Annotated in this window: 42 protein-coding genes (2 of these 42 cut by a window edge); 21 read left to right on the top strand and 21 right to left on the bottom strand. The window is 35.0% G+C overall.

Annotation, left to right across the window (positions count from 1 at the left end):
- Positions 1–210 carry the beginning of an amidase gene (locus AAC084_RS02935; protein WP_339836662.1) on the bottom strand. 1,467 nt of this gene lie to the left of the window's left edge, so 210 of the gene's 1,677 nt are visible here — the first part of the coding sequence; its start codon is at positions 208–210; its stop codon lies off the left edge, out of view.
- A 196-nt stretch (positions 211–406) separates the two neighbouring features.
- On the opposite strand from AAC084_RS02935, the gene AAC084_RS02940 reads away from it, so the two are divergent.
- The 4 genes from AAC084_RS02940 (at position 407) to AAC084_RS02955 (ending at position 3,257) form a co-directional block, all read left to right on the top strand.
- Positions 407–1,549 (top strand): Mrp/NBP35 family ATP-binding protein, encoded by a 1,143-nt coding sequence (locus tag AAC084_RS02940; protein ID WP_339836665.1) that lies wholly within the window; start codon positions 407–409, stop codon positions 1,547–1,549.
- Positions 1,550–1,551: 2 nt separating this feature from the next.
- Positions 1,552–1,794: a NifU family protein gene (locus tag AAC084_RS02945; protein WP_339836668.1), complete on the top strand. Its 243-nt coding sequence runs from the start codon at positions 1,552–1,554 to the stop codon at positions 1,792–1,794.
- 70 nt (positions 1,795–1,864) lie between these two features.
- On the top strand, positions 1,865–2,923 hold the full coding sequence (locus tag AAC084_RS02950; protein WP_339836671.1) for an NAD(P)/FAD-dependent oxidoreductase: 1,059 nt from the start codon (positions 1,865–1,867) through the stop codon (positions 2,921–2,923).
- 1 nt (position 2,924) lies between these two features.
- On the top strand, positions 2,925–3,257 hold the full coding sequence (locus AAC084_RS02955; protein ID WP_339836674.1) for a ferredoxin: 333 nt from the start codon (positions 2,925–2,927) through the stop codon (positions 3,255–3,257).
- A gap of 426 nt (positions 3,258–3,683) precedes the next feature.
- On the opposite strand, the gene AAC084_RS02960 is transcribed toward AAC084_RS02955, so the two are convergent.
- Positions 3,684–5,420, bottom strand: coding sequence for an ABC transporter ATP-binding protein (locus AAC084_RS02960; RefSeq protein ID WP_339836676.1), 1,737 nt, complete (start codon positions 5,418–5,420; stop codon positions 3,684–3,686).
- A gap of 130 nt (positions 5,421–5,550) precedes the next feature.
- Between AAC084_RS02960 and AAC084_RS02965 the strand changes: the two genes are divergently transcribed.
- The gene (locus AAC084_RS02965; RefSeq protein WP_339836678.1) at positions 5,551–6,600 is read left to right on the top strand and encodes a TPM domain-containing protein; all 1,050 of its coding nucleotides are present in this window, start codon (positions 5,551–5,553) and stop codon (positions 6,598–6,600) included.
- Positions 6,601–6,649: 49 nt separating this feature from the next.
- Positions 6,650–8,830, top strand: coding sequence for an acylase (locus tag AAC084_RS02970; RefSeq protein ID WP_339836681.1), 2,181 nt, complete (start codon positions 6,650–6,652; stop codon positions 8,828–8,830).
- Between the two features lie 59 nt (positions 8,831–8,889).
- Here AAC084_RS02970 and AAC084_RS02975 read toward each other — a convergent pair whose 3' ends face one another.
- The 9 genes from AAC084_RS02975 to AAC084_RS03015 form a co-directional block, all read right to left on the bottom strand.
- The gene (locus AAC084_RS02975) at positions 8,890–9,543 is read right to left on the bottom strand and encodes a hypothetical protein (protein WP_339836683.1); all 654 of its coding nucleotides are present in this window, start codon (positions 9,541–9,543) and stop codon (positions 8,890–8,892) included.
- 107 nt (positions 9,544–9,650) lie between these two features.
- Complete coding sequence (locus AAC084_RS02980; RefSeq protein WP_339836685.1) at positions 9,651–10,715, bottom strand: membrane dipeptidase; 1,065 nt, start codon at positions 10,713–10,715, stop codon at positions 9,651–9,653.
- Positions 10,716–10,717: 2 nt separating this feature from the next.
- On the bottom strand, positions 10,718–11,830 hold the full coding sequence (locus AAC084_RS02985) for a D-TA family PLP-dependent enzyme (protein WP_339836687.1): 1,113 nt from the start codon (positions 11,828–11,830) through the stop codon (positions 10,718–10,720).
- A 5-nt stretch (positions 11,831–11,835) separates the two neighbouring features.
- On the bottom strand, positions 11,836–12,303 hold the full coding sequence (locus AAC084_RS02990) for a RidA family protein (RefSeq protein WP_339836689.1): 468 nt from the start codon (positions 12,301–12,303) through the stop codon (positions 11,836–11,838).
- A gap of 11 nt (positions 12,304–12,314) precedes the next feature.
- Positions 12,315–13,631: a gluconate:H+ symporter gene (locus AAC084_RS02995; protein WP_339836691.1), complete on the bottom strand. Its 1,317-nt coding sequence runs from the start codon at positions 13,629–13,631 to the stop codon at positions 12,315–12,317.
- 101 nt (positions 13,632–13,732) lie between these two features.
- The gene (aqpZ, locus tag AAC084_RS03000) at positions 13,733–14,425 is read right to left on the bottom strand and encodes an aquaporin Z (protein ID WP_339836692.1); all 693 of its coding nucleotides are present in this window, start codon (positions 14,423–14,425) and stop codon (positions 13,733–13,735) included.
- A 179-nt stretch (positions 14,426–14,604) separates the two neighbouring features.
- Positions 14,605–15,726, bottom strand: a complete 1,122-nt coding sequence (locus tag AAC084_RS03005) for an acyltransferase family protein (protein WP_339836695.1) — start codon at positions 15,724–15,726, stop codon at positions 14,605–14,607.
- Positions 15,727–15,802: 76 nt separating this feature from the next.
- Positions 15,803–16,978, bottom strand: a complete 1,176-nt coding sequence (locus AAC084_RS03010) for an AraC family transcriptional regulator (protein WP_339836698.1) — start codon at positions 16,976–16,978, stop codon at positions 15,803–15,805.
- Between the two features lies 1 nt (position 16,979).
- On the bottom strand, positions 16,980–17,879 hold the full coding sequence (locus AAC084_RS03015) for a metallophosphoesterase (RefSeq protein WP_339836701.1): 900 nt from the start codon (positions 17,877–17,879) through the stop codon (positions 16,980–16,982).
- Between the two features lie 111 nt (positions 17,880–17,990).
- Here AAC084_RS03015 and AAC084_RS03020 point away from each other — a divergent pair, with 111 nt between their 5' ends.
- Positions 17,991–20,363, top strand: coding sequence for a GAF domain-containing protein (locus AAC084_RS03020; protein WP_339836704.1), 2,373 nt, complete (start codon positions 17,991–17,993; stop codon positions 20,361–20,363).
- Here the strand turns inward: AAC084_RS03020 and AAC084_RS03025 are convergent.
- Positions 20,352–21,569 carry a Pycsar system effector family protein gene (locus tag AAC084_RS03025; RefSeq protein WP_339836706.1) on the bottom strand — a complete coding sequence of 406 codons (1,218 nt, stop codon included), beginning with the start codon at positions 21,567–21,569 and terminating at the stop codon, positions 20,352–20,354. The two genes, AAC084_RS03020 and AAC084_RS03025, sit on opposite strands and share 12 nt — an antisense overlap.
- A 57-nt stretch (positions 21,570–21,626) precedes the next feature.
- Between AAC084_RS03025 and AAC084_RS03030 the strand changes: the two genes are divergently transcribed.
- A complete protein-coding gene (locus AAC084_RS03030; protein WP_339836709.1) occupies positions 21,627–25,343 on the top strand; it encodes a metallophosphoesterase in 3,717 nt (1,238 codons plus the stop codon).
- Positions 25,344–25,352: 9 nt separating this feature from the next.
- Here the strand turns inward: AAC084_RS03030 and AAC084_RS03035 are convergent, their stop codons facing one another.
- Genes AAC084_RS03035 through AAC084_RS03055 form a run of 5 tightly spaced genes read right to left on the bottom strand, consistent with a single transcriptional unit; the run spans position 25,353 to position 35,055 of the window.
- On the bottom strand, positions 25,353–26,210 hold the full coding sequence (locus AAC084_RS03035) for a hypothetical protein (RefSeq protein ID WP_339836712.1): 858 nt from the start codon (positions 26,208–26,210) through the stop codon (positions 25,353–25,355).
- Positions 26,203–27,102, bottom strand: a complete 900-nt coding sequence (locus AAC084_RS03040) for an AraC family transcriptional regulator (protein ID WP_339836714.1) — start codon at positions 27,100–27,102, stop codon at positions 26,203–26,205. Before AAC084_RS03040 ends, AAC084_RS03035 begins: the two co-directional genes overlap by 8 nt.
- 5 nt (positions 27,103–27,107) lie before the next feature.
- Positions 27,108–28,454, bottom strand: a complete 1,347-nt coding sequence (locus tag AAC084_RS03045; protein ID WP_339836717.1) for a vanadium-dependent haloperoxidase — start codon at positions 28,452–28,454, stop codon at positions 27,108–27,110.
- Positions 28,455–28,457: 3 nt separating this feature from the next.
- A complete protein-coding gene (locus AAC084_RS03050) occupies positions 28,458–31,709 on the bottom strand; it encodes a VCBS repeat-containing protein (protein WP_339836720.1) in 3,252 nt (1,083 codons plus the stop codon).
- Complete coding sequence (locus tag AAC084_RS03055; RefSeq protein WP_339836723.1) at positions 31,699–35,055, bottom strand: VCBS repeat-containing protein; 3,357 nt, start codon at positions 35,053–35,055, stop codon at positions 31,699–31,701. Before AAC084_RS03055 ends, AAC084_RS03050 begins: the two co-directional genes overlap by 11 nt.
- A 389-nt stretch (positions 35,056–35,444) precedes the next feature.
- Between AAC084_RS03055 and AAC084_RS03060 the strand changes: the two genes are divergently transcribed.
- A complete protein-coding gene (locus AAC084_RS03060; protein ID WP_339836726.1) occupies positions 35,445–37,097 on the top strand; it encodes a solute:sodium symporter family transporter in 1,653 nt (550 codons plus the stop codon).
- 458 nt (positions 37,098–37,555) lie between these two features.
- Here the strand turns inward: AAC084_RS03060 and AAC084_RS03065 are convergent, their stop codons facing one another.
- Positions 37,556–39,148, bottom strand: a complete 1,593-nt coding sequence (locus AAC084_RS03065) for a RagB/SusD family nutrient uptake outer membrane protein (protein ID WP_339836729.1) — start codon at positions 39,146–39,148, stop codon at positions 37,556–37,558.
- A gap of 18 nt (positions 39,149–39,166) precedes the next feature.
- A complete protein-coding gene (locus AAC084_RS03070) occupies positions 39,167–42,232 on the bottom strand; it encodes a SusC/RagA family TonB-linked outer membrane protein (RefSeq protein WP_339836733.1) in 3,066 nt (1,021 codons plus the stop codon).
- Positions 42,233–42,556: 324 nt separating this feature from the next.
- On the opposite strand from AAC084_RS03070, the gene AAC084_RS03075 reads away from it, so the two are divergent.
- From AAC084_RS03075 to AAC084_RS03105, 7 genes are read left to right on the top strand one after another with little or no spacing between them, the layout of a single operon-like run.
- Positions 42,557–43,579 (top strand): LacI family DNA-binding transcriptional regulator, encoded by a 1,023-nt coding sequence (locus AAC084_RS03075; protein ID WP_339836736.1) that lies wholly within the window; start codon positions 42,557–42,559, stop codon positions 43,577–43,579.
- 13 nt (positions 43,580–43,592) lie between these two features.
- Positions 43,593–44,261 carry a beta-phosphoglucomutase gene (pgmB, locus tag AAC084_RS03080; protein WP_339836739.1) on the top strand — a complete coding sequence of 223 codons (669 nt, stop codon included), beginning with the start codon at positions 43,593–43,595 and terminating at the stop codon, positions 44,259–44,261.
- A 44-nt stretch (positions 44,262–44,305) separates the two neighbouring features.
- Positions 44,306–46,609 (top strand): glycoside hydrolase family 65 protein, encoded by a 2,304-nt coding sequence (locus tag AAC084_RS03085; RefSeq protein WP_339836742.1) that lies wholly within the window; start codon positions 44,306–44,308, stop codon positions 46,607–46,609.
- A 48-nt stretch (positions 46,610–46,657) separates the two neighbouring features.
- Positions 46,658–48,433, top strand: coding sequence for an alpha-amylase family glycosyl hydrolase (locus AAC084_RS03090; protein ID WP_339836744.1), 1,776 nt, complete (start codon positions 46,658–46,660; stop codon positions 48,431–48,433).
- Between the two features lie 57 nt (positions 48,434–48,490).
- On the top strand, positions 48,491–49,180 hold the full coding sequence (locus AAC084_RS03095) for a glycerophosphodiester phosphodiesterase family protein (RefSeq protein WP_339836746.1): 690 nt from the start codon (positions 48,491–48,493) through the stop codon (positions 49,178–49,180).
- Positions 49,180–50,463 (top strand): NAD(P)/FAD-dependent oxidoreductase, encoded by a 1,284-nt coding sequence (locus tag AAC084_RS03100; RefSeq protein WP_339836748.1) that lies wholly within the window; start codon positions 49,180–49,182, stop codon positions 50,461–50,463. Before AAC084_RS03095 ends, AAC084_RS03100 begins: the two co-directional genes overlap by 1 nt.
- Positions 50,463–51,002, top strand: a complete 540-nt coding sequence (locus tag AAC084_RS03105) for a DUF1697 domain-containing protein (RefSeq protein ID WP_339836751.1) — start codon at positions 50,463–50,465, stop codon at positions 51,000–51,002. Before AAC084_RS03100 ends, AAC084_RS03105 begins: the two co-directional genes overlap by 1 nt.
- Positions 51,003–51,017: 15 nt before the next feature.
- Here the strand turns inward: AAC084_RS03105 and AAC084_RS03110 are convergent, their stop codons facing one another.
- Positions 51,018–51,491 carry a TspO/MBR family protein gene (locus tag AAC084_RS03110; protein ID WP_339836754.1) on the bottom strand — a complete coding sequence of 158 codons (474 nt, stop codon included), beginning with the start codon at positions 51,489–51,491 and terminating at the stop codon, positions 51,018–51,020.
- Between the two features lie 81 nt (positions 51,492–51,572).
- Here AAC084_RS03110 and AAC084_RS03115 point away from each other — a divergent pair, with 81 nt between their 5' ends.
- From AAC084_RS03115 to AAC084_RS03135, 5 genes are all read left to right on the top strand, one after another.
- Entirely contained in the window at positions 51,573–52,655 is a 1,083-nt protein-coding gene (locus tag AAC084_RS03115; protein ID WP_339836757.1) for a diphosphomevalonate decarboxylase, read from the top strand.
- Between the two features lie 147 nt (positions 52,656–52,802).
- Positions 52,803–53,741: a mevalonate kinase gene (locus tag AAC084_RS03120; protein ID WP_339836760.1), complete on the top strand. Its 939-nt coding sequence runs from the start codon at positions 52,803–52,805 to the stop codon at positions 53,739–53,741.
- Between the two features lie 12 nt (positions 53,742–53,753).
- Complete coding sequence (locus AAC084_RS03125) at positions 53,754–54,659, top strand: geranylgeranylglycerol-phosphate geranylgeranyltransferase (protein WP_339836762.1); 906 nt, start codon at positions 53,754–53,756, stop codon at positions 54,657–54,659.
- A gap of 75 nt (positions 54,660–54,734) precedes the next feature.
- Positions 54,735–55,577 carry a pseudouridine synthase gene (locus tag AAC084_RS03130; RefSeq protein ID WP_339836765.1) on the top strand — a complete coding sequence of 281 codons (843 nt, stop codon included), beginning with the start codon at positions 54,735–54,737 and terminating at the stop codon, positions 55,575–55,577.
- Between the two features lie 822 nt (positions 55,578–56,399).
- Complete coding sequence (locus AAC084_RS03135; protein WP_339836768.1) at positions 56,400–57,287, top strand: YihY/virulence factor BrkB family protein; 888 nt, start codon at positions 56,400–56,402, stop codon at positions 57,285–57,287.
- On the opposite strand, the gene argH is transcribed toward AAC084_RS03135, so the two are convergent.
- A protein-coding gene (argH, locus tag AAC084_RS03140) for an argininosuccinate lyase (RefSeq protein WP_339836770.1) crosses the window boundary here: on the bottom strand, positions 57,284–57,671 show its end. 893 nt of this gene lie beyond the right edge of the window; 388 of the gene's 1,281 nt are visible here — the last part of the coding sequence; the start codon falls outside the window, past its right edge; it ends in the stop codon at positions 57,284–57,286. The two genes, AAC084_RS03135 and argH, sit on opposite strands and share 4 nt — an antisense overlap.

Genomic DNA, 57,671 nt, shown 5'->3' on the forward strand with positions numbered 1-57,671 from the left:
TAAAGAATCAAACCCTTCTTTATTGCGTTTTAAGTATGGATAAAGGGTATCGACATATTTTTTATCAAAATCGAGGCCTAATATTTTTTGCGATCGTATTACATCTTTTTTAGAAAATTCAGATTTTGAACTAGAGCAGGCAACGGACATTAATACTATAATAGAGCTTAATGCGAAAAATTGAATTGTTTTTTTTGTAGGTAGGTACATGAAAGGTAGAATTTTTAATAGTGTTCTAAATTACGGTTTTTGTCTAGTTTCTATTCTTGTCTATTGCATAAATTAATAAGAAATGAATTTATAGTAATAACAGGTTCTGTTTATAATGGCATCTTCATTTTCAATACATGAACTTCCTAATCTCCCATCTAAGGATTATCTTTGTTGTTTAGAATGAATTTATATAATGAAGATAGATAAAAAGGACATTTTGAAGGCTTTGGAACATATTACGGTTCCTGGTGAGGGTCAGAATATGGTTGAGAGTGGTGCAGTTACCAATATCCAGATTTTTGGCGATGAGGTTGAGGTCGACATTACCATTACAAACCCGAGTTTACAGGCGCGTAAAAAGACAGAGGTAGAGATTTTAAAGATTATTCATAAAGAAGTTTATGAAAAGGCAAAAATTAAAATCAATGTTAAGGTCGATGCCCCTGCTGTAAAGCCGAAAGTGAATGAGATAAAAGGTAAGGTTATACCCGGTATTTCTAATATTATAGCGGTAGCTTCAGGTAAAGGTGGGGTAGGTAAATCAACTGTTACAGCTAACTTGGCAGTTACTTTGTCTAAAATGGGTTTTAAGGTCGGTTTGTTAGATGCCGATATTTATGGCCCATCGATGCCAATTATGTTCGATGTGGCTAATGAAAAGCCACTTGCTGTAAATGTAGCCGGTAAATCTAAAATGAAACCTGTTGAAAGTTACGGGGTAAAACTATTATCAATAGGCTTTTTTACACAAAGAGATCAAGCGGTGATTTGGAGAGGGCCAATGGCTTCTAAAGCACTAAATCAAATGATATTCGATGCGCATTGGGGCGATTTAGACTTTATGTTGATTGATTTGCCACCAGGTACAGGCGATATACATTTAAGTATAATGCAAGCTTTACCTATCACAGGAGCAGTTGTGGTTAGTACACCACAAGAAGTTGCTCTTGCAGATGCGAGAAAAGGAGTAGCAATGTTTCAACAAGATTCTATAAATGTGCCAGTGTTAGGTATCATTGAGAATATGGCCTATTTTACACCAGAAGAATTACCCGATAATAAATATTATATATTTGGTAAAGAAGGGGCGAAACATCTTGCAGAAGATTTGAATGTTCCTTTCCTTGGTGAAATACCGCTAGTGCAAAGTATACGTGAGGCGGGCGATGTGGGTAGACCTGCAGCATTACAAAGTGGTACCCTTGTAGAGGCTGCTTTTGAAGAGATTACCAAACAGGTAGTAAGTGAGGTTGTGGGAAGAAATAAGTCACTACCACCAACTGAAGCAATAAAAATTACAACAATGGCGGGATGTTCCGCTGTTAAGAAAAAATAGATATGACGACGGAAGAACTAACATTGAATGTTGAAAAAGCATTAGAGGAAATCAGACCTTTTTTACAAAGTGATGGAGGTGATATTACATTGATTTCTGTTGAAGAAAATTCCGTAAAAGTAAGATTGGAAGGAGCCTGTGTAGGGTGTAGCGTCAATCAAATGACATTGAAAAGTGGTGTGGAAATGACTATCAAAAAATACGCGCCACAAATTGAAGAGGTAATTAATGTAGTGGGTGTATAACCTGATATATATCATGATTTTTAACCCTATTGATTGATAATTTTGGAGGGTTTTAAAAATAGATTTTTTAATGATTAAGACCGATATACTAATAATTGGTGCGGGACCTACGGGTCTTTTTGCCGTTTTTGAAGCAGGATTATTAAAATTAAAATGCCATCTTATCGATGCGCTTCCTCAAGCAGGTGGACAGTGTTCTGAAATATATCCTAAAAAACCCATATACGACATTCCTGGTTTTCCAGAAGTTCTTGCAGGCGATTTGGTAGATAATCTTATGGAACAGATTAAACCATTTCAGCCAGGCTTTACTTTGGGAGAACGAGCTGAGACAATCAAAAAATTAGATGATGGTTCGTTTGTCGTCACCACAAATAAAGGAACGGAACATAATGCACCCATAGTAGCTATTGCTGGTGGGTTGGGTAGTTTTGAGCCTAGAAAACCGCTATTGGAGAATTTATCAAAATTCGAAGATAATGGGGTTGCTTATATGATTAAGGATCCTGAAGTGTATCGTGACAAGAAAGTAGTTATTGCCGGCGGTGGAGATTCTGCTTTAGACTGGAGTATTTTCTTGGCCGATGTTGCATCGCAAGTAACCTTGGTCCATAGAAGAAATGAGTTTAGAGGTGCTTTAGATTCGGTTGAAAAAGTTCAGGAATTAAAGAATCGAGGTAAAATTAATTTGATTACTCCTGCAGAGATAATCGGTCTTAGTGGTGTTGATAAATTAGAGTCGGTTTTGATTAGAAAAATTTCTGACGCCAAGGAAAATATTGTTTTGGAAGTGGATAATTTTATTCCATTATTCGGACTCTCCCCTAAATTAGGACCTATTGGAGACTGGGGCTTAGAAATAGAGAAGAATGCTATTAAGGTAGATACCTTCGATTATCAAACCAATATACCTGGTATTTACGCAATTGGTGATGTAAATACATATCCTGGCAAATTAAAACTTATTCTATGTGGCTTTCATGAAGCAACATTAATGTGCCAAAGTGCCTACCAAAAAATATTTCCGGATAAAAAATACGTATTAAAGTATACTACCGTTGGGGGTGTTAGTGGTTTTGATGGAAGTGTAAAAGAAGCACCAAAAGCGGTGATTAAAGCGATTAACTAAAATGACAGATATAAAATTAAAAATTACAGATAGAGAAGGTGTCACCCATGAAATTGATGCCCCAACCGATATGAATATGAATCTTATGGAAGTGGTTCGTTCTTACGAATTAGCACCAGAAGGTACAATTGGTATTTGTGGCGGTATGGCAATGTGTGCTTCTTGCCAATGTTATATAAAGTCTGATCATGAGCTGCCAGAAATGTCTGATGATGAGGAAGCAATGCTTTCTGAAGCGTTTAATGTGAAGGATAATTCACGTTTAGGCTGCCAACTACACATCTCTGAAGATATGGATGGTTTAGAGGTGGAATTAGCTCCAGAAGAAGCTTAATACGTCATTATGAGGAGTTTTTAGTGAAGAAGTTAATATGCTTAAAGATAGTCGCCTTAAATATTGGAAAGACTGCAAGTATAGTTTTCTAAATATAATTTAATAGTTGCATGTGTTAAGAAATGAAAATTGCAAATAAGGTTTTGTCGATTTTAATTATTCTTATCAACTTTTATTTTTTGCCATTTACTATTAAAAATCTTGGAGGCCCAATGATATGGACTTTCAATTATTCCACTCTCTCTTTCAATTAATGTTTTATTGATTAGTGCCTTCCTTATATTTAAATATAGGTTCAGTAAGAGTTTCTTGCTGCTTGTAATTAATGGGATTGGCTTAATATGGGGATTGTTTTTGTTATGGTTATTATTGACTGTTCCAATAATGGATTGAGAAGATAGATTTTTAATTTTACCATCAACCAAATTAAATTCTCGCCTGATACGTAAACAGATTATAGTATCTGCCTTCAGTAGCAATAAGTTCGTCATGCGTGCCTTGTTCTGCAATTTTACCGTTTTCGATCACTAATATTTGGTCAGCTTTTCTAATGGTACTTAAACGGTGCGCAATTACAAAAGTGGTTCGGCCTTTAGTAAGTTCTGCCAAACTTTTTTGAATCAGTGCTTCACTTTCTGTGTCTAAGTTAGAAGTGGCTTCATCCAATATTAAAATTCTAGGGTTAGCCAATACCGCTCTGGCAATTGCAATTCGTTGTCGTTGTCCGCCAGATAATTTAACGCCTCGTTCACCAATCAAAGTTTCCAATCCATCTTCAAAACGGTCTGTAAATTCATTTACATAAGCTGCTTTTACAGCGGCAGTCAATTCTTCTTCAGTAGCATCTGGTCTAGGGAAAAGAATGTTTTGGCGAATTGTACCTTCAAAAAGAAATTCGTCTTGTAAAACAACACCTAAATGTTTTCTGAAACTACTCAGGTTTACTTTGGCTATATCTTCGCCATCAACAGTTATGCTTCCTGATTGCGGATTCAAGAAAGTAGCGGCCAAACCGGCAATCGTACTTTTTCCTGAACCAGAACTACCAACTAGCGCAACAACTTCGCCCGATTTCGCTTCAAAACTTATGTTATGTAGAACTTCTTTGTCTTCTTCATAGGCAAAGGACACATCGTTAAAAATAATATTGCCTTCTAAATTTTTAAGAATTTCGGTACGGTTTTCTTCGTCAGATTCAGGAGTCATATTCATTAACTCTTCGGTACGGTCTAGTCCCGCTAAAGCCTCTGTCAATTGACTTCCAATATTGCTCATCTGAACTATAGGTGCTACCATAAGGCCTAATAAGAATGTGAAGGTCAAGAAATCACCAATGGTTAATTCGCCCATCATTATTTTATATCCTCCGATTCCCATAATCCCAGTAGTTGCTAATCCCAATAAAAAAGTAGATGAACTTGTCATGAAAGCAGTTGCCGTTAAACTCTTCTTTACATTTTGAAATAATCGATCAACTCCTTCTTCAAAGATTTTATTTTCTTGCTCTTCGGCATTAAAACCTTTAATAACTCGAACACCGCCTAAAGTTTCGGTTAATCTACCGGTTACTTCGGCATTTATTTTACCTCTATTTCTAAAAATAGGGCGTATAACTTTAAATGCCTTTAAGGCTATTAAAGCAAAAACAGCCAAGGGTATCAAGGTGAAAATAGTCATAGTCCAGCTAATACGAAGCAATAAAATCAAGGACACAACTGCAGTAATGGTACCTCCAACTAATTGCACTAATCCTGTGCCAATTAAATTGCGAACACCTTCAACATCACTCATAATACGAGAAACCAATGCCCCAGATTTAGTATTGTCGAAAAATCGAATAGGTAATGAAAGAACTTTCTTTTGTACCTGAGCCCTAAGTTCTGATATTAAATATTGTGCCTGAACACTTAAAATTTTTGTTAGTAAAAAGGAAGTAACAGATTGTACTAAAATTGCCAAGCCAACAGAAAGTACTAAGATTTTCAGAAGTTCAACATTTTTGTTCGGGATAATATCATCCATTAAATATTTAAGGGATAGAGGTGCCACAAAACTCGCAGCTTTACTGATAACGATTAGTAGAAGACCTATAAATACTAGCTTTCGCCTTGGCCAAATAATTGTTTTAAATGCGGAAAGTATAGTTACTTTTTTTTCGGACATGAAAAGTTGATTTTAAAAGTCTGCAAGTTACTTTAAATCTAAGGATATGATGGTTTCGTAATACGATTTTGAAATTGATGCAGAGTATGGATAAAGGTTTTTATATTTGAATATCAATACTATGCAATTTATGCGCAATTCTATACTCCTACTTATTTTATTGGTTTTCACAATTACTACGAATGCACAGCAACAATACTATGAGCTAAAGAATTTTGTAACCGATAGCGCGCATATTTTTGATAAAAATCAAGTTGAAACTTTAAATCAGAGACTGGTAGATTTTGAACAGCAAACTAGTAATCAAGTTTTGGTTGTAACCATAGATGAGCTAGGTTTTGATACAATAGAAAGCTATGCCAATGGTATATTTAATCAAAACGGTATTGGTCATGAGGGAAAGGACAACGGCTTATTAATTTTATTCTCTGAATTAGATAGAGAGGTGAGAATAGAGGTGGGCTATGGTTTAGAGCCTTATATAACAGACGCTGTTGCTTCGAGAATTATTAGAAATACAATGATTCCCAACTTTAAGGAAGAGCGTTACTATGAAGGGATAAATGAAGGTGCTGAGCAAGTTATTGAATTTTTAAATAACCCTGAGGCACTGGCAGAATTCAAACAAGAAATTGAAGAAAGTGAACGAAAAGATGATATGATTGGCTATGGCTTCTTAGGTCTGTTCGTATTGATTTTTGTAGTCGTAGGTGGCTTTGCCTTTTTTAAGAGTTACAGGAATATCATTGAAGTTTTTAGAGGAGTTTTTATGGGTAAACTTGGAGTTTTGCCTGGTATTTTTATGCTTCTCGGTGGTTCTATTTCTACTGTGGTTGGACTTGTATTTATGATGGGTCCGGTTACAGTGGCGTATAGTATATATGCATCAAATCATTTTCTGATGGAGAAGATTGTTGAAGGTCCATCCATTCTGCTGTGGCTGTTATTACCTTTTTTTGGTATTGCTGCAATCATAGCTTTTATAAAACTTAAAGTGTTGGGTAAAGAAGATTTAAATATCTCTTGGATTAAGAATGATATGACGTATTATAGCAAAACCTTCTCTTCTTCGGGTACACATTCATTTGGTTCAGGCAGTAACTCTTCTGGTGGTAGTTCGAGTTCGTTTTCTGGCGGAGGTGGAAGTTCTGGAGGTGGTGGATCTAGTGGAAGCTGGTAAAATTCAATTACTTTTATATACCTTCAAAAAATCGATAATAGAACATATTATGAACAGAATTATTTACTTGTTAGCTTTTGTATTGATAATGGCCTGTAAGGCTGAGAACACAAAAGCCCCCGTGGTTGAGAAATGGGAAACGCAAGCTGCAAATATTGAAATTATAAGAGATGATTACGGAGTGCCACATATTTATGGTAAAACTGATGCTGATGCAGTATTTGGGTTGCTATATGCACAATGTGAAGATGATTTTAATCGGGTAGAGCAAAATTATATTTGGGCTATTGGTCGGTTGGCAGAATTGGAAGGTGAAGAGGCTTTATATAGTGATTTACGAGCTAAACTGTTCATGAGTGAAGAAGAAGCAAAGGCAAATTATGAGAAGAGTCCCGATTGGTTAAAGAAACTGTGTGATGCTTTTGCTGACGGAGTAAACTATTACCTGTATACCCATCCTGAAGTAAAACCAAAATTACTTACGCATTTTGAGCCTTGGATGCCTATGTACTTTAGTGAAGGTTCTATTGGCGGTGATATTGAGCGAATTTCTACAAAGAAGATTGCTGCATTTTATGAAAGTGATATGGCGCTTCCAGAATTGGAAGAACTACAATTAAAAAGGGAAAAAGAAGCTGAGGAGCCACAAGGTTCGAATGGTATTGCTATCTCCGGAAAATTAACCCAGTCTGGGAATTCGATGTTATTGATTAATCCGCATACCTCATTTTATTTTAGGGGAGAAGTACATGTGGTTTCGGAGGAAGGTTTAAATGCTTATGGTGCGGTAACTTGGGGGCAATTTTTCGTATATCAAGGGTTTAATGAAAAAACTGGGTGGATGCATACATCAACCTATACCGATGTGATGGATGAATTCAAGGAATCGATTGTTAAGAATGATGAGAATTTGTTTTATCAATATGGAGAAGCGCTAAGAGCGGTGGAGTCTGATACGATTAGTTTAAAATATTTGGTTGGAGACCAAATAAAAGAAAAATCGTACCCAGCTTATAGAACTCACCATGGACCTATTACTCATGTTGCGGATGGTCAATGGACCGCTTCTGCCATGATGTGGGAGCCGGTGAAAGCTTTAGAGCAGTCTTTTATTAGAACCAAGCAAAGTGGGTATAAAGGGTTTCGTGAAATGATGGATATCCGCACGAATTCAAGTAACAATACGGTGTACGCCGATGCAGAAGGTAATATTGCTTATTTCCATGGGAATTTTGTTCCTAAAAGAGATGTGTCGTTTAATTATGAAGAGCCTGTAGATGGTAGTAACCCTCAAACAGATTGGCAAGGGTTGCATACAGTAGATGAAAATATTTTGGTATTGAATCCAGAAAATGGATGGATTCAGAATTGTAACTCAACACCTTATACTTCGGCGTTGGAGTTTAGTCCGAAAAAGGAAGACTATCCCAATTATATGTCTAAAGACCAAGAGAATTTTAGAGGAGTGCATGCCATTGAATTATTGACGGATAGAAAAGGATATACAATTGATAGTTTAATTCAATTGGCTCATGACCCATTTTTGCCAGCTTTTAAGGCGTTAATTCCTGGGTTGGTAAAAGCATATGATGCTAGTCCAAAAAAAGAATTAAAAGAAGCGATTGAGGTGTTTCGCAATTGGGACTATAAAACTTCAAAAGAATCTGTAGCGATGACGTTAGCACATTTTTATGGCACGTTAAGTTACCAAAAAGCAGTTCGACCAACGGGACTTAATAGTATGGAGTTGGTAGAATATTGGGGAAGTAATTCTCCTAATACAGAAAAGCTAGCGGTATTTGAAGAAACTACTAAAACGTTAAATGATGATTTTGGAACATGGAAAATACCATGGGGTGAAGTCAACCGATACCAGCGTCTAAATGGTGATGTAAAGCAAGCTTTTAATGATAGTTTGCCAAGTGTAGGTGTAGGTTTCGCATCAGGAACTTGGGGTGCATTAGCCGCTTATGGTGCTAGATATACTGCGCCTGGTGCTAAGAAAATCTACGGTACGCGAGGTAATAGTTTTGTGGCTGCAGTAGAATTTGGGGATAAGGTAAAAGCAAAAACAATTTTAGCAGGTGGGCAAAGTGGAGACCCAACTTCATCGCATTTTAATGATCAGACGGAAAAGTATTTGAATATCGATTGGAAAGATGCGGCTTTTTATAGAGAGGATGTTTTAAAAAGGGCACAAGAAACGTATAGTCCAGGGAAAAGAAAATAAAACAAGAATATTGATATTTTTGAATAGTAGAGTTTGGTAGGAAAACCGATGGTGTTGACCTACATTGACTCTTTGGTAACAATCAGTGTAGCTTTCGATCCTGCAGATAAAAGCCATTTGTTTGAATAAATTAATTCTCCTTTGTCATTATATACATCAATTTGTGCAGTGTTCGGCGCAGAAGACCCATGATTAAGAGCTTCAAAATCTAGGCGGTTGAAACCATCTTGCAAATCAACATTAACTCCTTTAAATGCGCCTGTCAATAACATATTGGGTTCAACGACCATATCGTTCATATAAATCTTAACACGATCTCCATCTACATATTCATGATCTCTACAAACGATACCTATAAACTTTCCGCTACTTTTTACATCACCTAAGTATTGATCAGCAAAAAACTGTCCTGAACCCCCCAAGCGTTCTCCGGGTCCAATACGAGGATCAATTTTCAAACCTGTGCCAGCTTGAACTAATTCCTCATCACGTAACATTTTTACGGTATTTGGGTCTCTCATATTTACATTTGGCTGTTCTTTAATTAAAGAAGGCATGTTTAGAACAGGACCTGTACTTGGTTTTCCCAAAGGATCAATAGGGTTTGCACTCTCAATTTTAAGTGGTTTAGCCGTAGGTAAATCTGATTGAGCAGAAACGATAACTACACTACTACAGAACAAAACAATAAAAAGAAAAAAAAGTTTCTTCATTAGGTCATCAATATGATGAAATAAAGATAACAAATACCCTGCCATGCGTACTTAAGGCTTCGTTAAAATAATTTCGATAATAGGTTTATTCGATAAACGAAGTGCTATTACTTAAGATTTCTTCGTAAAAAGTTGATGAAATTACCATTCATTATCTTTTCAATATCCACTTCAGCGTATCCTCTGGATTTTAATAAACCGGATATTTTCTGTAGGTCGGCGATAGTATCTAAATCTGCAGGTCCTTGTTCTTTTCCAAATCCGCCATCGAGATCAGAGCCTATGCCAACATGATCCGCGTTACCAGCCAATTGACAAATGTGGTCAATATTATCAAGAATTTGTTGTAAGCTAACGTTAGCAGATTCGGGGGTAGAAACGCCTCTTTCCCAAGTTGGTGTCATCATCCAAGCATCTAGAACAACACCAACAACTCCTTTTCGAGCGATAATTTCCTTCAACTGTTCATCTGTAAATTGTCTATGATGATCGACTAGTGTCCTGCAGTTATTATGGCTCGCCCATAGTGGTCCGTCATAATTTACCATCGTTTCCCAAAAGCTGAGGTCGCATAAATGAGTCACATCTAGTATAATACCTAGTCGTTGAATTTCCTTTAGAAGTTCTCTTCCTTTAGTACCGATACCACCTACAGAATTTGTGCCGTGAGCATAAGTTCCTGGTCCGTAATGGGCAGGACCAATTGCACGAAGACCGAGGTCGTAAGACTTTTGCAAATAGGAGATATCAACTATAGAATCGGCACCTTCTAGACTTAGTAGAAAGCCAATTGGCTTTTTTTCTTCATCAGACTCCCAAAGTTCTAGGTGAGCATCTAGTTGGGTTTTATTTGTAATTTGTACCATTTCACCAGCATCTTCCATGCTCTTATACCAAGCCAATTGCCCTTGGGTTTGTGCCCAAGCTTGTTGTGGTGATTTCCATCCCGGGAGGGTATTGTCCTTATGCACATAACGTGCAATTTGGGTAGCCATGCAGAGTCCTATATTACCTTTTCGCATCGCATCTAAGGTAACAGTGTTGTTACCACGGCCTGGTTTATCGGTTAATCCTTGTTCACTTTTTCTTATTTCTTCTATAGACCATGTAAGGTCTCGATTCCATTCCATAGCGTTCATGGAAAGATCTAAATGGGCATCAAATATGAACATAACTAAACAGTTAATTTATGGTTTCTAGTGGTTACTTTCCAATGGTCGATGACATCTCCATCTGTAATAACCGTTAAGGTATCGTATTTCGCAACAGTCGGGCAAATATGTTTTGGTATGGCATAATGAACATCACCAACCTCTGGTATCGTCAAATCATCGTATTCTACAACTAAATGTTCTTCGGATTGACTAATTTGTTTACTATGCTCAAGGTTTAAAAATTCAATCCGTGGAAAAGGCATTTCGGGTGCTACCGATTTATGACCTAAATCGAAACATAGAATACCTGTGGTAGGTTTGCTAAGTATTCTGGTAAATAGAACAGCAGCTGGTAAAAACCCCATTTCAGGGAATTGTTTGCCATAACCTGCATCCCACAGTAATGTTGTTCCTGGACTCGATTCCACGTCTTTTCGTTTACAATGAAAAGGAAAAGTAGGCGATCCGCCGGCCACAATTTTGGGACTTGGAATTTGTTGGTCCTCAATTTTTTTCTTCAATGAAACGACAGCTTCAAAAGAGACATTACAATTTTTTTCACGAATTTTCGGGTCGGTATTTCTCAAATGACCATCGTAAGCATGAAGACCCTCTGCTATTAAATTAGGGTGTTGATGTAATTGAATATATAGTTTTAATGCTGCCTGATCTGGTATAATACCAGTTCTGTTCATACCATTATTTATATCTACCCAAAGATTAATGTTGGTGTCTTCGGCTTTCGCTAAATCTCCAAAAATAGTAAGCGTCGTTGAATTATCTACGAGTGTAGAGAATTTTGAATTCGGATATTTTTTCGTCAGTTCTACAAACCTTTGAGCATTTGGTCCAATTGGTTGCATGGCCAGCAATATATCAGGAGCGTTGCAATTTCCAAGTAGTTCTGCCTCAGCAATGGTTGCGCATTTGAATTTGGTAATTCCACGCTCCATTTGCATGTTAATGATATTCGCGTTCTTATATGTTTTTACATGAGGTCTTAAACGATTTACATCGCCAATCATAGAAATCATCAATTCAATATTCTGTTGAATTCTATTGGGATAGACCAATAAAGAAGGAGATATTACACCCTCTGGATTTTTTAAAATATACCAATTATTGTTTTGCATAGGTATTAATGATGTAGTTCAAAATGAGCTTCAATTTCAACAGGAATTCCGCCAGGTAAAATCATACCAACGGCACTACGTACGCCAACGCCATTTTCAGGACCAAAAATATCGGACATTAATTCACTGAAACCATTAATGACCAATGGCTGTTGACCAAAATCGGGTGTTGAATTAACCATACCCAATGTTTTGACAATTCGTTTAATTCTATCTATATCGCCAAAATGAGTTTGTATGGTAGATAACATAGTCAAGGCAACTTGTCGTGCTGCTATTTTAGCCTCTTCCGTTGTCATATCATGACCTACTCGACCAACGATTAAAGAACCGTCGTTTTGCATAGGACCCTGACCAGATATGTATAAAAAATGGTCAACAACTAAAACAGGTTTATATAGGCCTGCAGGAGGTGGTGCTGGTGGTAAAATTAAACCCAACTCTTTAATTCTTTCAGAAGGTTTCTTTTGCATATTCTTTAATTTTAAATAAATGTATTAATTACTAGAACACCAATTAAGCCCATTACACCAACGGTAGTTTCCATCACCGTCCAGCTTTTAAGCGTGTCCTTGACCGAAAGATTGAAATATTCTTTGAATAACCAAAATCCGCTGTCGTTTACATGAGACAACATTAAACTGCCGGAACCTATGGCTAATACCATTAATTCTGGACTAACTCCCGTTCCTTGAGTAAGTGGTAATACGATACCGGCAGCAGTTAAACCAGCGACCGTAGCAGATCCTACGCATACCCGAATAACTGTAGCAATCAGCCATGCTAATATTAACGGGGAGATAGAAGACCCTTGTAGCATAGCGCCAATATATTCACTTACACCACTATCGATAAGAACTTGTTTCAAAGCACCAGAACCAGCAATGATTAAAAGCACCATTGTAATACCCGTAATAGCACTACCTACGGAGTCCATTACCTCTTTCATGCTTTTTCCACGACCTAAACCTAATGTATAAATAGCAACTAAAACTGAAATAAGCATTGCTATCGCCGGATTTCCTATAAAAATTAAAGTCTTCTTTAAGAAAAAAGTATCTGGTAATGCAAATTCTGCTATTGCAGCAACTGCAATTAGGATAACAGGTAAAAGTGCACTGATAATACTATTAGCCATACTAGGCATTTCTTCCTCCTTTAGGATAACCGGATTTAAAAATTCTTTTAGCGGAGTAGCATTAATTCCTTTAAGCGTTCTAGAAAGTAGCGGTCCTGCAACAATGATGGCAGGTATTGCTACGGCTATACCGTATAATAATGTTTTACCTATATCTGCATTAAATATAGATGCTATAGCTGTTGGGGCAGGATGTGGTGGTAAATAACCGTGTGTCACAGATAAGGAAGCTAACATAGGCAAGCCTACATATAAAAGTGGTAGCCCGGTTGCCGCCGCAATGGTAAAAACCAATGGTACTAGAATAACAAACCCTACGGAGTAGAACATGGGTATACCTACAATGAAACCAGTAAGAACAACAGCCCACTGAATATTTTTTTTACCAAATTTTGCAACCAGTTTAGTAGTAATACGTTGTGCTGCGCCACTATCGGCAACCAATTTACCTAGCATGGCACCGAGGCCTAAAATAATAACAAGAAATCCTAAAATATTTCCTATTCCTTTTTGGATGGAATCAACTACGGAAATGGGATCCATACCTTCGGCAATACCAACGAATAAGGATACGATGATGAAGGTGATAAAAGCATTTAATTTGAATTTGGCAATGAGTATGAATAGGAGTAGAATTCCTATAATAACAATGAATAATGGCATATTATAATTTAGTTTGGATACGTTGAATATCTAAATATACCATAAAAAATAGGCTCTTCGTATTTTATCTAAATACGAAGAGCCTAATCGATAATAATCTATTAACGATCAGTTATTTCTGGAGAAATAATTTTATAAAGTAGACCTGCTAGAATTGCTCCAATAATTGGTGCTAACCAAAACAACCAAAGTTGGTCTATTGCCCAGTCACCAGCAAATAGTGCTTGACTGGTACTTCTTGCAGGGTTGACAGATGTATTTGTGACAGGGATGCTTATTAAATGTATAAGGGTTAAACATAGCCCTATTGCTAAGCCACCAAAACCTCTTGGTGCTTTAGTATATGTAGATCCCAAAATAACGAAAAGGAAAATGAAAGTCATTGCTACCTCAATCATTAACGCTGAGGATAAACTGTAACCACCCGGGGAATGTTCACCGTAACCGTTGGCTGCAAAATCGCCCATCACAAAATCTGACTTGCCTGAAGCAATTAAAAAAAGTATTGCTGCACCAGCGATACCGCCAATAATTTGGGCTATTACATACGGAAGTACATTTTTTCCTTCAAAACGCCCACCTACCCATAGACCAATTGAAACTGCTGGATTAAGATGACATCCAGATATGTGGCCAATACTGTATGCCATTGTTACTACTGTTAAACCGAAAGCCAATGCTACCCCGACAAAGCCAATTCCCAATTCTGGAAATCCTGCTGCTAGTACGGCACTACCGCATCCCCCGAGCACCAACCACAAGGTGCCAATAAATTCTGCTATTAATTTTTTCATTTTAAAGGTTTAATTGTTTCTATCTATTTAGAAACATAAAACCCTAATAAGTCACAAGTTTTAATGCTTTTTATTAAGAAATATTTAACTGATTGCGTTTTTTCATATGGAATTATCGATTAAATCAAAAATTTGAAATACGTGATAGTTTACTCTTCAATAAGAGTTTTTAATAGGTGCTAGGTTATGGTTTTAAGTCCAAATAGTGGTTGCAGTATCCTAATTTTTAGAATGATGAAGTGATAAATTATCCAACTTATACCGAACGTACTAACAATCAAGATAATAGCTTTGGGTAGTAGTCCCCAATCTAAATCCTTTAAATAGTAGGCTATCGCAACTGTTACCGTTTGGTGAAGAATATAAAAAGGATAAACTGCTCTATTCGCATAGCTTAGAAGTTTACTTGGTTTGTTTTTATGTTTACTTGCATAGCCCAGCAAAACTAAAATCCAGGACCATAAATTGACAATCTTAAACAAGGCTTCAGTAAAATGAACCACATATCCATCTTCAAATTGCCAAATAATTACTAATCCTATAAACCCTAAAAGACCAAGAATTAAAGCTTTTTTTCTAATTTTTTCCAAAGCAGACCAAAAACTTTTTCCTGAAGCAACCACTAAAAAGCCAAAGAAAAATAATGTGATAGACGAACTGAAATTAAACCAGTCAGTAATTAAGTCATGAGTAATGTCGAAAAAGGGTTCCATTAAAGATTCTAATAGGTATAAGGGTATTATGAAAATATACAGACCTAATGGTTTTTGAATGACCCTGCGTATCCAAGTAATTATTCTAGTGTTTCTTTTCTTTATATAGACGAATATTGGTGATAGTAGTACTGAGAATATAAGTAGATAAGGTAAAAACCAGAGGTGGTGCCAGCTTATATTCCCTTCTGGATAAATACCTTCGTAGGCAACCGAGGTGAGGTATTCTAAATAGGTGCCGATAAATTGACCCTCTGTCATTCGTTCGAAATATACTTGAGGAGGAACTATAACCAACATTCCGAAGAGTAAAGGAATGCCTAAACGCAACACACGCTCTTTATTAAATTGCCAAATATTTCTTTTAGATAGGGCATAGAATGTTCCCATTCCCGAAATAAGGAACAAAATTGGTAAACGCCATTGATTTAGAAAAAGCATGGGCCACTTTATCCAATCATAGGTAACATTGTTCTTAAGGTGCCACCCCCATGGAACAAAGAACATACCTACATGATAAAAAATTAATAACGAAAACACTACTACCCGTAACCAATCGATATCATACCTTCTAAATTTTGTATCCATGGCCCTTTTTGTTTCGTTCAAAGTTGAAAGAATTTGAAAGGATAATTCAATTTCAGGCTTTAGAATCTGTCCACAATTACAATTTTGGAGAAATTGATTTTACAAACTGCGAAGGAGATTGACCTGTTTGTTTCTTAAAAGCGTTGTAAAAAGCTGACTTAGATTTGAAACCAACAGAATCACCAATTGCCTCTATAGTTAGTTGGCTAAACTTGGGGTCAACCAGTCTTTGCTTGGCTATAAGCAATCTTTTTGAGTTAATATAGAGGTTGAAATTAGCCCCAAAATCAAGGTTAATGGCCTTTGATATTTGATTAGGATGAAAATTCAGATGGCTTGCCAAATCTTTTAAGCTTGCATTTTTAGAGGTGAAATATTCGTGTTCTTCCACGTAGTCATCAATTTCTTTAAATACTATTTCTTTATTCGGTTTGCCTAATGTTTCATATTTATCAGCTACCCAAGATTTTTCAAAAAAGCGTGATTCTGAAATTATGATATATGTGGTACTAAAAGCTGCCATACTTTGAAAGAAAGAAATGTAATGGTCGCCACCATCATCATCAAAAAGATAAAAAACCAAAAACACTAGTAAAAAGAAGGAACAAAGAATAATAACAGAGTTTCTTGTAAAAATATATTTTGGAGAGTTTTTTTGAGAATGATTTTCAGTTGTTCTAAACCATTCTTCTCTAACAAGTTTTAAAGACATAATAGTGTAGAAGAGTAAACTAAAAAGAATAAGCCAATCAAAAGAATCTTTTATAAAATGATAACTATAACTAAAAGATTCGTCAACAGATGCCGTGGTCATTTCTCTGTAATAAGCACCTAAGTAAGCGTTTAATTTTACTGAAATGGGAGCAAGGTAAAATGGTATTTGTGTTATGAAATATCCGATAGGTAATACAAAATGCCACCATGCGCTTTTAATGGGTATCGACTTTCTTTTTAAGAAACCGAAAATAGAAAAGTACAATAGCGGACCAATCATTAAAACGAATGCTTCAGTAGAATCATTCAGAAATAAAATGTACTTGATTAAACCGGTATAGCACAAGTATGTGTCTAAAAACACGAGAGCTCCAGAAAGAAATAAAAGGGCTAAATATTTTAACGGCAGATTTCCTTTGCTTTTAGTAAAAAGAACAAAGCTTAAAAATAGATTTTGAACTACCCCAATGAGCATAAGACTTGATGTAAGATTATGTCTTAGAGGAATTTGTTCAATAAGCTCATTAAGCGTTTGCATGTTATTTTTTCTCTATGTAGTCATCCAGTTTTTGGGGTCCTTCTAATAAAATACGTACTACTCGGAGTGTGCCATCATCGGTCGTATTTATTTGCCATTTTATTAACGAAATATTGCCTTCTTCAATTTCTATTCCAGTAATACTTCTAGGATGAACACAACTACCATCGTTGAAAAGTGGAATGTCACCTGGCTCAGGAAAACGTGGTCTGTGTGTATGGCCAACAACGGTTACTTTCAGATTGTTTTTAAGTATCCATTTTTTTGTTCGCCGTTCTACTTTTATTAGTTCGGTGTAATTTTTTGCAGGAGAAGTTGGGTCGGCTATGCCCCAAACTTGTAAGGGTTTCCAAAGAACTCTAACCAAAAATCTTCCCCAACGCCAGAAGGTGTAATTCCACCAATCGGCTTGGTGACCATGGGTAAGAAATATTTCTTGTTGTGTATTTGTATGCTTTAGTATTATAGCTTCATGATATTTTATGCCTTCAAAAAGTGATTTGTCCTTGTCATCTATAGGTTCAAAATAGCTTGAAAGGTGCTTCTTTACATAGTCTTCATCTTTGTAGACCATGTCATGATTGCCCCAAATCATATGAAGTCTATACTCTAGGTGAAACTGTTTTAAGAGTTTGAAAATATTCTTATGTGCTTCAAAAATAGAATCAAAATGAATATTCTCCCACAGTTCGTCCCCATCGCCAAGTTCACAATATTGAAATCCTTCTGAATAGTAAAATTTAAGTGCGTGAAAATAGATGTTTCGGTTGTTGGCGAACTCATCGGCGAAACTGTTGTCTCCCCTGTGACAATCGCTAAAAAGTATGAATTTCGAAGTGTTGTCAAAAGGTATGACTTTGGCATTTTTATAAGCTCTAGAAAGTCTACTATCCGATGACATGGTCTATTTTTCGTTAAATATCCGAAAATCCCGTTAACCACAGGGGGTAGTTTAACTAAAATAACCTGTTAACTTTTGTAACTTTACAGCAAATTAGTAGACTAATATTTCATGAGCCAGCTCAATCATAGTGCAATGCCTATAAAGCATCTCGTTAGTTTTGACAAACTTCTAAAGAAGTACGAGAAACAATTGACGGGTGATGATCCATTTTTGGCTGCTACGGCCAAACGAATTTTGAATGCTCAAAAAGGGTATCCTGAATTACGAGATGGTTTTTCCGATTTTACCTTGTTGGATAAGTATAAGGATGTAATTGACCATATTTTACAAGATACGTTTACTGAGGCTTTGAGTACCAATGAGATTAAGGTGGCTACTTTGCCCTATAGGGATGTTATCATCAAATCTACCAAACGCTTTCAGAAAATGATTAGCGAAGCTGGCGAAAAATATAAGCCAGAAATGAGAACTCTTGGTGAGGGTATGGATTATATTATGAGCTGTGTGGTAATATTGAATTTTCATTACGGCTTTGAATTTGATTTTAGCCGTCCTTATTTTTATGATATTCCTGATGCTCAAGGGGTTATGCGTCATTATCGAATTTTATATAATGCTGATTTTATGGATATAATTCCGACTGATGAGGCAAAGGAAATTACGCAGGCAGATGTAGATGAGTTATTAGAGAGTCCAAATGATGTTCAACTTTGGATGTCAAAAATTCCACCTGAAAGTTTTATTTCTAAAGGGTTTGTGATTGCAAACTTGTTCGATGTTACTGCCGAACAGGCAATTTCTGATATTAAATCAAAATTGATTTCGAAAGATAATTTGCGTCCGGTAAATTTCATGGAAGAATTGCAAGAAACGTTCAAATCATTTTTCAAACTACCGAACATTCAAGTTGGTTTTGCTTCCTATGATTCTAGAAGTGATAAGTTTGAAGAAATTGTTGGCATGAGTTTTAATAGTTTTCTATTGCATGGGCAGAATCATTTGAGTTGTACGACCGCTTTATGTCAAGAATCTTATAATAAATTAATTAAGGATAATTCTTACTTCACCATTACCGACGTTGATCGTTATACTGAAATGAGCGGTGGTATGGAGCCTTATTCAGCTTTAAAAGATCAGAATATCAAAAGTGCGATTTTTGCTCCAATCGCTTATAATGGTAAACTTTTAGGAGTTTTAGAAGTTGTATCAGAAAGAAAAGGAGTGCTTAATGGTGTTAATGCCCAAAAGCTAGATGACGTTATGCCATTTATAGTATCTGCCGTTGTGCGTACTAAAAATGAAGAAAATAATAGAATAGATGCTATAATTCAAAATGAATGTACTTCTGTACATTCTTCAGTCTATTGGAAATTTCAGGAAGAAGCCAAAAGGTTTATAGGTGATGAATTGGAAGGTAAAACGCCTACTTTTAAAGAAATCGTTTTTAAGGATGTGTATCCGCTATTTGGTCAGATAGATATTAAAGATTCTTCTAAGGCACGTAATTTGGCCATTCAGCGAGATTTGATGATTCAACTTTCTGAAATTAATGATGTTTTGGTTATTGCGTTGAAAAAATGGCATTTACCTATTTATGAAGAGTTAATTTTCAGGGTGAACAATCATCTTGAAAGTATTAAAGAAATGCTCTACACAAATAGTGAGCAAGCTATTTTTGATTTTGTAAAAGATGAAATTTTTCCAATTTTTGAGCATCTTAAAAAGTCGGATGTTGTTTTAGAAAAACATATTTTGACTTACGAGTCTAAAATAGACATGGGTACAGATTCGTATTATGATCATAGAAAGAATTATGATGAAAGTGTTACACTGATTAATAAGAAACTTTCCGCAGTTATAGACAAAAGACAGGAAAGTGCCCAAGCAATGTATCCTCATTACTATGAACGATATAAAACCGATGGCGTTGAACATAATATGTATATCGGTGCATCTATTTCAGAAAATACGGAATACAATAAATTGTACCTCAACAATCTTAGGTTGTGGCAATTGCAGGTGATGTGTGAAATGGAGAATGTTCATTATGCGCTAAAGCCGAAATTACCTGTACCATTAGATGCTACATCATTGATATTGGTATATAATACCTCATTGTCTATCCGTTTTAGAATGGATGAAAAGCAATTTGATGTTGACGGCACATATAATGCGCGTTACGAGGTTATAAAAAAGAGAATTGATAAGTCATATTTAAAGGGTACAAATGAACGCTTGACCCAAAAAGGAATGCTTTCCATTGTGTATTCTCAGAAAAAAGATGAATTGGAATATTTAAGGTATATTAAATTCCTAAAGGCAAAAGGCTATTTCACCGATAAGGTTGAAATCGTAGAATTAGAAGGGTTGCAAGGAGTTTCTGGTTTAAAAGCTATAAGAGCCGAAATTCTATACAAAAGAGATAAAGAGCCTGAAAAGACATACACGTACCAAGATTTGATGGACGCCCTAAAGGAATAATACCTCGCTTAATAGTTCTAAACTGCGATCTGGGCCATAGAATTTAAAGGATATTGCAAATGCGATAACCGATAAGATCATGCCAATCATGAAAATAGTATACGTCCAACGTAGAAGATTATATTTTCTATTTAAAACTAAACCAAGAAAGTAAAGGTCTTTGGTTAAAGAGTTGTAGATATAATCTTTGTCTTTTAGCATTTCTTGTATCGCCCATTCATATTCTGCCAAATTCATTTTATGAAAGTTACCAAAGAATAATAGGTTAACATTTTTGTTTTCAACGTCTTCTTTGGTGAATTCACCACTAGTTACATTAGGTCTGGTTGCTAATACGGCTAGTATCATTGAGATAACCGCAAACAATACAAATATTACTGTTGGGTAAATCAGGTAGTCATTAGATGGGTTGTCTAATTTGGGAATAAGATTAGATAGTGCCAATGAGATTATAATGGCATTAACAGATAATAAAATATTTGCTTTAGTGTCTGCAATATCACTAAGGGCGATATGGTTCTTTAAGGTTACCCGATATAAGGTTTGTATGCCTCGATCTGGACTTTCACTTTTGAACTTAACTTTTAGTCTTTCCTTCTTGGCTATTTTCTTTTCAGATTTTTTATCCTTAATTAATTTTCTAAGGTTTTTATCTTTCTTTTCCAGCCAATGCTCTTTTGCATAATCTGTATAATATTGATGGTCGGTTCTAAACACCTGAATATTTCCATCTAACCATTCTCTTTGGCTGTAATCTTTAACACCTAAAAGTTTCAGCTCTTCACGGAGTAACTCTGAGGTTTCTACGTAGCTACTTTGAGCAAAATGTGAGGAATCGGCGTCTCTAATAATTTTATCCATTAAATTAGCAGGTTTGGCATTCCATTTCGTGGCCCGAATACACGATTTTATTTTCTCTATTCCATCACTATTATACCCTTCTTTTGATAAAAATTCTTCTGCTATTTTACAACTACTTTCTTCGTGTTCATTAATGCCTTTTGTGTAGCCAGTATCATGTAACCAGGCTACTAACTCTAAAATCTCCATTTCCTGATCGGATAGAGAACATGAATCCAGTAATTGTTTAGTACTTTTAACGACTCTTTGTGTATGTCTTAGGTTGTGGTACAAAAATCTCTTATCCAAGTGATTGGTAAGTAATTCTACTACAAACTGTTGTGTTTTATCTAAGATATCTGACATGGAAAAAATTGGTTAGAATTACCCAAATTACGAAAATTTAAAGAGGGTTATAGTACTATGAAAAAATATTACGCTTATCTATTGGTTTTTCTGTTCATTACAGGTTGTGCTTCCTATAGTACAAAATATGTGGACGAAAAATATGCAATAGATGTAAACGAGTCTAAGGAAATTTCTCATACCTTTTATTTGATAGGGGATGCCGGATTATCTCCTATGGGAGGAATGAACCCTGCCCTCAAAATTTTTAAAGATAAATTAGATAAGGCAGGTAAGAATAGCACAGCTATTTTTTTGGGTGACAATATATATCCTGCCGGTTTGCCAGACCCTATAGATTCTACGGCAGCATATTTAACCGCCAAAAATCATTTAGATGCGCAATTGAAATCGCTTGATGCTTTTAAGGGTAGACCATTATTTATTCCAGGAAATCACGATTGGTATACCGAAGGCCTAATCGGTTTAGAACGCGAAGAAGATTATATAAAAAGCGCATTAAAGCATAAAGACCCATTTCTTCCTGAAAATGGATGTCCTATAGATGTGGTAGAAATAGGTGATGATGTGGCTATTATTATCATAGATACAGAATGGTACCTTACGAATTGGGATAAGCGGCCAGATATCAATGATAAGTGCGATATAAAAAGCAGGGAAAAGTTTTTGCTAGAACTTGAAGATGCTATTAAAGATTACCGTGATAGAACAACTGTAATTGCTATGCACCACCCTACAATTAGTTATGGTGAACATGGGGGTCAGTATTCATTAAGAAAACAATTTTACCCCAAAGAATTACCAATTCCAATCCCAGTTTTAGGAACGTTCATTAATGTTTTAAGAAATACATCTGGTGCATCTATCGAAGATTTAAATAATAAGCGATACAGAGAATTAATGAATAGGGTGACCACCTTGGCTCAATTTTCTGAACGAGTAATATTTGCATCTGGTCATGAGCATACATTGCAGTATATAGTTGAAAATAATACACCACAGATTGTAAGTGGTTCAGGGTCTAAAGAAGGTACTACAAAGTTATTGAATGGCTCACAATTCAATACAGGTAAAATGGGATATTCCACCTTAGAAGTATATGCCGATGGGTCTTCAAGAGTAAGATTCTATGGTGTGGATGAAGATAAAAAGGAAGAGTTTTTATTCACTAATGAGGTTTTGCCACCTACCCAAAATGAATATGTTGGAGAATTTGCAATCAATTTTCCTGATTCTGTAAAGGCGTCCGTCTATACTCAAAAAGAGATTGATAAAAGTGGTTTTTTTAAAGGGATTTGGGGAGAACGTTACCGTAAATATTATGGTACAGAGGTAAAGGTGCCAACCGTAAATCTTGATACTTTAATGGGTGGTTTGGTACCCGTTAAAAAGGGTGGAGGACACCAATCCAAATCATTGCGTCTTCAGAGAAAAGATGGTAGAGAATATGTGATGCGAGCTTTGCGGAAGAGTGCTGAGCTTTATTTGCAATCTATGGCTTTTCAAGATCAATATGTACTTGATGATTTAAAAGAGACTTATACCCAAGAGCTGCTACAAGATTTTTATACGGGATCACACCCATATGGTCCGTTTACAACTGGTATACTTTCAGATGCGGTTGGTATTTACCATACAAACCCTGTTTTGTATTACGTGCCAAAGCAGCCTGCGCTAAAAGGATATAATGATTCTTTTGGAGATGAATTATATATGATTGAAGAGCATACGGGAGACGGTCATGGCGATTTGAAGAGTTTTGGTTACTCAAATGAATTGAAAAGCACGGATAGTATGCTTGAAGATTTGCGTGATGATGAAAAGTATGAAGTCGATAAAGACTTATATCTAAGGTCTAGACTTCTTGATATGGTATTAGGAGATTGGGACAGACATGTAGACCAATGGCGATGGGCAGAATTTAAAGATCTTGAGAAAGGCAAAATTGTTTATAGACCAGTACCAAGAGATCGTGATCAAGTGTTTTCCAAAATGGGCGATGGTGCATTAATGAATATTGCGACACGAATTATTCCTGGTTTAAGACTTATGGAAGGTTTTACCGAAGATATTAGGAGTGTAAAAGGTTTCAATTCTTCACCGATGACTTATGTTTTAGATATGACTTTATTAGGTGAAACCGAGAAAAGCCAATGGTTGGCTCAAGCAAAATATTTGCAAGAAAATTTAACACCTAGTGCTGTTGACAAGGCTTTTGAAGCGTTTCCTAAAGAAGTGCGTGATGAAACTGTAGTAGAGATTAAGAGAATTTTATTGGCACGTTTAAGTCATATTCAAGAAACTGCAGAAGAATACTATCAGATAATAAATAAGTATGCAGTTGTTGCTGGTACTGACAAAGATGATTGGTTTGAGATTAACAGGCTTAACGATAAAGAAACAGAAGTAAAAGTATATCGAAATATCGATGATAAGAAAGACAATTTATTCTATTATAAAATTTTCTCAAAAGAGGATACCAAAGAAATATGGGTTTTCGGTTTGGATGATGATGATATTTTTGAGGTTAAAAATCCATCAAATTATAATGGAGTAAAAGTTAGAATTATTGGTGGCCATAATAATGATATCTATAGGGTTGATAACGGTAAGAATATTGCTCTTTATGATTATAAAAGCAAGAAAAATACATTTAAAGAAACGGGTGGGGCAAAAGTTAAATTGTCTGATGATTATGAGCTAAACACCTATCAACCTCTTAAACTTAGAAATAGCTATAATCAAATAATCCCAACCATAGGTTTTAATCCTGATGATGGTGTACGTATCGGGTTTTTAAATACTTACACGTATAACGGATTTAGACAAAATCCATTTACTCAACAGCACACTTTTGGAGCATCATATTATTTTGCTACCAGTGGTTTTGATTTTAAATATCAAGGGGAATTTGCACATTTGTTCGAGAATTGGAACGGTGAATTAACGGCTCGATTTACTAGTCCTAATTTTGCTGTTAACTTTTTCGGTTATGGAAATAATTCAGTGAATTTAGATGACGATCTAGAGCTCGATTATAATAGAGTAAAACTAAGGCAGGTAGAGTTTTCACCTTCATTGGTTTGGCGAGGAGAATTGGGGGCAAAAGTAAAGATTGGCGCTTCGTACCAAAATATTAGTGTTGAAGAAACCGACAATAGATTTATTAATACTTTTTACCAACAAAATGGCGAAGAGACCAATAGCGATTTTATAGGAGCTCATGTTGGGTATTCATTTGAGAATAGGGATAATGAAGCTTTCCCGACTTTAGGTATGGAAACAGCTTTACAAGTAGGTTACAAAGATAATATATCCATTGACGGAGGTGATTTTGGCTATATTATTCCATCGATAAGTTTCGATTACAAATTAATACCAAGTGGCCGCTTAGTATTAGCAACGAAATGGAAAGCTCATTTTAATATGGGTAATGGGTATGAATTTTATCAGGCAGCTAGTATCGGAGGCTTAGATGGTTTAAGAGGTTTTAGAAACCAAAGATTTACAGGTAAGACTTCATATTATCAAAATACGGATATTAGATTTAGCCTCAATAAAAAACGTACGCGTTTATTACCAATGGCCATGGGGATTTTTGGAGGCTTTGACTATGGTAGAGTTTGGTACCCAGGCATGAGTTCTGAAAGATGGCATACCTCTTATGGTGGTGGTTTCTTTTTGAATGCCTCTGATATTATATCTATCAATACCGCACTATTTGCTAGTGAAGATGGTCCGAGATTTACGTTTGGGTTAGGTTTTGGTTTCTAAAAGTAACCATTACTTTAAAGAGTAGGAGTAGAGATTGCCACCAGTACCATGAGAGCGTTCATCAGAAATTAGTAGAGTATCGTCATTTAGAAAACCAACAGATTCTAATTGGGTACGTGCGCCTAAATCAATTTCTTGTAATTTACCTTTAGAGAAATCATCCAAAGTAAATTCAGTAAAGACAAAAAGTTTACCATAACTAAGCGCGACTATTTTATCTCCTTTTGGTGAAATGTCAATTGATGTGATTTGACATATTTTCCAATCCGTACAAGGTGTAAATGACCCTACGAATGTTGCCTCATACTTGCCTTTAGTGTCTGGAATGGAATATATGTGAGCCTCACCGTTAAATGGTTTAGACCTATTTTTTGTAACAATATAAAGTGAGCTCCCATGATGAAATAGGGCTTCAGCATCATAGAAAAGTCTATTTTTTTTAGGAGGAAATTCCTTTTGATCAGGATAATAAAACTCAATTTGTTCGGCATCAATCTTATCGCCGGGTTCGTTGTTTGGATTTGGTAATTTATAAATGACTAAATTTTTACGAGAGTTATCATTATTGCCAATATTTGCAATGTATAGGTTACCAGATACATCTTTGGCTAAATCTTCCCAATCATCATTTTTACCATTTTTAACTTCTAAGGTATTTTTAATTTCACCATAAAAATCTACTTGATAAATTTCATCTTTATTGCCATTATCTTCAACTGTCCAAACTGTAGAATCACCATAAGTAACCAAGCCAGAATTTTCTTTTAAACTGCTAGGAAAATCTGTTATAATCTTTAATTGACCATAATTTGTACACGAAGTCAGTGTGGTGACAATGATGAATGTGGTTACTACTAATTTATTCATTTGATTCTGATATTGGCATGAATACTTCGGTCTTCCAAAGAAGTGCATCTCCGCCCATATTAGGGTTGTTGAAAAAGAATTCAATAGGTTTTGCATCTACTTTAATATTATTTTTCGCAGCATAATCTAATAGAGCATACCATGCTCTATCTGAGGTAATATAGTTTCCATTATATATAGCCTTCAGAGATTTTGGACCGTCAAATTCCTTGTAGATAATGTCCTTTATAGTTGGTAGTGAATCCGTTTTAATGATAGGATAACAAAAATTAAATGCAATGCTATCATTAGCCATGTCCCAATCTGTGGTTTCGATAAAAGGAACGCCATTCAATTGTAGACCATTGCTTACAAGTACAGAATTTAGAAAAGGATAACTGTCCTTCATTCCTATTGCTTTTTTTGCCTGACTTGTTTTGTGTTTCACACATGCACAGTAGGTAGAGGGTAATTCTTCCTCTTCTAAAATGGTAACTTTAAATTCTTTTCTATGTTGATTAAGATTCTTTATAAAATCAGTGACAAATTTTCTAGAACCCTTCTCAAAATTGGTGTCTGTAAAAGGAATATATAATCTATTTTTTAAACTATGGTCCGGATCTTTTACATCTACTTTTAATTGTGAGGTGGAATCATTTATGACAGAAATATTCCATGTATAAATATGGGTGGAATCTCCAAATATTACGGTTTGTTTTAGATGTTTTATATCTTCAAGTTGAACAATTGAAGCATCATTTAATGAGTTGTTCCAAGCTTTTAGAGATTGATTGATAGTTCCTGGAAATGTTTTGGCTTCTACACGAATCTGATAATCTTGTGGCTTAATGAAAAAGTACCAGAGTAATCCAATTACTATTATTATTGTTGCAATGATTAATCCTTTTCTCATTTTATTTAATTCTGTGCGATATTCGAGTTTTTCTTCATTTTAATTTTAGAGTCCAATAGCGCTCCTATTTGTCTGCCTTGGCTAACACCAACTTCAACAGCAGATCTGTAATGAATACCACCGTACATTCTGCTAATAGCTGCTTCATCTGCAGCTTCATTAAAAGAAGTATACTTTCTAATTGGTAGTCCGTATGGTGTTTCGGTATCATCTAAAAAATTGAAATCTTCACCAAAGATACTGGTAAGCGCAGTAGCGGCAGCACCTGATACTACGCTATGGCCACTTGTGTATTCAGGAAATGGCGGTGTTTGTAGAATAGGCTTCCAGTTTTCATCAATATGTTGATTAATTAAAGTTTCGGGTCTAATTAAATTACTTCTATATTTTTCTTCCCAACAACTTATGAAAGCATCTGCAATGGCCAATGAAGTTTTAGTGTAAGCGAAAACCGTATCGTCAAAATTACTGTTGGTGCTTATACTAGCTATTTTGGTAATACCTATCCAATGCGCACCAGGAGTTATTTTTTTGGTAGCAAACATTAAGTGGCCCCTTGTAACCGATACATACGGGTTACAATCCCAAAATTTTGCAATCGCTACTTCTTCAGATTCATCACCGTTTTCAGTGATTTTATTACTGATGTCATAAACTTCTATCAATTCTTTATAAAAGTCTGAATCTTTTTCCATCGAAAATGCTGGTGGAGGTACGGGTTTAAATTGTGATGCAGAATCTAATACAAAAGGACGTATTTTACTCCAGTGTGGTTCAATACCATCCATGTAAGCAGGTGGAGTAGGTTGCCATCTCGAGGCTTCATCCGTATTTACCGTAAATTTAGGCATGGTACGAGTTTGACTATAATTATCCTTGTTCATCCAATCTTTAATATGGTCTGCTACTTTTAATCCGTAAGCTTTAGAAGCTTCAAATTCAGTCTCATTTACATTTCTCCATTGATTAAAAAGGCTGTCTTGCAACACATCAAATTTATCTTCTGAGAAAATTAATTGGCGGCTGATATTCATATGTGCAATTAAAGCCGATAATTGCGGATTTATTCCTGAAATAGTATCCATTTTTGGAATGGGTTTCAAATCTGTAATTTGACCCGATAATGATTGATAATCAGGATTTACTTGAGCTATAATTTCATACGCAGCAATATTCGGATAAGCAAATATTCTACTAGCTACGGGGGGTGAAAAAATATCATGAATCATAATATCTATTATCTTATCTATAGAATTGTGCAAATCTTGTGGTGATATGGTTATAGGTTCTTCTTTCTTAGTACAGCTACTAAGAAAAAGTGTAACCATTAGTATCGTAATATACCTTTTCATACTCTATTGTTTTAATATTTTATATACTTGTGCTGCTTCATTATTAAATGTGAGCAATAAGTAATTTTGATTGTTTGAATGAATAATATTCGTGTTTCTAATGGATTTGCCCATGAGGTCAAGACCAATTCGATTAGCTAAGGTAATGTTGTTGACATCATTTATCAAAGCACCGGGAAAAGAATCAAAACGTCCGTGGTATGGTTTTACTCCGAAATAGTTTCCTGTCGCCAAAATTTCAGTTTTATCATCACCATTAAAATCATATTCTAAAAAGGCCATTATAGGAGCTAATTGTAAATCGAAATTAAAAGGTACAAAGTAGAATTTACCATCATCATTTCGTAAGAATCCCGAACTTAAGGTGTGTATTTCTAGAATTTCAGCATTTGGTAGTAGGTCTTCACCTAAAATTTCTTCCATCGATTTACCGGCAAATGAAGTGTAATTAGTGAATTTTTTACGGAGAGAGACCAATTGGCTAGATAATTCTCTTAGTCCATCGACAGGATAGTTTTTGCCATTTTTATATGTACTAACAATAGTCTCTGTTGCTCCATTTTTATCAAGGTCACCGTAGTACATTTTCATAGGGTGCTGGCTTGATGCTGTGAATTTTGTATTCAGCCCCCAGTTGCCTAACAAATAATCTTGATCACCATCACCATCAATATCAAAACTGGTAACCGCTTGCCACAATCCATTTGCGTTTTCATCTGCTAATGGGTGTATTTCAGTAAAAATGCCTTTATTATTTTGAAAAAATCGTGGTGACATCCATTCGCCAACAACAAGTATGTCTTCCCAGCCATCATTATTGAAATCTGTAACTAGCGCATCGGTAATCATTCCCACTTTTTCAAAAGGATTATTAGCCACCGTAAATTCACCGTTTTTATTTTCTAATAAATAACTATTTGGTTTATTACCATAATCTGCACTTATAGATTGATTGCAAATCAATACATCTAAATCATTATCATGGTCATAATCTAATTTTAGTAGGACAGATGCATTTTCATAAAACTGTGGAAAATCTTTTCTAATAAATGATTTATCACTTGCAGAGTAATAGGAATCTGTCAACGGTTTCATTTCATTAAAAAAATCAGCGCCACCAGTACCTATTATCAAATCATTCTTCCCGTCAGAATTAAAATCTCCAATAAGCGAAGCGATATCTTCCTTAATGCTATCGTTCTGAATTTCAGGATATATTTTTAATTGAAAAGTAGAATCACCCTGAATGTATATCTTAGAAGGAATATACTTTGAGCCACCAAAGAATATATCTTCTTTGCCATCTTCATTTAAGTCACCAACGCTTACGGCTGGGCCTCTGTCCGACATTTGATATGGTATTAACTTTTGACGCAAATAATCGCTATAAGCATCTTCAATATGCGTGTAGTTTATCCCAAGATTATTCGAGTCTTTTTCAAAAAGCACTTTTAGTGTCGGGCGTAAGCTACTATAATCAAACGGCTTTACTTGCTTTGGTTTTAGAAAAAGTGTTTGGTTGGTGGGTATGTTTTTGATTATCTGAAAACTTTTATCTGGCCAAATAATTTTTAGAGAATCAACTGTTTTAAGGTCATCATAACCAAAATGTATTATAGGCTCTGAAGAAGCTTGAAAACCACGTACAGTATACATCTCTTTGAACTGTTGTATGCCATTTGCAAAGGAAAAAACTTTGGTGCCGATTCCGAATTTATTTTCCTTTTTAAAGTCCAGTTTAATTTTTAACCAGTTGCGATTGCTATCGGTGGTATTCTCTTGTATGATAGCTGGACTAAAAAGATTGTTGGTCACTAAATCTAAATCTCCATCATTGTCTAAATCTCCGTAAGCTGTTGCGCCAGAGATAATAGTATCTTGAGCAATCCAAGATTTAGATTCATCGATAAATTTAAGATTCTTAGTGCCTTTGAAAATTTTATTGCCTACAAAACCTGTTGGCATCAGTGTCAGTGCCTTTTGGTCTACAAGATTAGTACTGTTTATTTTTTGCTTTATATTTTCGTTTGAAATATAATTGATATAATCAAGATCGTTAGGCCGTTTCGGAATACCATTACTGATATAAAGATCTTGCTCGCCATCTTGGTTATAATCACCGAATAATGCACTCCAGCTCCAATCTGTGGCTGCTACACCACTTAATAAAGCAGATTCTAAAAACATGCCATTTGGTTGATTTATAAAAAGCATATTTCTAGTATACTGATTATGGTAACCAAGGGTTTGTGTTTTTAGTTTTTGAATTTGAACATCATCATCACCTTCAGAAGTTTTTAAGACGATTTCATCTTGTGCTAACATATCTAAGGATATTAAATCAGGCAAGCCATCATGATTTATATCTGCAACATCACTGCCCATTGAAAACCTTGAAGTATGTCCGAAATATTCTTTTAGACTTTCTTTAAAAGTTCCGTCTCCATTATTTAAATAATAATAATCATCTTCATGAAAATCATTACCGATATATAAATCTGGATATCCATCTTGGTTAAAATCTGAAACAGCTATACCTAAACCATATCCGTTTATTCCCCCGTAAATACCAGCTTCTTCGCTTACATCAATAAATTTGCCATTATCATTCCTGAGTAATTTATCTCCGGTTTCGTAGTTTCTTTTAAGGCGAATGGTTGCGTTACCATAAGAATCTTGCGTATGTACGGCATGATTTAATAAGTAAATATCAAGATCACCATCTAAGTCATAATCTAAGAAAGCAGCTGATGAACTATATGATTCAAAATCAAGTCCATAATCTGAGGCACTCTCTTTAAAGGTTGCATCACCTTGATTTATAAAAAGCTCGTTGTGGCCATTAAACCCATTAAGACCTACCACGGCACAAACATAAATATCTAAAAGACCATCTCCGTTTACATCACCCATGATTGCTCCTGTATTCCAGGAACTATTTCCTTCGACACCAGCTTTAGCAGTAATATCTTCAAACTGTAAGTTTCCTTTGTTGAGGTATAGTTTGTTCTTTACTTGATTTCCTGAAAAGTAAATATCTGGTAGACTGTCATTATTTATATCACCAATAGCTACCCCACCACCATTATAAAAATAGAGATAGTCTAAAATGCTAAGATCTTTAGATTCGGTCAGTTTGTTTTCAAAGGTTATGCCAGTGTCGCTAGGGGAGTGTTTTATAAAAAGCTCACCTGAATTTTGTTTACAACCAATTGCAAAGACCAGTAAACATAGAAAAAGTAAGTTATTTTTCATTTAATCGATAAAGTTTTGGAGTTTCATTATTGATTGCTGTAATGATAAATTGATTTCCTTTCTTATCCTTTATTATCTCTATATGCTTTACTTCGTTTCGTATAAAGAAACCACTATCTGAATAGTTTTGCCATTCAAACCCTAGTTTACCATCGCCAAGTAGAACATTCCCATAATTGGCATCTAATCGTGAGTATTGTGGTTTAAACTCGAAATTGTTACCGGCCATTACTAAGTCTAAATTTCCATCTCTGTTGACATCTAAACATTGAATACCACAAATACAAGAGAATTGAACCTGAGGAGGTAATATTTTAATTGTAAAATTACCATTGCCATCATTTATAGCAATTACAGACTCTGAAATATTTGCTTGTTTCAGTATTGTGTTGTCTAAGACATTTTTAGGAAATAGCTCGTGAATAGTTCTTTTTGCATAATCGGAAGCCTTTAAGTTTTTTTTCTTCAATGCCAACATTTGAGAAGTCAACTCCTTTTTTTGATGTAAAGGATAATCTCCACCATTATAATTTTGTGTGGTAATCTGTTCAATAGTACCATCGTTATCAAAATCATTTACCCACATCTTCATTGGTTTACCTGGTTCAGGTTTGTAATGAAGATTGCTGCCCATGTTACCTAATATTAAATCTTGATCGCCGTCATTATCTAAATCATATCCTTCAATGGCTCCCCACCAACCATTAAGACTATCAAGAGAACTTTGAGAATCACTTAGTCTTCTGCCAGAGTTTTTATAGATTTTTGGACTTCCCCAATCAGAAACGGTTACCAAATCTTTTTTGCCATCACCATCCATGTCTAGCCATTTGGCGTCAGTAATCATGCCGGCATCTTTTAAGTCATAAGCAGAACGTTCTGTAACGTCTGAGAAAGTACCATCCCCATTATTAAGTAAAAATAAGTGGTCAGGATTTATACCATAGGTACCGACAACACTTCTTGAGCCTATAAATACATCTATATCACCGTCGCCGTCAAAATCTGAAGGGGCAATAACCGCAACATTCTTATTGGTTGTTGGTAATTTATCGGTATTTAATGTGAAATTTCCTTTGCCGTCATTTATATAAAGACGAATACCATAAGTACCTTGCATGCCTAGTTCATTACCTCCGGTGCCCACCATAAGATCTAAATCCCCATCATTGTCCGAATCGAAAAAAGATGCTGCGGTATCTTCAAGTGATGCTTCCATATCGAAATATTTTACAATTGGTTTAGATAGGGAACCATTACCATAATGCAAATACAGAGCACCTGATTGGTCTTTACCACCACCTATAAAAATATCATCGTTACCATCACCATTTACATCGCCCACCGTTAAACCTGGGCCTTCTTCTGCCAATGACCTTGAAATTAATCCTTCATTGTCAAAATCCATATAGTTGTTTTCCTTATGGGTTAATAAGGTGTTATTTTCTATTTGATTTAAAAGGGTAGGTTTAATTTCTTTTTTACTTTTAAAGATTTCTTTAGCTTCATTTTGAACAAATGTTATGGATTGATTCGCTTTTACATTCGTCAGCTTTTCGGTGGCGTCATTAGGCCATATAATTCTAATAGAATCTAATGTTTTTGTTGTGCCAAGACCAATTGTCATTGGGTAATCTACCGAAGATTGAAAACCTCTTGAAGGCATTAACGTTTGATCAATGATATTGTTAGGGTAATATAAACGTGCTACGGTACCGATTCCAAATCTATTGCCATCAGAGCCTTCAAATTTTAATTTAATATAATTATTGCTAGTCTCAGTCTCTGAATTATTTCTATAAACAAAGGTCTCCATGTTTACATTGTTTACTACCAAATCTAAATCGCCGTCATTATCTAAATCTCCATATGCAGAACCATTAGAACGACTTGGAATTTCAAAACCCCACTGTTTGTTGTGATTGCTAAAAGTGATGTCGCCATTGTTTCGATAAGCATAATTAGGTAAAGGTGTTACTGGCATTTTGTTGATGATTGAATCTATAGATTCTTTTCTTCCTGTTAATGCCATTTTCTGAATTATCTCATTGGCAAAGAAATCGACAAAATCCAAATCGGTTAAATCATGATTAATACCGTTAGTGATGTATATATCTTTTAGACCATCATTATCCATATCGAACAATAAGCCGGACCAGCTCCAATCCGTTGCTTCAACACCGCTATAGTAGGCAATTTCAGAAAATGAACCATTGCCATTATTTAGCTGCAATGTATTTTGAATGTACTGCTGGTGAAAGCCTTTGCTTTGCTTTAATTTGAATACATTGTATCCTTCGAATTCCATGACCGATTTTACACGTTGGTCAGGTTCGGGCAGCATATCGGTAATGAATATGTCAGTTAGGCCGTCGTTATTAATATCAGCCATGTCAACGCCCATAGCCGATAGGCTAAGGTGATTGGTCCATTTTTGAACCTCCTCGCTAAAAGTGCCGTCTTGGTTGTTGATATATAAATAATCTCTTTCGTAAAAATCATTTGAAACGTATATGTCAGGATATAAATCATTATTGATATCAATTACCATAACACCTAGTCCAAAACCAATTAGACTACCATAAATACCTGCTTTTTCACTTACATCTACAAATTTTCCATTATCATTTCTTAATAGCATGTCACCAACGCCTCTAAAGATTTTAGGTACGCCTTCCCAATCCTGCGCCCTCACATCTCGTTGCTCTGCATAGCCAAGGCTACTTACGGGTATATTACTATTATTTAAAATATAGGCGTCTAAATCACCATCCTTGTCGTAATCAAAGAAAGAAGCATGTGTAGAAAAACCTGTTTCTGCTAAATTATATTCATGTGCCCTTTCAGTAAATGTGTTATCTCCATTATTGATAAAAAGGTCATTATCATGATTGTTGCCTTCCATATTTCCGGCATTACTGACGTAAATGTCAAGTAAACCGTCATTATTGATATCAGCCATGACTACACCAGTAGACCATGGTTTGTTACCTGCAATCCCAGCAGTTTCAGAAACATCTTCAAATTTTAAATCTCCCTTATTGATGTAAAGTTTGTTTGGCTCCATGTTTCCGGTAAGAAAAACATCAGAAAGTCCGTCATTGTTGATGTCGCCAATTGCAACGCCACCGCCGTTATAAAAGTTTCTATATTTAAAAATGTTGAATTCCTTTGAGTTTTGAACTTTGTTTATAAAGGAAATGCCAGTTTCTTCTGAAGGTAAAAGTGTGAATAGTGTTGGTTCCGACTTTTCAACTAATTTGTTAGAATCTTCTTTAGAGTTGCAGGAGTAAAAAAGTGGAAAAAGTAAGCTAATACAGACAAGCTTAAGTAAAATCGATTTCATTCTTAAATATTTTTGTAATAACAATTCGGTATGATACAGAATTTGGAAATAGCACATTAATAAAAGGAAAATTTTGAGCAATAATCCTTTAAACGTAATTCGTTTATTAGGATTTAATAAGCACTCTACTTTTGTTTCTCAAATTTTTTATAAACTACTAAAATTGAATGAATCACTCGTAAAATAGTATCTAAAAAATTAGATTGCAAGATAGCCAAATACCTACTATTTGCTAGGTTTAATTTGCAAAAGTCGGTGTTAATATTTATCGAAATCGTTATAGATGATGTTGAAAAATATGAATAATTGCTTTTTCATAGCTTGAATTTAGAAGTAATGAAAATAATCCAATATATTTAGGCTTGACTAAGTAACAAACAACCAACCATATGATAGGGATTTTATCTTTTTTAGGCTTTACGATTTTAGTAGCGGTGATTTCATATTTTGCAACAAGAAGTACAAATGAGCAAACTTCCGATGGTTATTTTCTAGGTGGAAGAAGTTTAACGGCTGGTGTAATCGCAGGATCATTATTACTTACCAATTTATCAACTGAACAAATTGTAGGTCTTAATGGAAGTGCATATACAGACGGATTATCTGTTATGGCTTGGGAAACCTTAGCTGCAATAGCAATAGTTGTAACTGCAATATTCTTATTGCCAAGATATTTAAAAGGAGGACTTACCACGGTACCTCAGTTTTTAGCCAAACGATTTGATGTAGCTACTAAAACGCTTACTTCCGGATTATTTCTGACTGGTTATGTGGTGGTTTTACTTCCTGTTATATTGTATTCAGGTTCAGTAGCGATTAGCGGAATGTTTGACGTACCGACTCTTTTAGGTGTATCGGATAGCACGGCATTGGTTATTTGTATTTGGGGAATTGGAATAATAGGTTCCATTTATGCCGTATTTGGTGGGTTGAAAGCAGTAGCGGTTTCTGATTCTATAAACGCGATAGGTTTATTGATTGGTGGGTTACTTATTCCAATTTTTGGATTAATGGCAATTGGTGATGGTAGCGTATTTACGGGACTTGAAACTTTAATTAATACTAATCCTGAACGATTTGATTCTACAGGAAATGCCGGTCAAGAGGTTCCTTTTAGCACCATATTTACAGGTATGATGTTAGTTCAATTGTTTTATTGGGGTACTAATCAACAGATTATTCAAAGGGCTTTGGGAGCTAAAAATTTAGCAGAAGGTCAGAAGGGTTTATTACTAGCGTCATTCTTAAAAATATTGGGTCCGTTAATATTGGTTTTACCTGGTATGATAGCGTATCATTATTTTGATGGTAACCTAGAAACAAGTGATTTAGCCTACCCAGAGTTAGTACGTGCCGTATTACCTAAACCATTGGTTGGTTTTTTCGCAGCGGTATTGTTTGGTGCTATATTAAGTTCATTTAACAGTGTGTTGAATAGTTCTGTTACCCTATTTGGTATTGATATATACAAGGAGCATATCAATAAAAATGCATCAGAAACAACGGTAGTAAAGTATGGGAAGATTTTTGGGATATGTTTAGCGTTGGCAGCAATGTTTATAGCACCATTAATTGCAAATGCAGGTAGTTTATTCAATTACTTGCAAGAAATAAATGGAATATACAGTATTCCTATTTTTACAATTATAGTAGTTGGATACTTGACGAAAAGGGTTCCTGCAATTGCTGCGAAAATCGGTATCCTTTCTGGTTCAGTATTATATATAATTAGTCAGTTTTGGCTTAAGAATAAGTTCGTTGATGAGGCTTTGGCAGATGCAAATGCTTCTGGTATTACAGACCCTAGTATGCTTAAGTTGATTGAAGCAGAAGCATATCCACATTATTTACACATTATGGCTATTTTATTTGCCACCAATATTATTATAATGCTAATTATTGGAGCAATTAAACCACGTAAAGAACCCTTTGTTTTGGAGTATACGAAACAAGTTTCCATTACACCTTATAAATATGTAAATCAGGTTGGTATAGCCATTTGCTGTATAGTAATAGGAATTTATGTCTATTTTGCTAAGTAGTAGTTTTTCTAATCATTTATGATTGTTGGTTCTACTAAATAAGTTGACCTATTAAACAATTAAACACCCCTAAGTTATCTTAAATAATTTAGGGGTGTTTTATTTCTATTATTATCAACCTTAAAAGAGTTGTAGGGTCAATTTTTAGATTATTGCTTTCAAGGCATGTTTGTATTGTTGTTTCTTAATAATTCGGTTTATGGAACATCAATTAGGTATAGTTGTGTGTTGTAGAAGGTGAATTCACATTAGTTAGTCAACTGAAGTATAATAGTTATTCTTTTCGATACACATTTATTCAGAATTAACTATTCACTTATAACGAATATATAATACCATACACTTGTCTTTACCATAGCTAAAATCTACTAAGATTTGTATTTTTTTAATCTACATCATAAAAACAAAAAGGCCTCCACTAATTGGAGGCCTTTTTAAACTTAAACTTAATTTATTGTTTAGTATCCTGGATTTTGAACAATATTAGGATTAGCTAATACATCTGCAAAAGGAATAGGAAAGATTATTGATCTTGCTTCTGTTGCATCTTTAAGATTCCATGCTCTTAAATATTGATCAAATCTAATCAAATCTTGTCTTCTTGTTAATTCTGCATACATTTCTCTTCCGCGTTCTGCTAGAAGATCAGATTCAGCCACAGAGCCTAAAACAGAAGCTCCTCTTATTACTCTTAAGGCATTAATCATACCTGTGACATCGGTACCCATTCTAAACATTGCTTCTGCTTTCATTAGATAGTCATCTGCAAATCTATAGCGAACGGTATGTGCTCTTTGGTCACCACCTTCTTCATTAGGATGATACTTTAACATTCTTGTTCCATCAGTTTCTAACACTGCGTTATCGGCAGGAGATGTATATTCTGCTTTAGTTACTTCTTTGGTAAATACCAAAGGTACACTACCTACTCCAGCTCTTGCCGTTAACGGAGTGCCGTCTTGTTCGTACTGTTGTCCGATTAAGAAACCATAACCTATTCCAAGATTGTCCGCATTTGCAGTTTCTGCATCTGGAACCCAACCTCTACGTTCTTCTTGGCCATCACCTACGTAATTGGTGTCTGGATCACCTTCAAATAATTGATAGAATTCAGATAGGGTAGCAAAACCATTCCAGCCACCACCGTCGTTGGATCCCGGAAAGTTTAAATTATAATGCAAAGTGTTCCAAATTCTTGGGCCCGTAGCTGCTGGTGACCACCATATTGTCTCTACGTCATTACTAGGTCTAAAAATATCAAAGAAATCACCAGAGGCTGCCAATGTGTAACCATCTGCCTCAATTGCATCAACGGCATCAACAACAATCTGCATGTCTGCATTATCAGGTGCAGTCCCTAGGTAAACATGCTTATTCAAGTGTAATTTCGCCATTAAATGGTTGGCAGCAGCCTTAGTAGGTGTTTGCTTTAATTCAATTCCACTACCCGCAGTTACTTCTGGAAGATCTCTTAATGCAATTGTAAGATCTGCTACAATACTGTCAATGGCAACTTGCCCTGTCAATACGGTTGGAATTTCACTATTTGGTGCATTAACATCTCTGTAAGGTACCTGTCTCCACATATCTAGAATCCAACTCATTGCCCAAGCTCTATAGAAACGTGCTTCTGCTTTTAGTTCTGTAACATCTCCTCCGGCAGTAGTAACACTTCCTGGGTCGATTACACGTGTAGCATTTATTGTAATGCTATTAAGAGCCTGCCAAGATAATCGTATATCTTGTAAATCTGCATTCCAAGAATGTTGATGCATTGCTAACCATCTACCATTGTCTCCCCAATCCGTTCCCCTTGTAGCTACTACATATTCATCAGTAGTAACTTCGTTTAAGGCGTATAGACCATCTTGGTTTCCTAAATTACCCGCAGTTATAATATTGGAAATATTTGCAACTTCACCTTGCACGTTTGCAACTCCTGCAAAACCTTCTGATATTAATGAATCTGTAGGCTCTATCTCTAAGTCTGTACAAGAAAAAGCCAGCGCTATTGGGAGTGCGAAACATAAATAATTTACTATTTTTTTCATAATCCTATTTTTTTATTTTTAAAATGTAACGTTAAATCCTAAACTAAAAGTAACTGGTCTTGGATATGAAAGATAATCTATGGAAGCAGACGGAAAACCATTATCTGGTATATCCGTAGTACTAACTTCAGGATCTAAACCACTATATCCTGTTAGCAAAAATAAATTCTGACCAACAGCACTCAAGCGCATACTTTTAAACATGCCATCTCCACTTAAAGGTACATTGTATCCAATGGATGCAGTTTGAAGTCTAACAAAGTCTCCTTTTTCTAAAAAGAACGTACTTGGATTGGTTGCGGATAAAGTTATATTATCGTCTAGAACACTTCTTAAATTATTTCTACTTCCAATTTGTGGTGCAGCAAATAGTGCATTTGCCGTGTTGTTATAAACGTAAAACCCAAATTGACCTGAAAAGAATAAAGATGCATCCCAGTTTTTATAATTTAAACTAGTTGATAAACCAGATACAATTTTAGGTAAAGCAGACTTGTCCTGAATAGTTGGGTCTGTATCAACTTGAAAATTTTCGTCTACTTCACGTAATTCATAGGTATATAAAGGTTTTCCATCAGTTAAAACTTGTGAAGTAGTACCTGTAAGACCTTGGCCATATAAGTTACCTGCCTGAATGTTAGGGCCATTGTAATCTGTTAGCTCATTTTGGTTGTAAGAAATATTGAAATTGGTATTCCAATTAAAATCTTCAGAGGCAACTAGGTCATAATCCAGTCCTAATTCTACACCTTGATTTATGATAGTACCATCAATATTTTGAAAAACAAAAGGTGAAGTTGCTGGCTGTACCGCTGGTAAATTTAATAGAATATCATTTGTCTCTTTTCTATACAAATCAATAGTAGCAGTCAAACGGTCATTGTTGAATCCAAAATCAAAACCCAAACCATATTGTGTTGTTGATTCCCACTTAAGATCAGGGTTTGCAAATGCAACTTCTTTCGTCGCTGGTGATGATAATTGTGAATTGCTTCCTATTTCCAAAGCATCCCATCTTGTTCTATTTAAATAGGCTCCATATCCAAGTCCGTCTTGATTACCTGTAATACCCCAACTTACTCTTAATTTAAGGGTAGAAAAAGTTTCTTCATTAATAAAGTCTTCTTCATTTAATTTCCAGGCAAAAGCTGCTGAAGGGAAAATACCATACTTATTGTTTCCACCAAATTTAGAAGAACCATCTGCTCTTACCGTACCAGTAAATAAATATTTATTATTTAGGGTGTAATTTAATCTTCCAAAGAAAGACTGTAATTCATCAGTAAAATCAAAAGTATCAACTGAGAACGCATTAATTGGAATGCCAGGCAAACTACTACTTGTAGTTGAATTTATATTCGGTGATAATCCCAAAATTCGATATTGATTACCGTCCCCAGGAAGATCGTTAAATGTACCGATGCCATAACCTTGATAATTACTTGCAAGATTACGAGTGTCTTGATAAGCTTGTTGAGTACTTGAGACTATTTGATTCATGTCTGATGTACTGTACCCTTGACCCAATAGGTTTTGACCGTTTCTATTAAAATCTTGGAAAGAATAACCAACAAGCGCATCAAATTTAGAACTTTCAAATTCTTTATTATAGTTTATTGTTAGTTCCATTAATTTGCTCTCTGTGTTTAGGTTACTAACGATTCCAAGTCCATTACCAACAGCACCATTGGTAAACCCAAGAATGTTTGGGCTTACTACTTGACCTCTTGTAGATTCTGAGGTGTCAAGACCAAAATTCACTTTGGCTGAAAGTTCGTCAGTAAAATCATAGTTTAGAGATACACTTCCAAGAAACCTGTCTGTACCTGTATTATCGTCATAAAATGCTAAAAGATTTGCAGGGTTTCTATCTGGATCAGCCCCAATATTAGGATTAGCAGCTAGGGTAGGGTTAGAGTAATAGGTAGCTGCCAATAAATCTCCAGTACTACCTGAAGTTCTACTAATAAACGGTGCTCTATCATTAATTCTAGATACAGTTCCTTGTGCATTCAATGTTAACTTATTATCAAAAAAACGTTGAGTTAAATTTACTCTACCTGTAAGACGCTCTAAATCTGTATTTTCAATAACACCAAATTGTTTGGAATAACCAAGTGTAGCCCTAATATTTCCAGAACCGTAGTTTTGTGAATAGGAAAGGTTATTATCGGTAGATGCAGTAGTTCTAAAAAGATATTCTTGCCAGTCCGTAGATCCTCCAAGATTACCACCACCTCTTTCTACAAACTCATCAGTAGATAAAAGGTCGTATTTGTTCGCTACCGTAGCAATGTTTAAATTGCTTGAGAAACCCCATTGACCTTGAGTTCCTCCACCTTTTCCAGATTTGGTTGTTATTACTACTACACCGTTCGCACCTCTAGAACCGTATATTGCAGTTGCGGAAGCATCTTTAAGAACACTCATGCTTTCAATATCATTAGGGTTCAAAAAGTTTAATGGATTTTTAGCGCCACTACTACCAGCACCTAAATCACCACCTGATGCAGAAACACTTTCATTGGAAACTGGAACACCATCAATAACGAATAATGGACTGTTATTACCTCGGACAGAGCCTGCACCTCTAATTCTTAAAGTGATTCCTGCACCTGGCTCACCACTACCTTGTGATATTTGAACACCGGCAGTTTTACCTTGTATTAGTTGTTCTGGAGATGAAATAATACCACCGTTAAAGTCTTCCGATGAAACGGAAGAAACAGATCCAGTAGCATCTTTTACAGTAGTAGTACCGTAACCGATGATTACAACTTCATCAAGAGCTTCAGCATCTTCGTCCAAAGTAAAGTTGATAGTGCTTCTTCCGTTAATAGCTACCTCTTGTGTTTTATAACCGATATAGCTTACGATAAGTATTGCACCATCTTCAGCGGTCAAAGTATAATTACCGTCAAAATCGGTTTGCGTACCGTTAGTCGTGCCTTTCTCAAGAACACTAGCTCCTGGTAAAGGTCCACTTGCATCTGAAACAGTTCCAGATACTTCTTGTGCCTGAGAAAGTCCAAAGCACAAAAATGTACTTAGCACTAACAAGCTTTTTAGGAATGTAATCTTCATAAATTGTTAATTTAAGTTGAGTTAATTTGATTTCAATTGTTAAAAATATGTAAAATGACGAGTGGATTAGAATATAGTGAAAGTTAAAATATTACGAAAACGGTTTCGTGTTAATAACTTTTGTTTTTTACGAGTATAGTGAATGTAAATACTCAGATTTATAATATCGGTAAATTTAAACCTACATTACTGAGAATATATAAGCAACATCAAATATATGAAAAATACTTTTGTGTATCTTAACAGGATTATTGTGAACTTAATTAGGTCTTAAGCTTTTAGAAAATTTTAAGTTCTTATCTTAAAATTTTAAAACCCTATCCATTGAAACGAAAAATCAAATTAAAAGATATTGCTAGGGAATTGGATGTGTCCATTTCAACGGTTTCCAAGGCTTTAAAGAATAGTAAAGAAATAAGTAAAGACACAAAAGATAAAATAAAGGCATTCGCCAAGTTCTATAATTATCGTCCCAATAATATAGCGCTCAGTCTAAAAAATAAGAGATCAAAGAATATTGGGGTAATCATTCCAGATATTGTACATCATTTTTTTACTACCGTTTTTAGGGGTATAGAAAAATATGCGAATGAAAAAGGTTATAATGTTATCGTTTGTATTTCAGACGAATCTATGGAGAAGGAAGTTGTCAATATGGAGATGTTAGCAAATGGCAGTATAGACGGCTTTATACTCTCCTTAAGTGCAGAAACTCAATTGAAAAATGACTTTACGCATTTAAAGGAATTACTGGATCAAGGTATTCCTATTGTTCTTTTTGATCGTGTAGCCTCTGAGATAGAATGTGACAAGGTTATTTTGAATGACAAGGAAATAGCACGTGAAGCCGTTGAGCATTTTATTAAAGCAGGATCAAAGAATATCGCCTTAGTAACCACGGAAAAACATTTCAATGTTAGTGAAAATAGGCGTAAAGGTTATGAAGAGGCTTTAAAAAACCATGATATAAAGGGTGATGAAAATTTGATTTTGATCTTACCTCATGATATGGAAAATGATAGGGCTATAACAGCGTTTTTTCAAAATAATAAGATAGATGCAGTGTTATGTGTCAATGAAATTTTTGGCATTCAGTGTCTCAGTATTATACAAGAATTAGGTTTTAATGTACCAAATGATATTTCGGTTATTGGTTTTACTGATGGAATATTGTCAAGGTTTTCGGTACCAAGATTAAGTACGGTTGCTCAACATGGTGAAAAAATGGGTGAACAAGCAGCTCAATTACTTATTGATCGGATGGAGTCGGTTGAGGAAGTTGATGAGCCTTTTAGAACAGAAATAATAAATGCAACATTAATTAAACGAGGTTCTACAATCAATTAATACTTTTGTGATTATGGGAAAAGTAGGATTTATTTTTGATTTAGATGGGGTAATCGTAGATACGGCAAAGTATCATTATCTGGCCTGGAAGAAATTAGCCAATGAATTAGGGTTTGAATTTTCTAAAGAACAAAACGAACTATTTAAAGGGGTGAGTAGAAAAAGGTGCTTGGAGATTTTATTAGATATAGGGAAGGTGAAAGCTACTCAAGCGCAGTTCGATACTTGGATGGTGGAGAAAAATGTAGACTATTTGAACTATATTGAGGATATGAATGCAAGTGAAATATTGCCCGATGTGCCAAGGGTGCTTGACTATTTAAAGAAAGAGAATATTCCTATTGCGTTGGGTTCTGCAAGTAAGAATGCTAAACCAATTCTAGAGAAGGTTAATTTGGTGTCCTATTTTGACAGTATCGTAGATGGCAATAGTGTGACTAAGGCAAAACCTGATCCTGAGGTGTTTTTGATTGCGGCTAATAATTTAGGGGTAGCCGCTAGTTCTTGTGTTGTTTTTGAGGATGCCGTTGCAGGAATACAGGCTGCTAATAGTGCGAAAATGACAAGTATTGGAATTGGAGACTCAAATATTCTTAATGAGGCCGATTATAATTTCAAAGATTTTACAGAGATAAGTGATAGTTTTTTGGCATCGATTTTAAATAAAAATTATAAAAAATAAATCTGGCTATTTATTCATAGTTCAGTTAATTTCAACAGTAAATAATGAATCAAGATTATATAAAAGCGGATAGGTGGTGCATCATTGAGGAAGGTTTTGATAAAGAAAATGTAAAATCATCTGAAAGTATCTTTAGTATTGGTAATGGCGCAATGGGTCAGAGAGCTAATTTTGAAGAAAGTTATTCTGATGAAACTTTTCAAGGTAGTTATATCGCTGGTGTTTACTATCCTGATAAAACCCGCGTCGGTTGGTGGAAAAATGGCTATCCAGAATATTTTGCAAAAGTATTGAATGCTCCGAACTGGATTGGCATTAAAATATATATAAATGATGCCGAGCTAGATTTAGCGACGTGTAAAAAAGTGTCTGACTTCAAAAGAGAACTGAATATGAAAGAAGGTATTTATACCAGAACCTTTCAGGCAGTTACTTCTAATAATGTAGAAATAGACGTAAACGTTAAACGTTTTTTGAGTTTAGATATTGATGAAGTAGGTGCTATTTCATATTCAGTAAAAGTTCTAAAGACTGATGCTAAAATTGTTTTCGAACCCTATTTAGATAGCGGTATTACTAATGAAGACAGTAATTGGGACGATAAATTCTGGAATACAACCAATATCGATACTTCTGAAAATCGTGCTTTTATAAAAGCGCATACCATGAAGACAAATTTTGAGACCTGTACATTTATGCAGGCATCTCTTAATAATAATGGTAAAGAAGTGTCTGCTTCGCAAGGTGAAAAGTCTGAGAAATATGTTTCATTAAAATTTGAGCAAATTGCAAAAGCAGGTGAAAACTTGACGTTAACCAAATTTGGAGGTTATACCGTAACAAGAAATCATGATGCAAAAGAATTGGTAAGTGTAGCCAATGATACTTTGGATAAAGCTTCTTCATTAGGATTTGATGGTCTATTACAAAAACAAAAAGAAGCTTGGGCTTCAATTTGGGAAATGAGTGATATAGTCATTGAAGGTGATGTAAAGGCGCAACAAGGTATCCGATTCAATATTTTTCAATTGAACCAAACCTACTTAGGTACAGATTCGAGATTAAATATTGGGCCAAAAGGATTTACAGGAGAAAAATATGGAGGTAGTACTTATTGGGATACCGAAGCATATTGTATTCCTTTTTACATGGCTACCAAAGATGATAAAGTAGCTAGGAAATTATTGAAATATCGATACAATCATTTAGAAAAAGCCATAGCAAATGCTACAAAACTTGGGTTTTCTAATGGTGCAGCATTATACCCTATGGTGACAATGAATGGTGAAGAATGTCATAATGAGTGGGAAATTACTTTTGAAGAAATTCATAGAAACGGTGCCATTGCTTTCGCGATACATAACTACTATAGATATACGGGCGATTACAGTTACATACCCGAAATGGGATTAGAGGTATTGATAGGCATCGCTAGGTTTTGGCACCAACGAGTTAACTTTTCAAAAGACAAGAATAAGTACGTGATGCTGGGTGTCACGGGTCCAAATGAATATGAAAATAATGTAAATAATAATTGGTACACGAATTACTTAGCCAAATGGTGCATTAATTATACGTTGATACAATTGGATAAGGTGAAAAGCGGCTATCCAGATGATTATCATAGAATTATAGGTAAGACCAAATTAACGGATAGGGAATGTGAAAAATGGAAGAAGGTTGCCGATCACATGTATTTTCCATATTCAAAAGAGATTGGGGTGTTTTTACAACAAGACGGCTTTTTAGATAAAGATTTGGTGAAGGTGAAAGATTTGCCAAAAACTGATAGACCTATAAATCAAAAATGGAGTTGGGATAGAATTCTAAGATCACCATATATAAAACAGGCCGATGTTTTACAGGGTTTTTACTTTTTCGAAGAAGATTTTTCATTAGAAGATTTGGAAAAGCATTTTGATTTTTACGAACCGTTTACCGTTCATGAATCCTCATTATCACCATGTGTACATAGTATTCAGGCAGCAAAACTGGGAAGAATGGATCAAGCTTATAATTTCTATTTAAGAACATCTAGGTTAGATTTAGATGACTATAATAAGGAAGTTGAAGAAGGCTTGCATATTACGTCAATGGCTGGTACATGGATGAGTATTGTCGAAGGTTTTGGTGGTATGCGAGTTATCGACGATAAACTTTCTTTTAAACCTCAGATACCGAACCAATGGAAAGCTTATTCATTTAAAGTAAATTTCCGTAACCGAATTATAAAAGTAAAGGTAACTTCCGAATCAACATCATTTGAATTGTCAGGTTCTAAAGAAGTTTCCATTCGGGTTAATGGTGAAAAAGTAGCACTATTTCCAGATGAGTTGGTTACCGTATAGTCATGATAATTTTATCCGAAGTAAATATTAGAATACCAAAATAGGCGAATGAATAAGAAAATAGTTATTTATCATGTATTCACTAGACTTTTTGGAAATACCAATACCAATAATAAACCTTGGGGTACTATTGAGGAAAACGGAGTTGGTAAGTTTTCCGATTTTACAAAAAAGGCACTTACTGCAATAAAAGATTTAGGTGTAACACATATCTGGTATACTGGCATTCCGCATCATGCTGTTATAAACGATTATACGGCGTATGATATTTCTAATGACGACCCAGATGTGGTAAAAGGTAGGGCAGGATCTCCTTATGCAGTTAAAGATTATTACAATGTTAACCCAGATTTAGCAAAAAATCCTGCTAAAAGGTTAAATGAGTTCAAATCACTAATTGAACGTACCCACAAAGCTGGTATGAAGGTTATAATTGATATTGTTCCTAATCATGTTGCAAGACGGTACGAAAGTAAGACCAACCCAAAAGGGATTTCTGATTTTGGTTTTGGTGATGATACATCGGTAGAATATCAAAAAGATAATAATTTTTATTATATCCCTGGTACTGAATTTCAAACTCCTGTATGGCGAAATGGATATGTTCCACTTGGGGGCGATACACCTAATTTATCTAATGCCAAATTGGTCGAAATTCCAGCAAAATGGACAGGTAATGGGTCTCGTAGTCCACAGCCCGATATGAATGATTGGTATGAGACTGTTCGTATTAATTATGGAGTTAGACCAGATGGTGGATTAGATTTTGACATGCTACCCAATGACTTTGGTGAACGCGATTATAAAGAACATTATAATTACTGGAAAAAGAGAGTGGTACCAAGCTCTTGGAGAAAATTTAGAGATATAGCACTGTATTGGTTGAAATTGGGAGTAGACGGATTCAGGTATGACATGGCCGAAATGGTGCCGGTCGAATTTTGGAGTTTTATGAATTCTTCGATTAAAATGAAGAATCCTGATGCCTTTATTATGGCCGAGGTTTACAATCCAGATTTGTATAGAACATACATCCATAAGGGTAAAATGGATTATTTATATGACAAGGTAGATTTCTATGACGGACTAAAGCATATTATGAAAGGCTACGGCTGGTCAGACCATTTGCCAGTGGTGCAAAATGGATTGCAAGATATTGAACATAATATGCTTCACTTTTTAGAGAACCATGATGAACAGCGAATTGCTAGTCCAGAATTCGTAGGTAACCCTGAAATAGGAAAACCTGCCATGGTAGTTTCTGCTACGATAAGCACATCGCCTACAATGATTTATTTTGGACAAGAAGTAGGTGAGCCAGCAGCAGAGAATCCGGGTTTTGGTAGTGCTTCGCGAACATCTATATTTGATTATGTAGGGGTTCCACATCATCAGCGATGGGTAAATAACAAGAAATTTGATGGGGGGCAATTAAAGCCAGAAGAATCATCATTGCGCGATTTTTATAAAAGGCTTTTAACTTTTACAGTGGGTAGTGAAGCTTTAATGGGTGCCTATCGTGAAATTCATTTTTACAATAAAGAAATTACAGAGAATTATAATCATAGAGTATTATCATTTGTTCGATGGTCAGAGAATCAAAAATTGATAATTGTTTCGAATTTTGACAGTAACGACCATTTTTCTTTCGACTTAAAGCTGCCTGTCGATTTAATTGACAATTGGCAATTAAAAGAAGGTTCGTATATTTTGAAGGATGTGCTATACGGTCATTCAAATTCATTGAGAATAGATAATGGCGAAGGTCATATATCAATTCAATTAAATCCGTTAGAATCCTTTATTTTTGAATTAAAATCTTAATACATGTTTAGTAGAATCACACTATTATTTATTTGTCTCTCCTTATTATCCTGCAATATGAAAAAACCATTAGTTATTGGTCATAGAGGTGCCATGGGGCATGAAACTGAGAACACTTTACCATCAATTCAAAAAGCGATGGATTTAGGCGTCGACATGATTGAAATTGATGTATTTAAAATTAAAAGTGGAGAAATTGTAGTATTTCATGATGATACTGTCGATAGACTTACCAATGGTCCTGGAAGTATTGAAGGATACAATATTTTTGAGTTGAAAAAGCTAATAGTAGATGGAGGTCATCAAATACCAATGTTGCAAGATGTATTAAAAGTTATTGATAATAAGGTAGCTTTGAATATAGAGTTAAAAGGTGCCGGCACTGCAGATAGGGTCAATTTTATAATGGACTATTACATAAATAATAAAAATTGGTCGCCAGATAATTTTATCATTTCCAGTTTTAATTGGGATGAATTAAAAGAAATGAGAAGGATAAACCCAAATGTGGCAATAGCGATTTTAATCGGGAAAAATCCCGTCGATGCCATTCCGATAGCTAAGGAATTGAATGCAGTTGCTATAAACCCATATTTTGGGGAGTTAAGTTCGGCGGCAGCCAATGAAATACGTGATGCCGGATTTAAAATTTATACTTGGACAGTAAATGAGCCTGAAGATATTGAAGCAATGAAAAAAATTGGTGTTGACGGTATCATTACTAATTTTCCAGAACGGGTCAACTAATGTATGATGTTTTAGTAATTGGTGGTGGTGCGGCAGGTTTTTATGCGGCGATTCATATTGCAGAGGCTAGGCCGAACACCAAAATTGCTATTTTAGAAAGAGGTAAAGAAGTGCTTACCAAGGTAAAAGTGTCTGGTGGTGGTCGTTGTAACGTAACCCACGCCGAATTCGACCCTAATGAATTAAGTAAGAACTATCCTAGGGGCGAAAAAGAGCTTTTAGGTCCGTTTCATACCTATGCTAGTGGAGATACAGTAGGTTTTTTTGAAGAACGAGGTGTTTCATTAAAAATTGAAGAGGATGGTAGAATGTTTCCTGTCAGTAATTCTTCACAAACTATTATTGACTGTTTTATATCTGAAGCTGAACGTTTAGGGATACAGATAAAGACACTTTGTCCCGTTAGCGGAATAGAGCAAATTGAGCATGACGGTGATACAGTATGGAACGTTAAAGTGGGTGAGAATTTACTTTTAGCTAAAAAGTTACTGTTAGCAACGGGAAGCAATCCAAAAATCTGGAAGTATATTCAAGATTTAGGTCATACCATTGTACCCCCCGTACCTTCACTTTTTACTTTTAATATTAAAGATGAACGTATTTCGGGAATACCTGGCTTGGCAACCCATGCTGAAGTTGTGGTTGTTCCTAAGAAAAAATATAATCAAAAATCTTCAAAACTAAAATTAGATACTACTAGTCTTACCTCAGAGGGCCCTTTGTTAATTACACATTGGGGCATGAGTGGTCCTGCAATATTGAAACTTTCTGCATGGGGCGCTAGAGTTTTGGAACAATATAATTATCAATTTAAAATTCAGGTGAATTGGGTGCCTGAATATCACAAAACCGGACTTTTAGAATTGTTTTTGAAAGTAAAGCAAGTTGAAAAAAAGACTGTTCTTCGAACCAAGGTATTGGATATTCCCAAAAGGCTTTGGGCAAATTTGGTTAAAGCTTCGAATATAGAAGATACTACCACTTGGCCAGAAGTTTCTAAGCAACAATTACTGTCATTGGCAGAACAATTAACAGCAGGTGTTTTTCAAGTGAATGGTAAAAGTACATTTAAGGAGGAATTCGTAACTGCAGGAGGTGTTGATTTGAAAGAAATAAATTTTAAGACCTATCAGAGTAAAATTTCGCCAAGCCTTTATTTTGCGGGTGAAATTATAAATATTGATGCGATTACTGGAGGCTTCAATTTTCAAAATGCATGGACAGGTGGTTATATTGCTGCAAAAGGCGTTGTGGAAGCTTTGAATACTAACCTAGGATCATAATGAATACTTATATCGCATTCTTAAGAGGTATAAATGTTAGTGGAAAAAGAAAGGTTCCTATGGTTGAACTTAGGATCTTATGTGAAAGATTGAAGTTGCAAGATGTTAAAACCTATATTCAAAGTGGCAATATTGTATTCAAAAGCTCACTTGTCCAAACAGAAGAATTAGAAGATTTGCTATCGAATGAAATTGAAAAGTACTTTGGGTTTGAGGTGCCAGTAATTATTAAAACCGTTGATGATCTTAATGAAATAATAAACCAAAATCCATTTATTTCGCAAGAAGATATTGAAGCAAATAAGGTATATTTTGTACTTCTTAATAAAATTCCGGCCAATGAATTACTTGTGAAATTTAACACAGAAACATTTAAGAATGAAGAATGTTCAATAGTGGATACCCGTGTTTATTTGAAATGTGCATTGGGGTATGGAAAAGCCAAATTGAATAATAATTTAATTGAACGTAAATTGAAGGTTCTAGCAACTACTAGAAATTATAGGACTATGAATAAGCTAATTGAATTATGTAATTAGCACTTTGTAGTAAAATTAATTTAACTCCCAAATTTTGTAGTTTAATACCGTAGCAAAACATACCCATAGTAAATAGGGGATTAATAAAATTGCAGCTACTTTACTCACCACTTTAAACCATTTAATAGTTAATATAAGTACTATTAATAAGGATAGAATGACTAAAAGTCCCCAAAATGGTTGTTTTAGGCCAAAGAAAACGATACTCCACAGGCCATTTAATAACAGTTGAAAACCAAAATGGTATAATCCGGTTTTCACCCATTTATGATGAAATCCTTTTGCCCAGACCCATCCAACGGAAATACCCATTAAAATATAAAGTGCTGTCCAGACAGGAGCAAAAATCCAATTTGGCGGATTAAAACTTGGCTTGTTCAAAGTCATATACCAACCATTCACAGAACTTTGAGTCACTACGCTGTTTAGAAACCCAATGGTAGAACAGATAACAATTCCGATAATGATATAAGTGAGTTTTCTTTTCAATTGGTTGGCGTTTACCTCTAAAATAAGGATTTATTTTAATTGATAGCCCTAAAAACTATCTTTGCACAAATTGAAATTTCAATGACAGAAAAAGATTTTATTCCAGCTTCCTATACAACATTGAAAGAAGAAGGGGTGGTTGCTTATTCTTCACCTAGTAATATTGCATTAGTGAAGTATTGGGGGAAAAGGGAAAATCAAATTCCGGCTAATCCTTCTATTAGTTTTACGCTAGCCGCCTGTACCACAAAAACTAAAATTCATTATAAAAAGAGGCAAAATAAGAATGACAACTTTTCTTTTGATTTTCTATTCGAAGGAGAAGAAAAGGAGGATTTTAAGCCAAAAATTAATACATTTTTAAAGAGAATAGAGGTGTATTTACCTTTTTTGAAGGATTATCATTTTGTCATAAGCACGTCGAATACTTTTCCGCATAGTAGCGGTATCGCATCATCAGCAAGTGGTATGTCTGCACTGGCGCTATGTTTTATGGAAATGGAAAAGTCGTTTGTAGAAAATATCACAGCAGAACATTTCAATAGAAAAGTTTCTTTTTTATCACGATTAGGTTCTGGTAGTGCATGTCGTAGTATTGAAGGACCATTGGTGCAATGGGGAGAAAGTCAGGTGATTGAGGGTAGTTCAAATCTTTTTGGAATTAAATACCCATACGATGTGCATCCTATATTCAATAACTATCATGATACGATTTTATTGGTTGACAAAGGAGAAAAGCAAGTAAGTAGCACTATTGGTCATGAACTTATGCATTGCCATCCATATGCAGATAATAGATTTGCTCAAGCAGATACGAATCTAGATAAACTAAAGACGATTTTTTCTAACGGTAATTTAGAAGATTTTATCAGTATTGTTGAAAGTGAGGCACTTACTTTACATGCTATGATGATGACAAGTAGTCCTTATTTTATTTTGATGAAGCCCAATACACTTTCTATAATAAACAGTATCTGGAAATTTAGAGAGGAATCTAAAACCCATATTTGTTTTACCTTAGATGCAGGTGCAAACGTACATGTGCTTTACCCTGAGAGTGAAAAAGATAAAGTTTTTCCATTCATAAAAGAGAAGTTGGTTCCTTTTTGTCAAAATGGGCAGTATATTTGTGACCGAATAGGTCTAGGTGCTAAGAAGTTGTAAGTTAACGAAGTACGATTTTGACTGAAATTGCGTTAATAATTGAGCGAATCATCTATTTTGTTTAACAAGTAATAGGAAAACGTTCAACTTTGTATATATCTTTGTCTATATTTATAAGTAACATTTGATAATTGCCTAGATTTTAAAATGAAAGGACCACTGTTTTATTCCAAAATTCTTCTCTTCGGAGAGTACGGTATCATTAAAGATTCCAAAGGATTATCCATACCTTACAATTTCTATAAAGGCGCTCTAAAATCAGATGCACATACTTCAAAAGAAGCAATGAAGTCCAATGAGAGTTTAGAAGCTTTCACATTGTATCTTGAAAAACTTACCAAAAAGGAGCCTAGTTTGGTTTCATTTGATTTAGATATTCTGAAAGCTGATGTTGCAGCCGGTATGTATTTTGATAGCTCAATACCACAAGGTTATGGAGTTGGTAGTAGCGGAGCCCTAGTAGCGGCGATTTATGATAAATATGCACAGGATAAAATTACGGTTTTAGAGAATCTGACAAGAGAGAAGTTATTGAAGTTGAAATTGATTTTCGGTAAAATGGAATCTTTTTTTCATGGCAAATCGTCTGGTCTGGATCCTTTAAATAGTTATTTAAGTTTACCTATTCTTATTAATTCTAAGGATAATATAGAATCTACAAGTATTCCGTCTCAAAATGCAGAAGGTAAAGGTGCTGTATTTTTATTAGATAGCGGCACGGTCGGTGAAACTGCACCTATGGTTCAGATTTTTATGGAGCAGATGAAGAATGATGGTTTTCGAAAGATGCTTAAGAATCAGTTCATAAAGCATACCGACGCTTGCGTTGAAGATTTTGTTAACGGTAATATTCAATCTTTATTCGGTAATTTAAAACAACTATCTCACGTAGTTCTAGATAATTTTAAGCCAATGATACCAGTAAAATTCCATGACTTATGGAAAAAGGGTATCGATACTAATGATTATTATCTAAAGCTTTGTGGCTCAGGTGGTGGTGGTTATATTTTAGGTTTTACAGAAGATTTAGAAAAAGCTAAGACTTCGCTGAAAGACTACAAACTTGAAGTAGTTTATAATTTTTAGGAAATTTCCAAAATGCTTAATAGAAAAAACAAACTCTTACTTTTAAAGGTATTGAGTCTTTTTTCGGTGGTTAGAGGGTACAATATTCTTGTTATTGCTCTGGCGCAATATTTGGCATCTATTTATATTTTAGCGCCAAATCTACCATTACGGCAAGTTATTTTTGACATTAATCTATTCGTTATCGTTATCGCTTCTGCAATGGTAATCGCTGGCGGCTACATTATCAATAATTTCTACGATGCCGAAAAAGATTTAATCAATAAGCCTAGAAAAAGTATGTTAGATCGCTTGGTTAGTCAACGATTTAAACTCACCACATATTTTGTATTAAACTTTATGGCAGTAATTGCAGCCAGTTATGTGTCGTTTAGGGCGGTATTCTTTTTCTCTTCTTATATTTTTGGTATATGGCTCTATTCCCATAAGTTGAAGAGAATTCCGTTTTTAGGAAATTTCGTTTCGGGAACATTGGCCATTACTCCATTTTTTGTAGTGTTCGTGTATTATAAAAATTTTGAAACTGTCATTTTTGTACATGCAGTCTTTCTATTTCTTTTGATTTTAGCACGCGAAATGATTAAAGATTTAGAGAATCTTTCAGGAGATATTGCTCAGAATTATAGAACCATTCCAATTATTTACGGAGCAAAGACTTCTAAGGTTATAGTATCACTACTTATACTGTTAACACTTTTACCATCACTACTCCTTATTTTCAGGTTCGATGTAGGCTACATGAATTTTTATTTCGTCATCTGCATTTTGTTATTGGTGCTGTTCATATTCTTGTTAATTAAAGCTGAAACCAAAAAAGACTATGTATGGCTTCACAATATTTTAAAACTGATTATTGTAGTAGGTGTATTCAGTATTTTACTAATTGATGTACACTTGGTATTAAATAGAATACTATAGTTCTTACGAATATGTTCAATATAACTATTTGAACGGCAATGCAATTTGCTACCTTTGTGCAAAATTGGTACAGTTATGAGTAGGGACGATTCTAGTAGGGGGAAAAATGCTTCAGGTAGACAAGGTGGTAATTTCAAAAAGAAGAGCTATGCACGTGGCAATGCTCCTATCAAGAAAAATGTAACTCCAAGTAAGCCATCAGACCCAAATTCTATTCGACTTAATAAATATGTTGCTAACTCTGGCGTATGTTCACGTAGAGATGCTGATATATATATTGCAGCCGGTAATGTAACCGTAAATGGTAAGCCTATTATTGAAATGGGTTATAAAGTTAAATTGACCGATGAGGTAAAGTTCGATGGTCAATTATTGAATCCCGTAAAAAAGGAATATGTATTGCTTAATAAGCCTAAAGATTTTGTGACCACAATTCGTGATGAAAAGGGGCGAAGACATGTTTCTGGATTAATATCTAGCGCGTCAAAGTCAAAATTATTGCCGGTTGATAAATTGGAGAAAGAACATACTGGTTTGCTTTTGTTTACCAATGATGGTGCCATGACCAAGACATTGAAAAGTCCAATAAATGGGATGCGTAAAATATATCATTTAGTATTGGAACAAGAATTGAGAAGCGCCGACATGAAGAAAATTCAAGAAGGTGTAATGGTCGATGAAAAAGTAGTTAGAGTTCAAGACATCAGTTTTATCGCTGATTCACCTAAACGTGAAGTAGGTATTGAAATCTATAGTTCTAGAAATAAAATCGTAGAACGCCTATTCGATACGTTAGGTTATACCGTTCAAAAATTAGATAGAGTTGTATTCGGTGGTCTTACAAAAAAGGATTTACCTAGAGGACACTGGAGATATTTGACGGATCAAGAGGTTATAAACCTTAAAATGATTAAATAAAACATAGTCCTTGTCTAATTAATGGTAAAAGGATATATGAAACTATTTCAATGCACTAACTTCAAGAATACGGTTGTTTTTGAAAATCATACCTATGTTAATTGTAGTTATTTTTTAGGGAACATTTTTCTAATACAATCCTATCATTAAACACCAATGATTCTCAGTGGCAGTTGCCAGATTTGGAGAATAAGACATTTACTTATTGTAATAACTATAAACCTGATGTTTGCAATTGGTAGGTTGAAACTTCTCAAAAATCAGAATTTTGCTTGACCTGTTCTTTAAATAGGACTATTCCTCAATTATTGGATAAGGAAAATCTAGAAAAATGGAAGTATAGTGAACTGGCTAAACTTATTTTAGAATATCAACTATCACAGTTTAGGATGCCAATCATTAGTAAAATAATCAAAATGGTCTATGTTTTTATTTTTCGGCAAAAGATGACCTTTCTAAATCATCAAGAGACATTAAAGCAGGTCATGTAAATGGTGTGATAACCTTATTGATTTAAGAAGCAGAACCTGATATTAGAGAGAAGATTAAGAAATAGATGTCTGAACGGTATAGAACCTTTTGGCTTGTTTTAGGTATTAAACTGGTCATTATTACTGGGGTCAGTTAATTCGTGATGATGAGCTGATTTTGAATTATCTTATATTTTTAAATTCTGGAAATATTTCAGAGGAATAAGGTTAAGATTCTTCATTCTTAGCTAATATTAAATGTTCTTTAAAAGAATTTCGGAGGTAGTATTTTACGCGATAGAATTACTAATGTAAAGCTTCAGGTTATATTTTTATATCATATTGAATAAGTATGACTATAGAAGAACCAAATTACAAACAAGATGCTAAGTTCAGATTGCTTCATTTACCCAAATTATTGGTAAAAACGTATCATGTTTGGATGGAAAAAGACCCCTTTCAAATAAGTGCAGTCATAGCGTATTATGCCATACTTTCTCTTCCTGGACTGTTGATTATAATTTTGGAAATAGTTGGTGGTATTTGGGGGCGTGAAATAGTACGTGGAGAATTATTTTCAGAAATTTCATCGGCCATGGGTCCAGAAACAGCTCAATCTATACAAGAAATGATTGCGGATAGGGGAAGCGAGAACACGTCAATAGTAGCCACTATATTGGGTGTTGGAGTATTGATATATGGTGCTACCGGCGTTTTTTATCAATTACAGAATTCACTAAATGATATATGGAATGCGAAACCAAAATATTCAAATGAAATATTGTCTACACTTTTTATGCGTTTAAAAGGGTTTGGATTTATTTTAATTTTTGGCTTCTTATTGTTGATTAGCTTTGTATTGACTTCTTTTTTATCTGCATTCTCAAAGCAACTGTCTCGACTATTACCTGATGGTATGTTAGAACTGGGTTTTGCATTGGATATCGTTCTGTCACTTAGCTTTATCTACCTATTATTCGGTGCCATGTTCAAATACCTGCCTAGTACGCATGTTCGATGGAAGGCCGTAAAAGTGGGAGCTGCACTTACTGCATTACTTTTTTTAATAGGTAAATATGCTTTGGCTTTTTACTTTGGAAAAGCTGAACCTGGTTCCACCTACGGTGCTGCAGGAAGCATTATTTTAGTAATGTTATGGGTTTCTTATTCGAGTTTGATAGTGACTTTTGGGGCACAGTTTACCAAGATTTATTCAGATAAATACTTAAAAAATAATTAGAATATTTTATTCATTTTATCATTAATTTCTTTCAAACAAAGATTCCCTAAACTGCCTTCGTGAGTGTGATGAATATCTCTTTTAGGAGTAAAAGTGCCATCATTAATTTCTTGCCCCATTTTTTTATAAGCATCTCTAAACGGCATACCGTTTTGTACTAGCTCATTTAGCGTATCTACACTAAATAAATAATCGTATTTAGGGTCATCTAAAATATTTTCGTTCACTCTAATTTCCTTAAGACTAAAAGTCAGTATTTCTAAACACGCCTTCATGTCTTGTATAGCTGGAACTATAATTTCTTTTACCAACTGTAAATCTCTGTGGTAACCACTCGGTAGATTATTGATGATTAATGTGAGCTGGTTAGGTATAGACTGTAGC

The sequence above is a fragment of the uncultured Maribacter sp. genome (assembly GCF_963977385.1).
In the GTDB taxonomy this organism is placed as follows: Bacteria; Bacteroidota; Bacteroidia; order Flavobacteriales; family Flavobacteriaceae; genus Maribacter.

Coding starts and splice junctions, on each gene's coding strand:
- AAC084_RS02940 (WP_339836665.1), top strand. CDS start 407: ATGAAGATAGATAAAAAGGACATTTTGAAGGCTTTGGAACATATTACG.
- AAC084_RS02945 (WP_339836668.1), top strand. CDS start 1,552: ATGACGACGGAAGAACTAACATTGAATGTTGAAAAAGCATTAGAGGAA.
- AAC084_RS02950 (WP_339836671.1), top strand. CDS start 1,865: ATGATTAAGACCGATATACTAATAATTGGTGCGGGACCTACGGGTCTT.
- AAC084_RS02955 (WP_339836674.1), top strand. CDS start 2,925: ATGACAGATATAAAATTAAAAATTACAGATAGAGAAGGTGTCACCCAT.
- AAC084_RS02960 (WP_339836676.1), bottom strand. CDS start 5,420: ATGTCCGAAAAAAAAGTAACTATACTTTCCGCATTTAAAACAATTATT.
- AAC084_RS02965 (WP_339836678.1), top strand. CDS start 5,551: ATGCGCAATTCTATACTCCTACTTATTTTATTGGTTTTCACAATTACT.
- AAC084_RS02970 (WP_339836681.1), top strand. CDS start 6,650: ATGAACAGAATTATTTACTTGTTAGCTTTTGTATTGATAATGGCCTGT.
- AAC084_RS02975 (WP_339836683.1), bottom strand. CDS start 9,543: ATGAAGAAACTTTTTTTTCTTTTTATTGTTTTGTTCTGTAGTAGTGTA.
- AAC084_RS02980 (WP_339836685.1), bottom strand. CDS start 10,715: ATGTTCATATTTGATGCCCATTTAGATCTTTCCATGAACGCTATGGAA.
- AAC084_RS02985 (WP_339836687.1), bottom strand. CDS start 11,830: ATGCAAAACAATAATTGGTATATTTTAAAAAATCCAGAGGGTGTAATA.
- AAC084_RS02990 (WP_339836689.1), bottom strand. CDS start 12,303: ATGCAAAAGAAACCTTCTGAAAGAATTAAAGAGTTGGGTTTAATTTTA.
- AAC084_RS02995 (WP_339836691.1), bottom strand. CDS start 13,631: ATGCCATTATTCATTGTTATTATAGGAATTCTACTCCTATTCATACTC.
- aqpZ (WP_339836692.1), bottom strand. CDS start 14,425: ATGAAAAAATTAATAGCAGAATTTATTGGCACCTTGTGGTTGGTGCTC.
- AAC084_RS03005 (WP_339836695.1), bottom strand. CDS start 15,726: ATGGATACAAAATTTAGAAGGTATGATATCGATTGGTTACGGGTAGTA.
- AAC084_RS03010 (WP_339836698.1), bottom strand. CDS start 16,978: ATGCAAACGCTTAATGAGCTTATTGAACAAATTCCTCTAAGACATAAT.
- AAC084_RS03015 (WP_339836701.1), bottom strand. CDS start 17,879: ATGTCATCGGATAGTAGACTTTCTAGAGCTTATAAAAATGCCAAAGTC.
- AAC084_RS03020 (WP_339836704.1), top strand. CDS start 17,991: ATGAGCCAGCTCAATCATAGTGCAATGCCTATAAAGCATCTCGTTAGT.
- AAC084_RS03025 (WP_339836706.1), bottom strand. CDS start 21,569: ATGTCAGATATCTTAGATAAAACACAACAGTTTGTAGTAGAATTACTT.
- AAC084_RS03030 (WP_339836709.1), top strand. CDS start 21,627: ATGAAAAAATATTACGCTTATCTATTGGTTTTTCTGTTCATTACAGGT.
- AAC084_RS03035 (WP_339836712.1), bottom strand. CDS start 26,210: ATGAATAAATTAGTAGTAACCACATTCATCATTGTCACCACACTGACT.
- AAC084_RS03040 (WP_339836714.1), bottom strand. CDS start 27,102: ATGAGAAAAGGATTAATCATTGCAACAATAATAATAGTAATTGGATTA.
- AAC084_RS03045 (WP_339836717.1), bottom strand. CDS start 28,454: ATGAAAAGGTATATTACGATACTAATGGTTACACTTTTTCTTAGTAGC.
- AAC084_RS03050 (WP_339836720.1), bottom strand. CDS start 31,709: ATGAAAAATAACTTACTTTTTCTATGTTTACTGGTCTTTGCAATTGGT.
- AAC084_RS03055 (WP_339836723.1), bottom strand. CDS start 35,055: ATGAAATCGATTTTACTTAAGCTTGTCTGTATTAGCTTACTTTTTCCA.
- AAC084_RS03060 (WP_339836726.1), top strand. CDS start 35,445: ATGATAGGGATTTTATCTTTTTTAGGCTTTACGATTTTAGTAGCGGTG.
- AAC084_RS03065 (WP_339836729.1), bottom strand. CDS start 39,148: ATGAAAAAAATAGTAAATTATTTATGTTTCGCACTCCCAATAGCGCTG.
- AAC084_RS03070 (WP_339836733.1), bottom strand. CDS start 42,232: ATGAAGATTACATTCCTAAAAAGCTTGTTAGTGCTAAGTACATTTTTG.
- pgmB (WP_339836739.1), top strand. CDS start 43,593: ATGGGAAAAGTAGGATTTATTTTTGATTTAGATGGGGTAATCGTAGAT.
- AAC084_RS03085 (WP_339836742.1), top strand. CDS start 44,306: ATGAATCAAGATTATATAAAAGCGGATAGGTGGTGCATCATTGAGGAA.
- AAC084_RS03090 (WP_339836744.1), top strand. CDS start 46,658: ATGAATAAGAAAATAGTTATTTATCATGTATTCACTAGACTTTTTGGA.
- AAC084_RS03095 (WP_339836746.1), top strand. CDS start 48,491: ATGAAAAAACCATTAGTTATTGGTCATAGAGGTGCCATGGGGCATGAA.
- AAC084_RS03100 (WP_339836748.1), top strand. CDS start 49,180: ATGTATGATGTTTTAGTAATTGGTGGTGGTGCGGCAGGTTTTTATGCG.
- AAC084_RS03105 (WP_339836751.1), top strand. CDS start 50,463: ATGAATACTTATATCGCATTCTTAAGAGGTATAAATGTTAGTGGAAAA.
- AAC084_RS03115 (WP_339836757.1), top strand. CDS start 51,573: ATGACAGAAAAAGATTTTATTCCAGCTTCCTATACAACATTGAAAGAA.
- AAC084_RS03120 (WP_339836760.1), top strand. CDS start 52,803: ATGAAAGGACCACTGTTTTATTCCAAAATTCTTCTCTTCGGAGAGTAC.
- AAC084_RS03125 (WP_339836762.1), top strand. CDS start 53,754: ATGCTTAATAGAAAAAACAAACTCTTACTTTTAAAGGTATTGAGTCTT.
- AAC084_RS03130 (WP_339836765.1), top strand. CDS start 54,735: ATGAGTAGGGACGATTCTAGTAGGGGGAAAAATGCTTCAGGTAGACAA.
- AAC084_RS03135 (WP_339836768.1), top strand. CDS start 56,400: ATGACTATAGAAGAACCAAATTACAAACAAGATGCTAAGTTCAGATTG.